Genomic DNA, 56,294 nt, shown 5'->3' on the forward strand with positions numbered 1-56,294 from the left:
GCGCTGAGGTAACTCAGTAAATATGGCCGGTGTCGATGACGGTGAGGATCCACCTGTTCCCATTCCGAACACAGAAGTTAAGCTCACTTGTGCCGACGATAGTTAGCTGGAAACGGCTTGTGAAAATAGGTAGTCGCCGGCTTCTCTCACATCAGGATATTGAAACCGTATCCTGATGGTATGCACCTCTAGCTCAGTTGGTAGAGCAACTGACTCTTAATCAGTGGGCCCAGGGTTCGAGTCCCTGGAGGTGCACCACGAAAAACGCAGAATCTTTGGATTCTGCGTTTTATTTTTTGTCCGGGCGGCCGTCGAAAAAAGGGCTGCCCGGATTTTAAATTGCAGTAAGAGCAGGGAATCCTTCGTAAGGATAGATAAGAGGCGCTTCTCCCCGGATATCCGGGAGAAAAGGAAAATAGACCACCCGCCCTGCAAAGAGGAAATTCCTGACAAAAACTGTCCATTTTCCCTATGGAAAGCAGGGGGATTCTATGATATACTGATGCGCGTATGTGTGTGGATTATTCTCAGCGGCAGGTCGGAGAACCACGGCATACCAGATAAGACCAATGGACAAAAAGGAATTGCAGATGAAAAGCATTTACATATTTTTGACCCGATCCGGGACCGTTCTCTCTCACCTGGTTTATACCTTTACCAAGGAGCCCTATACCCATGTTTCGGTGGCGTTTGACGACGATCTGGGGACTTTGTACAGTTCTTCCCGCAAGAACGGATACACCTTGTTCCCTGCGGGGCCCTGCCGGGAATTTTTAAACCAGGGATTGTTCACCCGCTGGGGGAAGATACCCTGTGCGGTGTATGAACTGCGGGTAGAGGACCATGTTTATCATCAGGCCCGCCAGCTGGCCGAGGAGATGGTCAGCCAGGATTTCTACCATTTTAATATCTTCGGGCTTCTGCTGTGCAAGATGAATATCCGTTTGCAGCGGCAGCGGCACTTTTTCTGCTCCCAGTTTGTCAGCGAGGTGCTGCGCCAGAGCCAGGCACTGGAGCTGCCCAAGGACAGTGTCCTGATGCGGCCCAGCGACTTTTTGCAGCTGTCGGGGCTGCGGTGCCTCTACTGCGGCCTTTTGAAGGATCTGCCCCAGCGTCAGCGGATGCAGCTGGGCGAGCCGGTGAGCATGACCACCGTCTATTTCCATTTGATGATGGCCGCCGCCCGCCGTTCCTGGCAGCGGATGCGCTGAGAGACCCCGGAAAGAATTTTTTTGGAAAATTTGAATTTTCCTGTTGACATTTCGCACCGGATACGCTATAATAAACGAGTCGGGTGAACCCCGGCTCGTAAATATGGCCCGTTGGTCAAGCGGTTAAGACAGAGGCCTCTCACGCCTTTAACATCGGTTCGATTCCGGTACGGGTCACCATTTGAAATAAAACGGCTGTTCGGCCGTTTTATATAGATGCCTCTTTAGCTCAGTCGGTTAGAGCACCTGACTGTTAATCAGGGTGTCGCCTGTTCGAGTCAGGCAAGAGGCGCCATGCAAGCGATGGATTGAATTCATCGCTTTTTCTTTGTCTTTGAACGATGCAAAGGGATACAAAAAAAGCCGCCGCGGGTAGACCGCAGCGGCTCTTTTTGTAATTCATGTAAAACGTCTAGATAAAGAGTGATTTTAGTTCTGATTATTAAATTTGATCTTGAAATTAGTTCCATCAAGAACCAGTCCGGAAGGATCTAACTGGAAATTAAGATTGAAGGGAATGAATCCGGCTTTATCAAATGTGAGCTTAATCTGCTTGGTTGCTTGATTTACCTCCCAGTTAAAGGTGATTTGGAACCCAGAGTTCTTGAGGATATCAATATAACCAGTACCATTTTTTTCAAACTTGATGGTAAGAATATCCCCAAGGTGGCTATCAATATCAATTAGGCCACCTAGCTTTGTGTCATTAGAAATACTCGACTCCCATTTCGCGTTGATAAGCTGATTCTCAATAGAGCCAGAGGACTGGCTGCCATTGTCTCCGCAGGCGGTCAGAAGGCCCAGGGCCAGGAGAATGCAGGGAATAAGAAGTAAAATGCGTTTCTTCATATGAAAAACACTTCCTTTCCAAGATCAGATGTGCGACGGAATATCGTCCCCGTAAGGTCAATATAGCATATTGGTTACGAAAATGTCAACGAAAATAGCGGTGATATATTTCGGATTGTGATACCAGTGAAAAATCGGCCCGGAATTTCAGCGATTGTACTATTTTTTCAGGTGTGAACGCTTTTTGCGCCGCTTTTTCTCGAAAAAGCGGCAAATCCTCATCAGCGCGGGCAACAGAAAAAGGCCGCCTTTCGGCGGCCTTTGGGGGTTATGGGAAATTAGTCGTGGGTGCGGTTGGCGATCTCGTCGCAGACCTTCTGGATGAAAGCGTCCAGTTCCATGGTGGTGGTTTCGCCCTTCCGGTCGCGGACCGAGACGTTGCCGGCCTCGGCCTCCTTGGCGCCCAGGACCAGCATATAGGGCACGCGGTCCACCTGCTGGGCGGCGCGGATCTTGTAGCCGATCTTCTCGTTGTCCGAGTCCAGAGCCACACGGATGCCGGCCTCGGCCAGCTTGTCGGTGACGGACTGGGCATACTCCAGGGTCTTCTCGGAGACAGGCAGAACCTTGACCTGGGTGGGGGCCAGCCAGGTGGGGAAGCGGCCCTTGGTCTCCTCGATCAGGTAGGCCATGAACCGGTCAATGGAGCCCAGGATGGCGCGGTGGAGCACCACAGGGGTCTTTTCGGTGCCGTCGCTGTCCACATAGGTCAGGTGGAACTTGGCCGGCAGGCAGAAGTCCAGCTGGCAGGTGGACAGGGTGTACTCGGCGCCCACGGCGGGCCGGACGTTCACGTCCAGCTTGGGGCCATAGAAGGCTGCCTCGCCGATCTCCTCGGTGAATTCGATGCCCAGCTCGGTCAGAACTTCCCGCAGGGCGGCCTCGGCGTGGTTCCACATAGCGTCGTCGTCATGGTACTTCTTCTTGTCGGCGGGATCGCGCAGGGAGAGGACGCAGCGGTAATCGGTGATGCCGAAGTCACGGTAGACCTCAAAAATCAGGTCGCAGACGGCGGCCACTTCGCTCTTGATCTGGTCGGGGGTGACGAAGAGGTGGGCGTCGTTCTGGCAGAAGTGACGGCCGCGCTCGATGCCTTTCAGGGTGCCGCTGGACTCATAACGGAAATCGTGGGCAATCTCGCCGATCCGGATGGGCAGCTGGCGGTAAGAGTGGGGCCGGTTGGCGTAGATCATCATGTGGTGGGGGCAGTTCATGGGACGCAGGACGTAGCTCTCGCCCTCCATCTCCATGGCGGGGAACATGTTCTCCCGGTAGTGATCCCAGTGGCCGGAGGTCTTGTAGAGGTTGACGGTGCCCACGCAGGGGGTCATGACGTGCTGATAGCCCCGGGCACGCTCCTTGGCCTTGATATAGTTCTCCAGCTCCTGCCAGACGGTGTAGCCGTTGGGCAGGAACATGGGCAGGCCGCGGCCCACCAGGTCGTCGGTCATGAACAGGCCCATCTCTTTGCCGATCTTGCGGTGATCCCGGGCGCGGGCCTCTTCCTGCTGCTTCTCCCAGGCTTCCAGCTCTTCCTGGCTGCGGAAGGCTACGCCGTTGATCCGGGTCAGCATCTTGTTGTCCTTGTCGTTCTTCCAGTAAGCGCCGGACTGCTGGGTGATCTTAAAGGCCTTCAGGGCCTTGGTGTAGGTCAGGTGGGGTCCGATGCACATATCCACATACTCGCCCTGCTGGAAGAAGCTGAACTCGGTCTCATCGGCCAGATCGGCCATGTGCTCCACCTTGTACTTCTCCTTGCGGTCGGCCATCAGCTTCTCGGCCTCGGCCCGGGGCAGGATAAAGGGCTTGATGGCCAGGTTCTCCTTGACGATCTTTCGCATCTCTTTCTCGATGGCGGCCAGGTCGTCGTCGGTGAGCTTGGTGTCGCCCAGGTCTACGTCGTAGTAGAAACCGTTCTCAGTGGCGGGGCCGAAGGCGAAATCCGCCTCGGGGTACAGCCGTTTGATGGCCTGGGCCATCACATGGGCCGCCGTGTGGCGCAGGACATGGAGTTCTTCCTCCTGGGGGCACTCGGCGACAACGCCGTCTTTGTAGATGATTTTCATAGCGCAGTCTTTCCTTTCACGATAAAATAAGCCGCGGTAAAATAAAAAGCGCTCCATCCCGCAAAATCTGCTACGGGATGAAGCGCCTGAACGTTTTGAAAAGCTCAGGGAAACTCCACGGTTCCACCCGAATTGCACCAGCCCAGAGGGCGGCGCCACTCGCTGTGCTGTAACGGGCGCACCCGGCAGGGGTTCGCCCCTGCGCTCCGCGGTGGTAGGGGGCAGGCCGGCCAGCGGGGCTGCTCACAGCGCGCCGACAAGCGGCGGCAGCCCTCTCTGGACGCGCCGGGTTCTGCTCCGGTTTGTCCGCATCCATGCTTTAAACAGGATGAAGTTACGTTGATTGTAGCATAGCCGGGCCCAAAAATCAAGCCTGCCGGTGAAGTTTGGGGCCGGGCCTCCCGGAGCGGAAAAGACCCGGCCCCGGATAAGAGCCGGGACAGGGCCTTTTCACACAGGATCAGGATTTAGGAGAAAAAGAAGATGGCGGAAAGAATCGGTTACTCCACATCCTGGAGAGCGTCAAAATTTTCCTCTCCGGTGCGGATCTTAACCACCCGGGTGACGTTGTAGACAAAGATCTTGCCGTCGCCGATGTGGCCGGTATAGAGCGCCTTTTTGGCGGCTGCAATCACGGAATCCACCGGGATCTTGGAGACAATGACCTCCACTTTGACCTTGGGCAGCAGGTTGGTGTCCATGGGGATGCCGCGGTACTTCTCGCTGGAGCCCTTCTGGATGCCGCAGCCCATCACCTGGGTGACGGTCATGCCGGTGACGCCCAGCTCGTTGAGGGCGTTTTTCAGCTCGTCAAACTTGCTCAGCTTGAGGATAATGGAAATCTTGTGCATGCCGGTATCGGTCTCGCCCAGGGCGGGAATGGTCTTTTCCTGGACCACAGGCACGGCAGCGGCCATCTGGTGTGCCGAGGCTTTGGCGGGGTCGTCCTCGCCCAGATCGGTGTTCTCGTTGACGGACATGGTGCCGATGGTGGCGTCCTGGATGGCAAACCCGGCATAGGCGGAGGCCAGACCGTGCTCGTGGATGTCCAGACCGTCCAGCTCCACCTCGGCGGGAACCCGCAGGCCGATGGTCTTGTCGATCAGCTTAAAGACGATAAACATGATAATGAGGACGTAGACATCCACGGTCAGGATGCCCAGGGCCTGGGTGCCCAGCTGGCTCAGGCCGCCGCCGTAGAACAGGCCCTTGCCCACACCGTTGTTGCCGGTGGAGAACAGGCCCACGGCCAGGGTGCCCCAGACGCCGTTGGCGAAGTGAACCGAGACCGCGCCGACGGGGTCGTCGATCTTGGCGACGTTGTCGAAGAACTCCACCGACAGAACCACCAGCACGCCGGCCACGGCGCCAATGGCAAAGGCGCCGAAGGGGGAGACGCAGTCACAGCCGGCGGTAATGGCCACCAGACCAGCCAGAGCGGCGTTCAGGGTCATGGAGACATCGGGCTTGCCGTACCGCACCCAGGTGAAGATCATGGCCACACAGGTGGCCACGGCGGCGGCCAGATTGGTGTTGAAGCAGACCAGGCCGGTGAGCGTCATGGCCTCGTCGGTGGACAGAGCCAGGGAAGAACCGCCGTTAAAGCCGAACCAGCAGAACCAGAGGATAAAGACGCCCAGGGCGGTGGCGGTCATGTTGTGGCCGGGGATGGCGTGGGCTTTGCCGTCCTTGTCGTACTTGCCGATCCGGGGGCCCAGCATCCAGGCGCCCAGCATGGCGATGATGCCGCCCACGTTGTGCACTGCGGCCGAGCCGGCAAAATCGTGGAACCCAAGGCCCGCCAGCCAGCCGCCGCCCCAGATCCAGTGGCCGGAGATGGGGTAGACCAGCAGGGAAATGGCGGCGGAGTAGACACAGTAGGCCTTGAAGTTGGTGCGCTCAGCCATGGAGCCGGAGACGATGGTGGCGGCTGTGGCGCAGAAAACGGTCTGGAACACGGCGTAAACCCAAAGGGGAATATCCAACCCCAGATGGCTGTAATCCCCCAGCATAAAGGGATCAAAGCCGCCGATCAGGGCGCCGGTGCCGCCGAACATCAGCCCGAAGCCCACCAGCCAGTAGCAGGGGGTGCCGATGCAGAAGTCCATCATATTCTTCATCAGAATATTGCCGGTGTTCTTGGCACGGGTGAGGCCCGCTTCACACAGGGCGAAGCCTGCCTGCATGAAGTAGACCAGAAACGCTCCCACGAGCGTCCAACAGGTGTTGATTGCGTTGAACATGCTATAACCTCCCATTCAGTTGTGTTGGCCGGCCCGGCGGTTCTCGCTTCCGCCCGGGCGGCCCGCCGATCGGGGAGCCCTCTATTCTCTCTGAACGGCGATGCCAAACAAAAAGGCGCTGACAGAATTGCTTCTGTCAGCGCCTTTGCTTGCGATGGTGCGAGTATAGCCTTTTGTTTTCAAACTGTCAATGGACTGTTCATAGATTTTCCATTTTTTACAATCCTGCCCGGAAAAGAAGAGAAAACTTCGGCAGTTTGCGTTTTCCAAACACTCAATCGGCCTGTGCTTTTTTGTTTTGCGCGGCCTCGGCCTTTTTCCCCTCGCGGATCTCCTCCCGCTTGGCCTCGCGGCGTTCCTCGGCTTTTTCGGCCCGGGCGGTCTTCATCTCGGCGTGGAGCAGGATGCTCATGGCAGCGCGCAGGGCAAAAGTCAGCCCCAGCAGCAGCACGGTGGCCAGCTCCGGCTGAAGGATGGTCTTGGTCACCTCGGCCGCCAGCAGGAATTCCAGCGCAGTGGTCAGGCCGCTGCTCATCTCCAGGTGGAAGTCGTAGTCGTCGTGGAACAGCGACACGCGCAGATAATGATAGGTGGATTTGAACAGGCTGAAAATGATGATGAACAGGCCGATGATTTCGGCGATCAGGGCGATGAGCGGGACGACAATCGCCAGGATGGAGTCCAGCCCGTTTTCCAACAGCTCCAAAAAGTTTATCACAAAAAACCATACCTTTCTTCCGCGCAGGTCTTCGACCGGGGCCGGCGGAGTCCCCGGAGCAAACATGTCTTTTAATATACCGGTTTTGGGCCAGAAAGTCAATTCGTGGCGGCTGGGGGCAAAAAGCTTTGCCCGGGGAGAGGCTTAACGGCCGGAAAGAAGCCGGCAGTACCCGTTCAGCCGGGTGAGAGAGGGAGTCTCCTCCATCATCATGCCGGAGAGCCGCAGCTGGATCTCGCCCTGGCGGTCGTGCTCCCAGGGGAACTCGATCTGTACCAGCTGGCCGGTTTCGATCATCTGGCCCAGAGCCTGCTCCACGGCGGGCTGGGCGGTGTTTTTCACCCGGGAAGCCCAGAAATGGTAGCTCTCGCAGGGGGAGAAAAATTCCGGCATAGCCAGCAGTTCCTGCATAGTGGGGTCCACGATCATCTCCCGGCGGCCGTCTTTTTTGTGCATTTCCAGGGTCCAGTAGCCCACCTTGAGGCTGCGCAGAAGATCCTGGTTGGACTCCTGCATCAGCATCCGGTATCGCCGTTCGTTCCGTTCCTGGTTCATCCGGGTCAGAAGGAACCCGGCCAGAACCCGGATCTGGGAGTCATCGTGGATGCAGTAGCGGGGGTTGTCCACCCCCAAAAAGCCCACGGTTTTGCCGTTGGCCCGCAGGGGAACGGCGATCAGACGCTGGATGTCCTGGTCGGTCAGGTCCGCCCATTCCTGGGGGCTGACGGCTCGCAGGGAGTCCAGCCCGAAGAGGATCACCGACTGATCCTGATCAAAGAGGGTCAGCCACCGGCCCAGCTGGTGGGGGCCCACCTGCTGGAGCTTCTGCTTCTGGGGCGAGACGTTGACGGCGCACCACTCGTAGGTGTTGGTCCAGCAGTTGGGGCAGGTAGCGCTGGGCTCGAAGAGATAGGCCCGGTCCGCCTGGTAAAAGTCCCCCATCAGGGCCAGAACCCGATTCACCGCCTCGGCGTAGTCGGCGCAGACCGAGAGGGCGTTCATCCCCTCCACAATCTTCTCGGCGAAGTTCAGCCGCTCCCGGGCGGCCTGGCTGACGTATTCCTGTTTGGTGATGTCCAGCCCCACTTCCAGCCGGGCTTTCCGCCCGCGGTAGGTCAGAATTTTGTCTTTTAACAGGAAATGCCGCTGGCAGTAGGGGTTTTCCTGCTCCCAGAGAGAAGGTGTTCTGGTACAGCTGGTTGTTGCAGAAGGGGCAGGGGCTGTCCCGGCCCCGCAGGACTTTATAGCAGGGTTTGCCCTTGTAATCCTGAACTCCGAAAAGCCGCTGCCCGGCGGCGTTCAGGTAGTAGAGCTGATAGGTCTCCAGATCGCAGAGATAGAAAAGATCGTTTTCGGCGTTCAGAATGGCCTGGGTGATCTCTCCATCGGAGGGCTCGGCCCCGCCTGGGGCGGGGGCGGCGGGAGGCGCCGGGGGCAGGGGCAGGGAATGGGCCCCCTCGTTTATAAACCGGCGTTCAAACTCCGCGGCGGTGCAGGGGTGGGAGAACAGATACCCTTGCAGCAGGTTGCAGTGGAGCCCCTGGAGTACCTGCAATTCCTCGAGGGTCTCCACCCCCTCGCAGCAGGCCCGCACCTGGTTGCTCTCGGCCAGTTCCAAAATGTTGTTCAAAAGCCGGTAGTTGTAGGCGCTGTTCTGGATGCCCGAGACAAAGCACCGGTCGATCTTGATCTCGTCGATGGCCATTTCTTTCAGCCGGCTCAGGCTGGAATATCCGGTGCCGAAATCGTCCACCGAGATCTCAATGCCCTGTTTGCGCCAGCGGCGGAACAGCCGGTTCAGATGGGGGTAATCGGCCAGCTCCATGCTCTCGGTGACCTCGATGGTCAAGGCGCTGCCGGGGAGCCCGCTGTTCCGCACCAGATCCAGCACGTCCTCCTCGATGGAGGCCTGTTCCAGCTGGCGGTAGGACATATTCACCGAAATATGGAACTGGGGGATCCGGGCCCGCCAGCGCCGGCAGGCCCGCAGCGCCTGGCGGAGCACCCAAAGCCCGGTGGAGCAGATCAGCCCGCTCTGTTCCAGTACGGGGATCATCTCGCTGGGGGAGACCACCCCCAGCTGGGCCGAGCGGTAGCGCAGTAGGGCCTCGGCCCCGTAGAGGGTGTATTTCTCGGCCCGGAACTGGGGCTGAAAGTAGACCTCAAACCCCTCGAACCCGGCCTGGATGCTGGCTTCCAGGGCCTCCCGCAGTTCCAGCTGGCGCAGCTTTTTCTCGTAGATTTCGGGGGTGAAGAAGGTCAGAACCCCCTTGCCCCGGGCCTTGGAGCGGTCCAGGGCGGTCTCGGCATACTGAAGCGGCAGATGCTCGTCAGCAATGTGATAGTCGGTGTAGGAGACGCACCCGGCCGAGATGGTGCACTGGCCGCAGACCCGGTCCTGGACCCGGTCGAAGAGGGTGGAGACCTGCTCGGCCGAGAAGCCCGGCAGGTTGAGGGCGAACCAGTCGCCGTTGATTCGGTAGACCGGCACCTGATGGCGGACTTCGTCCCGGATTACCTGGGCCACATCCGCCAGAACCGCGTCGCCGAAACTGCGGCCGTCCCGCATGTTGATGGTTTTAAGGTTGTCCACCCCGATCAGGAGTAGGTAGCCGGGGGCTAGGGTGGAGAGGAGCTTCCGGGATTCCTTTTTCAGCTCAAGGTTGCTGTAACTGCCGCTGGGCTGGATGGGGCTGCCGATGGTCAGCTGGCCCAGGATATAGGCCAGCCGGCCGCTCTCGGTGCAGTAGGCGGTGCCGCAGCTGTTCACCCAGCTGCTCCGCCCCTCCCGGTTCAGCACCCGGTAGTTGATGCTGTAATGCCGGATCTTCCGGCTGAGCAGGTCATCCATGGTGCGCTCCAGCCGGGCCACGTCGTGAGGGTTGACCCCCTGCCGCCACTCGGTCAGGGTGCAGACCAGCTTGTGCACCGAGAACAGATCGTCGGCGGCTTCGATGTTCCGGGAAAAATGTACCAGATTCTGGTCGAAGTCATAATAAATGTAATAGCCCCCGGTGCTCTGGCTGAATTGATCCAGCAGGGTGTGCACCGTTTGAAGCGAGCCCGCAAGTAGATTGCACATGATTTTTTCGTCCCCCAAAATCAATAGACAATACAACTTTATTATAGCACTGCTTTGAAGAAAGTGCTATTGTTTCAGGGAAAAGAAAGGGGGATTTTGAGGGAAAAGCAGAAAAAAACCACCCTGCCCCGGGCAGCCACAGATCCGGGGACCCGCCGGGCCGGGGAATACCCTAAAAAACAGGCCCGGGCGCCTGTACAGAACAGACGCCCGGGTCCACACAAAAAAGAGAAAGGAAAACGCTTCAAAAAGTTCAAAGGGATGCCAGATAATTGCCCAGCTCACGGCCGAGGGTCAGGCAGATGCCGATGCTCACGCCGGGGATGGGGGTGACGTAGGCGGGGCCGAACCGCATGCCGCAGGTGTTGCCGGTGGCGTACAGGCCGGGGATGGGCTCGTAGTCCTCGCCCAGAACCTGCTGGTCGTTGGTGGTCACAAAGCCGCCGGTGGTCACCAGGGCAAAGCCCAGGCTGGGGGTGGTGACGTGGGCGAAGAAGGGGCCCTCGGCCACCGGGTTCAAAAACCGGGGATCCTTGCCGAAGTCGGTGTCCACCCCGGCGGCGCACAGCTCGTTGTAGTGCTCCACCGTCTCGGTGAGCACGCCGGCATCCACCCCGATCATCCCGGCCAGCTCCTCGATGGAGTCGGCGCAGTACCAGCCATTGGCCCCGGCCGCGCCGGCGGTGCGGGCCGCCTCGAAGTTGGCCTCCATGGCGGCGACAGTCTCGGCGTTGGTGTAGTCGAAGGCCTGGTGGCCGGGGAAGCCCCGGCGGATCTGGCTGGGGTAGGTGCTGTCGTAGATGGAGGTAATGTTGCCCCGCTTGGTCCGGGCCATAAAGAAGCCGTTCAGCTCAGGGCCGGCGAAGGCCTCGTTCTGGAACCGCTGGCCGTTCTTGTCCACCCAGAGGGGGCCGGGGATGTAGTCGGGCACTACAGCGGAGTCAAAGTTCATGGAGGAGATATCCGGCTCCAGACGGCCGCCGGCCCAGACGCCCATCTGGATGGCCGAGCCGTCCCGGCCAAAGGGGGCGGAGAAGCCTTCCTCGCCGGTGAACATCCGGTGGACCCCGGGCAGCAGGTCGGCCAGCATTTCCTGGTTGCCGCCGAAGCCGCCGCCCGCCAGGACCACGCCCCGGTCGGCCAGGATTTTAATATAGCTGCCGTCCTCCTGCTGGGCGATGACGCCGATCACCCGGTCGCCGTCCTTCACCAGCTGGACGCCCTTGGTGCTGAACCGGACGCTGACCGAGGGGCAGTTGGCCTCGATGTAATCCAGGTTGTCCCGGCTCAGATCCTTCAGCTCCAGCTGGCCGGGGGTGTTGTTGGCCATCCCCTCGCCGTTCCAGCTGGCCTCCCACCACTGAATCTCGCCGGGGTAGTAGCGCAGGCCGTTGTTCAGCTGGTGGATGGCGGATTCGGTCTCGGGCCAGTAGGGGGTCCGCACCTTGTCCAGGGTTTCCTGTTTGACGGGGGAGAGGTACCAGTCCACCGCGTCGCCGCTGTGCTGGGCGAACTTCATAATCAGGGCGGGGTTGGCCTTGTTGTGGGTCTGGAGCATCCAGTTGTTGACGAACTCCACCGGGTCTACCTGGGGAATGCCCTTGCTGGCCAGGATCTTGGAGTTGATGTGGCCGATGTCATGGCCCACGGTCCACCAGCTGTCCCGGGACATGGACTCCAGGGCCACGGCGTTCACCCCGGCCTCGCCCAAGGCGCGGAGGGTGCTCAGGCCCGCGTAGCCGAAGCCCACGATGGCCACTTCGGTCTCGATGATCTCGGCGATCTCGCTGTCGGGGATGGGATCGGGGGCGGTGCGCCAGCTGGAAGAAGCGGCGTCGTCCACCGGGATCAGGACGCTCTCCCCCTTGGCCTGGGCCAGACAGGCCTGGGCGGCCTGCTGGACGGCGTTGGAGGTGACGGTGGCCCCCGAGACGGAATCCAGCTCGGCGTTCTGGCGGTCCAGGATCTGGGCGGTGAACTGATCGCCCAGACCGGCGCCGATGCCCTCGGTCTCGCCCGACACGTCGATGACCACGTCGGTAATCTTGTCGGCGTCCACGGTCATGGTCACGGTGACGGTGTTGATGCCCTGGGCGGTGGCGCTGTATGTGCCGGGCTTATAGGCCCCGGCAGCGGCCGAAGCGCTGGCGGCCTGGTCGGAGCCGAAGCCGGTGAGCAGGCCGGTAGCGGCCGCGCCCACCACGGCGCCCGCAGCGGCGCCGCAGAGAAAATCGCGTCGGGAAATGGTTTTCTTTGCCATGATGTGCAGTTCCTCCTCCATCGTATAGGCGGTGTGTTGTTTGTGGATATTTTAACATAGTGGCGAGGGAGGGGGAATTATCATTCCGGCGGATTTGTCCTGACAAAAAAACCGGAGTGTCAAGGTGTGACACTCCGGCAGGAATTATACGTTAGAATCGGGGGGCTGCTCGGGCCCCAGCCGGGCCCGCAGCAGGGCGGCGATCTCTTCGCTGAGATAAGGCAGGTCCCGCATGGGTTCGGTGCCGTGCCAGATGATGAGGTTGGCAATCCCCGCGGCGAAAAACTCCACCAGGAACTGGGTGTCCCGGACGCTCAGGCGGACGCTGGCGGGGTATCGCCGCAGCAGTTCCTGGACAAAGTTGCGGGCGCTGTGGATGATGAACCGCTCGTGGTTGACCCGCTTGGGCCCGTTGAGGCCCCGGTTGATCCGCTCGTGGAAATCGAGAAAATCCTCGATGTACAAAACGATGGCCTGGGCGGCAGTCTGGGCCCGGCTGCATTTGCGCAGGGCCCGGCGGAGCCCCCGCTCGAAGATCAGGTCCATCACGGCGTTGATGTCCTCGAAATAATAATAGAAGGTCTGGCGGGAAACCCCGCAGGCGTTTACCAGATCCTGAACGCTGATCTTGTCCGGGTGGCGGGTGCGGCTCATCTCTTCCATCGCCTCGGCGATCTTGGTGCGAATGTCTGTTGCCATGTGGGATGCCTCCTCTGTGCCCTTATTATAGCAAGCCCGGGCGAGGGGGCGCAATCCCAAAAACACGATTGCAAAAATGAAGAGTATAAATAATGTTAAGATATACAAAAAGTATCGGAAAGGCGAAGGAGGAGGCCGGTTTGCCGCCGATTCGCTGCACAAAAACAAAAGCCCCCGGCGGGATACGCCGGGGAGAAAAAACACGGGGCCCCCGGGAAAGCCCGCGAAGCGGGACTTTCTGGGAAAAAGAAGGAATGACGGAGCGGTATGAGAAAAGCCCGATCGGAACCGATCGGGCTTTTTGAATGGAGCGAAATCCATTCCGACGTGGTGGGCCAGCCAGGACTTGAACCCGGGACCAAGCGGTTATGAGCCGCCAGCTCTGACCAACTGAGCTACTAGCCCGCGCCTTTGCTCCATACAATATAGCATGGTGCACCTATGTATTATACCAAAAAGCCCGCCGGATGAAAAGACCTTTTTCGCCCCGGCGCGCCTCTCAATGGGTGCGGTGGGCCTCCAGCTTCTGGGCCATAAACTCGTCCAGCATCTCGGGCGGGAAGACCGGCTCTGGCGAGCCAAAGGCCTCCCGGATAAAGAACAGGGTCACCACCGTCTGATTCCCCGGGTCCAGCCGGAGGGTGTAAAGGGTGTCCACCGGCTGCTGGGTGGGCCGGTGGAGGGTCAGGTGGAGGGTGAAGCTGCCGTCCCGCTCCCGGGTGCATTCGTAGGCGAAAATCTCCTCCTCCTGGGGGGCGGCCAGCCGGTCGAAGCACTCGTCCAGGGCCAGGTCGGTGCGGAACTCGCTGCATCCCGCCGGGCCGTACTCGCTGCGGCGGCGCTTCTCCTGTTGCTTGAGCACAAAGACCAGCACCACCGCCGCCCCGATCAGCAACACCGCCGAAATCAATCCGTTCATCCTCTGCCTCCCTTTGCGCCCGCCCGGCGCACACAAAACCTTTTCCATATTGTAACACAAGCCGCGGCGAAATGTGTTATAATACTAAAAATTTTTGATTTTTGCGTCCGGCTGCCCCGGCGCTGAAACGGAGGGAACCCCATACCCATGAAACTCAAGTTTACCCGCAAGACCTGGTATTTCTGTCTTTTGGTGGCGGCTGCCGCCACCCTGCTCAACGGCCTGGCCGTCCTGACCGGGCAGGACTTCTCCTTTTTGGAGATGTGCTCCTTCTGCCTGACGGCCCTGTCGGCCCTCTTCCTGGCCGCGGAGAAGGGCTCGGACCCCAGCCGTAAGCGGAATTATTTCGGTGTCTTTCTCTTTTTGATGGCCAGCTATCTCTTTGCCGGGTGGCTGGGCTATCTCTGCGCGGCCCTGGCCTGGCCGCTGCTGCTCTATACCGCCGCCGGGACAGGCGCGCCGGTCTCCCGGCAGCTGCGGCTGGTCTGCGGGGCCGAGGGCCTTCACCTGCTCTTTGTGCTGCTGGCGGGTTACGGCGGCTTTGCGTCGGCTCAGTTCTGGGCCAATCTCTTCTGGGTGTTGCTGGCGGTGGCCCGGGGCTGGGCGGCCCTGGTGCTCTACCGCGCCCAGGAGGACACCTGATGCCCCGGACCAAAACCCGGCCCTCGCCCCGCCGTACCTCCCGGCATCGCCGCCGGAAAACCCTCACCCGTCGGGCCTTTCTGGCGGGGGCGGCGGCGGTCTGCGGCGCGGGGGCGCTCTGGGCGGTCCGACGGGTTCTGCCCGGGCTGTCAGGGGAGACCCGGCAGCAAAACCCGGCTCTCCCCGCCGCCGGAGAATACCGGGCGGTCTGGATCAGCTATCTGGAATGGCAGGGGATGGACTTCTCCTCGGCGGACCGCTTCCGGGCCGGGGCGGCCGGGATGCTGGACAACTGCCGGGTCCTGGGGCTGAACACCGTCATCGCCCAGGTGCGGCCCTTCGGGGACGCGCTCTACCGCAGCAATTTGTTCCCCTGGAGCCACATCTGCACCGGTACCCAAGGCCAGGACCCGGGGTTTGACCCGCTGGATATCCTGCTCACCGAGGCCCACAGCCGGGGCCTGTCGGTGGAAGGGTGGATCAACCCCTACCGGCTCCAGGCCTCGGGGGTGCCCGCCAGCCTGGCCGCCAATAACCTGGCCAACCTCCACCCCGAGTGGGTGGCCCAGGTAAACGGGGGACTTTATCTGAATCCCGCCATCCCTGCGGCGGCGGACTATGTGGTCCAGGGGGTGGCCGAGCTGGTCCAGAACTACCCGGTGGACGGGGTCCACTTCGACGATTATTTCTACCCCACCACCGACCCGGCCCTGGATGCGGCTCAGTTCGCCGCCAGCGGGGTGGCCGACCTGGCCGGGTGGCGGCGGGCCAACGTCACCGCTCTGGTGAAGGCCGCCCACGACGCCGTCAAGGCCCAGGACCCTACCCTCCGGTTTGGGGTCAGCCCCCAGGGCAACCCCGACAACGACCGGAACCAGCAGTACAGCGACATCGACGCCTGGCTCACCGCCGAGGGGGAAAACGCGGTGGTGGATTACCTCTGCCCCCAGATCTACTGGGGGTACGGCTATACCCTCAGCAATGGGTCGGACCGGTTCGCCTTTGAGAACATCCTGCCCGAGTGGCTGGGGCTGCCCCGGGCGGCGGGGGTGGCCCTCTATTTTGGTCTCGGCGCCTGGCGGATCGGAGAAGGGGACGGCGGCACCAATGCGGACAGCGTCAGCCAGTGGAACACCGGCCGAAGCCTGGCCGATCAGCTGGAGGATCTGCGGGCCTGGGGCGGCCAGGGATACGCCCTCTACCGGTACGGGTCCCTTTTTGGTTCGGCCTGGCCCGAGCTGGCCGCCGCCGAGTGCGCCGCCCTCACCGCCGCCAACCAGCTGGGCGAAACCGCAGAATAACCGAGCGGGCAGAATTCACGAAAAATTCGGCCGCCGCTTGTACAAAAATGCGAAATGCGGTATACTAAATACTGAACCAAATCCATCTTGCAGGGCGTTTGCAGAACAGCCGCCCCAAACGTGAGCGGAGGGGCGGGCCTGCCCCCGGAGGTTAAAGAATGAAATATCTGAAATTTATCATCCCGCTGGTGGTTGTGGCCATCCTGGCGGGGGTCGTGATCTCGAACGGCGGACCGGTGGAGATGCTGCGGAATATGCTGGGCCTCTCCAGCCAGGTGCAGGAGACCGAGACCAAAAACTGGGCCGCGGCCACCACCGACCCCATCATGGTCCCTGAGGGAACCGACACCACCGCCAAATACACCAACGTGGTGAGCAACGGATCCCTCTACGCCATCTACAACGGCATCTGGAGCCGGGACACCGGTTATTTCACGGTGCCCAGCGGTACCTTGACCATCACGGCCTGCGGCACCGCCGAGGGCACCCAGCAGTATAAGATCGCTGTCTGGAAAAAGGTGGACGGCGGGGCCGAGTATGTGGTGGGCAGCACCGGCTATATCAAGACCGACGGCACCAACTACCGCTACACCGTCACCGGGCTGGATCCGGCGGCCAGTTACCGGATCACTGTCTCTTATGACTCCAGCAAATATTATCTCTACGGCATGTTCCAGGCAGAGGGGGTCGCGGTATGAAAAGCCAAACCGGCAACGCTCTGCTGCTGGTCTTCTGCGCCCTGATCTGGGGTCTGGCCTTTGTGGCCCAGAGCGCGGGGGCGGGGCTTGGGGCCTACACCTTCCTGGCCTGCCGCAGCTGGCTGGCTGTGGCGGCCCTCTGGCCCACGGTGCGGGGCTTTGACGCGGTTCGCCGCCGCCGGGGGCTGCCCTCCGGCGCCCCGGCCAGCCCCGCCGACCGGCAGCTGCTGGGCCGGGCGGCTCTGGCCTGCGGTACCCTCTTGTTCACAGCGTCGGCCGCCCAGCAGATCGCAATCACCATGAACGCCTCCACCGCCAAAGCCAGCTTTATCACCGCCATGTATGTGGTGCTGGTGCCGGTGCTGGGGCTTTTGTTTGGCCGCCGGGGCAGCACCCAGCTCTGGATCTGCATGGCCATCTCGGTGGGGGGCCTCTACCTGCTCTGCATGCAGGGGGGCTTCGGCCAGGTGGAAAGCAGTGATCTGGTGCTTTTGCTCTGCGCTTTCCTTTTCGCTTTCCAGATCATGGCGGTGGGGCATTACTCCCCCCGGCTGGACGGGGTGCGGCTGAGTTTCGCCCAGTTCTTTGTGGTGGCGGCTGAGAGCACCGTGGCGGCCTTTTTGTTCGAGGCTCCTACCTGGGCCGACATCGCCGCCAACGCCTGGCCGCTGCTCTACTGCGGTCTGCTCTCCAGCGGGGTGGGCTACACCCTCCAAATTGTGGGCCAGAAAAATCTGGACCCCTCCATCGCCAGTTTGGCCATGTGCCTTGAGAGTGTCTTCGGCGCCCTGGGTGGCTGGGTCATCCTGGGCCAGAGCCTCTCGGGCCGGGAGGTGCTGGGCTGCGGTTTGATCTTCGCGGCGGTGGTGCTGGCCCAGCTGCCCCTGGCCGACTGGGTCCGCTGCCGGGTGGGGCGGGGCGCCTGACCGGCGGAAAGATGGGAAACAGAATGGATGCCAAAACCCAGACCGTCCAGTACCGCCGGGCCGGCGGGGTAGAGTATGAGCTGGCCCGCCGCCGGGTCAAAAATCTGAACCTTCACGTCCGGGCCGACGGCTCGGTGGCGGTGAGCGTGCCCCTCCAGACATCCCTGCGGGAGGCGGACGAATTTGTGGCCGCCCACTCGGTCTGGATCGGCCAGGCCCGGGAGCGCCAGCGCCGCCGCCAGGAGCGGCAGGCCCTGCTGCCCCTGCCCGAGCCCGCCGCTGCCCAGGCTCATTTCACGGCTCTGAGCGACCAGGTATACCCGGCGTTCTGCCGGCTGCTGGGAGAAAAACCCGAGATCCGGGTGCGGGACATGACCAGCCGCTGGGGCGTCTGCGCCCCGGCCAAACGGCAGCTGACCTTTGCCTTGCAGCTGTACAATATGCCCCCGGCGGCTCAGATCTATGTGGTGGTACACGAGTACTGCCATTTTCTTGTGCCCAACCACAGCCCGGCGTTCTGGGCGGAGGTGGAGCGGCTTTTGCCGGACTGGAAGGCCCGGCGGGCGCTGCTGAAATAAAACGGAAGAAACACACGGGAGGATAAACACCCTTGTCGAACGAAAAAGCCCCCGAAGCGGGGCAGAACAAATACAACCGCCTGGCGGGAAATACCCTGATTTTTGCCATTTCCAGCTTTTCATCCAAGCTGCTGACCTTCATCGTCCAGCCCTTTTTGACCTATGCCATGCGGGACGTGGAGAATATGGGCATCTCAAAGCTTTTGAGCCAGTGTGCCAATCTCTTGATCCCCTTTGTCTCCATGGGCATGTCCAACGCCATCATCCGCTTTGGCCTGGACCGGGGCAACGATAAAAAACAGGTCTTTACCAACGGTCTTTTGACCATTCTGGCGGGCTACGGCCTGCTTTTGCTCTGCTGGCCGGTGGTCCGGCTGGTGCCCGACGTGGCAAACTACGGCGCCCTTTTGTACATCTATGTGCTGACCAGCTGCCTGCGCACCCTCTGCACCCAGTTCGTCCGCAGCCGCCAGCTCAACCGGTTGGTCGCGGCGGACGGCATCCTCTGCACCTTCGCCACCCTGATGTTCTATGTGCTCTATCTGGTGGTGTTTGACTGGGGCGCCTCGGGCTATCTGCTGGCCATCATCTGCGGCGACGTTACCAGCAGCCTCTTCCTCTTCTTCACGGCGGGGCTGTGGCGGTATGTGGATTTCCGCCGCCCCAACCGCGCCCTCTGGGGCCAGATGCTCCGGTTCTCTTTGCCCATGATCCCGGCTCAGATCAGCTTCTGGATCATCAATGCCTCGGACATGTTCTTTGTCAAGGCCATGTGCGAAGGGGTGGAGGGCCGCAGCGGTGCGGCCTGGAGCGGCCTGCTCTCCACCGGCTACTTCCTGCCTACCATCCTGAACACTTTGGGCCTGATCTTCTACGACGCCTGGCAGCTGTCGGCGGTCACCGAGGAAGAAGGCCGGGAGAAATTCTTCTCCAACGTGTTCCGCAGCTATTCCAGCGTGATGTTCTGCTGCGCGGCGGGGATCCTCTGGCTCTGCCGGCCCACCATGCTGATTATGAAATCCAGCTACTATGACTCCTGGCAGTTTGTGCCTTTCCTGACTCTGGCGGCGGTGATGACCTGCTTCAACCAGTTTATGAATAGCATCTACGTTCTGTACAAACGCTCCACCCGCAGTTTGTACACCATGCTGACCGGAGCCATCGCGAACTGCCTGATGAACTATTTCTTCATCCTCTGGTGGGGCCCGGTGGGGGCCACCTATGCCTCCTTCCTGGGGCTGGCGCTGGTGTTCCTGCTCCGGGCGCTGGACAGCCGGAGCCTGTTGAAAATGCGGCTTCAGCCGGGCCGGATCCTGGTGAATCTGGCCATCCTGATCGTCGAAGCGGCCATTCTGCTGGCCGAGCTGCCCCTCTACGGCCTCTGGACCGGCCTGATCACCGCGGTGGTCATCCTCTACAACTTCAAGGGCGTATGGGGGATGGTCCGGGTGCTGCTGCCCCGGCTGCTGGGCCGGCGGGGCCGTGGCCTGGTGGCCTGGGTGGACCGGCTGCTGGAGCCCAAAGCCCGCAAACAGGCCTGAGCGCAAATAGTAATAATGACCAACAAAAAACCCCCGGCTGCTGGCCGGGGGTTTTATTGCTGGGTTTACTTGCGGCGGCGGAGCGCTTCCCGCAGGGTGTCCAGGGAAATGTTCCGGGCACCGTGGCGCATCTTGGGGAACGCCCGGAGCAGACGCCCCGGCCCGAAGAAAGAGTGTTTGTGCAGATGGGCCTGCATCTCCTCGGAGCGGATCTCCAGCTCGTTCTTGAGTTGTTCCAGCCGGAGCTGGTCGGTGGTCCGCTCGACGGTGCCGAGGGCAGCCAGACGGGCGGCGTTGGCCGCCTCGGAGGCGGAAAGACGGGCGTCCTCCCCGGCCTGGCGGGCGGTGCGGATGGCCTCTTCGGCCATGGCGCGGGCGGTGGCGGCGGCCTCACGGGCCGAGTATTTCTTGGCGGCATCCCGCAGCTCGGCTTTGGCCAGCTTGAACTGGAGCCGGCCCTCGTCCATCCGCTGATCGGCGTCCATGGCCTTGGTGCCCACCATCCGGGTCATGGCATCGCTGAGCTCCCGCAGGCCGTCGGCGACGGTTTCCAGGGTGTCCAGATCCCGGGCCAGGTCGGCGGCGGTGAAGGCGGTGAAGATCAGGTCGGCCAGATAAAGCAGATAGAGAACCAGCATGATGATCCAGCCGATGTTTTCGGGCATCAGATGAAGAAACCCCGCCAGGATGGGGTGGATGATCCGGAGCACAAAGAGCGCCCCCAGGCCCCAGATCAGGGAGAACTCCAGGCAGATATACCCGCCCAGATTAAAGGGAGCGTCGCTGTAATCCCACCAGCGGGTGTGGTAGATGCGGTAGAGGGCCCAGCCGCCCACCAGCTCGATGGCGCTGGGGATCAGCACGCCCCCCAGAAAGGTGAGAAGCAGGCTGTGGCGCACCGGCGCCAGCAGGAGCAGCAGCGCCACCATGCCGAACCCGTAGATGGGGCAGACCGGCCCGTTGAGAAAGCCCCGGTTAACCAGCTGGCCGGTGGTGACGGCGGCGTAGGCCACCTCGGCGCACCAGCCCAGGCAGGAATAAACCAGAAAATACAGGGCAATGTCGTAGAGTGAGAAGCCAAAAATCATCATAGGCTACCTCCGATCAAGGTGTGCGATATAGTATGGAAAGTCTTGGCCGGGCGGGGCGGGGGATATACAAAGCCCGGTCAGCCCTCGGCGTCCGCTTCGTTCTGGGCGGCAGCTTCGGCCTCGGCCTGCTGGGCGGCCAACCGTTTGAGGACCTTGGGCTCGATCCAGGAGATGCTCTCCTCTCCGGGCAGCTTGCGGGCGATCAGGGCCTTGATCTTGATGCCCATCTCGGTGAACATCCCCTCGTGCTCGGTGCGGATGTTCCACTCCGGCTCGTTGTCGTGGAGGTCCCGGGTCTGCCAGGTGATCTCATAGCCCGAGGCGGGGAAGTACTCCAGGCTGTCCCGGAACAGATCTTCGTCGTCGGTCTTAAAGTAGATCTCGCCCCCATCCACCAGGAAATCCCGGTACTGGATCAGCTGGCGGGGATAGGTCAGGCGGTGCTTGTTGGAGGAGGCGTTTTTGCTCCAGGGGTTGCAGAAGTTGATGTAGATCCGGCTGACGGTGTCCTCGGGGGTGAAAACACCCCGGATCCGCTCGATGTCGGCGCTGAGGATCTTCACGTTGTCCACCGGGCGGCCGGCAGTGGCGTAGGCGGCCTCGATCTTCCGCTTGGCCAGGATCAGCACCTTGTCGGTGATGTCGATGCCGATGTAGTTGTTCTCGGGGTGGGCGCAGGCCAGCTGGGAGATAAACCCGCCCTTGCCGCAGCCCAGCTCCAGCACCAGAGGCTGTTCGGGGCGGGGGAACTGGGCGTGCCACTGGCCCCCCAGGTGGAAGGGATCGTGGACGTGAAAGTCGCTGGCCAGCAGCTCGGCGCGGGCGTAGGGCTTGAAACGCATTCTCATAAAAATAAACTCCTTGTAATTCTGACTTTCAATAAAACGATTCGGACTGACTTTAAAAAGGGGGCTACACTTTCCTATTAAACTCCGGCGTTCTCCCGCAGAAAAGCGGCGACGGCCTCGGGGTCGGCGGCGCAGCTGCCCTGGCAGACGCCGGGTTTGCCGCCGCCCCGGCCCGAGAGGGCTGCGTTCAGCGCCCGGGTCAGGGGCCGGACATCCCCCTCCCGCCGGGCTAGGCAGTAGCCGCAGCCCTTGTCGGTGGGAGTCAGGGCCGCGCAGAGGCCGCCGGTGGCCTCGGTCAGCCGCACCGCCAACCGGTGCAGCCCGTCGGGGTCCAGCCCCGGGACGATCCGGATGGCGTCCTCGCCGGGATTTACCGCTGCCGCTAGGGCATCAAACAACTGGGCGCAGATCCCGAAATGGGCGTACCGCAGATCTGCCAGTTCCCCGTGGACCCGGCGCACCGCGTTGGCCGTCTCGCTGGGTTTGGCGCTGAGCAGGGCCATGATCTCCCCCTGCCGGGTCTGCATGGTCTGAACTTCCCGCAGGGCCCGCTGGCCGCAGAGCACTGACAGCCGGACCCCGCCCTTGTAGTTCTCGGCGGCGATGATCTTGATCAGCCCCACCTGGCCCGCGGTGGCGGTGTGGGTGCCGCAGCAGGCGCAGGTATCCGCCCCCGGGATCTCCACGATCCGCACCTGGCCCGCGATCTCCTTTTTGCTCCGGTAGGTCATCCGGGCCAGTTCTTGAGGGGTGGGGTAGAGCACCCGCACCGGCGCGTCCTGCCAGATGACCTGGTTTGCCTCCAGCTCGGCCTGGCGGAGCTGGTCGGCGGTCAGGGGGACGCTAGTGTCCATCCGCACCGCCTCGGCTCCGATGTGAAAGCCCACGTTCTCAGCCCCGAAGAGCCGGTGCAGCGTCCCCGAGAGGATGTGCTCGCCGGTGTGCTGCTGCATCTTGTCGAACCGCCAGGCCCAGTCGATCCGGGCCGTCACCGCCGCCCCCGGCCGGGCCGCCTCGGGCAGGGCGTCCACCGTGTGCCAGATGACGCCGTCCTGTTCGTGGACGTCCGACACGGTCAGGGTCTCGCCGCTCTCCAGAGTCAGGGCGCCCCGGTCTGCCGGCTGGCCGCCTCCCTCGGGGTAAAAGACGGTTCCGTCCAAAGCCAGCCGCCCGCCGCCCCCTTCCAGAGGCTGGGCCGCCGTGATGTGGGCGGCACATTCGGTGCGGTAGGGGTCGTTTTCGTAGTATTTCTCGGTGCTTTGCATCCTTTGGGCCCTCCTGTGGGATCAAATCACGATACAGTATACCACGATTTTTGCCTGTGGAAAATAGGGGCCGGATATGTTATGATAAGAATTATCCGGGCGCGGAGCGCGCCGCGCCCCCAGATTTTGGTACAGAGTGAGGGAACCGTCTATGCGTGAAAGTGGAATCTTGATGCCTGTTTCCAGCCTTCCCGGACCCTATGGGATCGGCTGCTTCGGGCAGGCCGCCTACAAATTCGTGGACTTTCTGGCCGAAGCCGGCCAGACCATCTGGCAGATCCTGCCCCTGAGCCCCACCGGCTACGGTGACAGCCCCTACCAGAGCTGTTCTGCCTTTGCGGGCAACCCCTATTTCATCGATCTGGACGGGCTGAAAGCCCAGGGCCTGCTCACCGCCGCACAGCTCGCCGAAGTGGAGTTCGGCGAGGAGGAAACGGTGGTGGATTACGGCGCCCTCTACACCGCCCGCTATCCGCTGCTGCGGGCCGCCTACGCCGCCTGGCAGGCCCAGTGTGCCGGGCAGTATGGCTGCGCCGCCTATTACCCCGATGATTACTATGCCTTCACCCTTGAGAACGAGGGCTGGCTCGAGGATTACGCCCTCTACATGGCCCTCAAGACCGCCCACAAGATGGCGGCCTGGTCTGCCTGGCCCCGGGAATACCGGCTGCGGGACCGGGAGGCTCTGGCCCGGTTTGCCCGGGAAAACGCGGAGGAGATCGGTTTCTGGAAGTTCTTGCAGTACCAGTTTGCCCGCCAGTGGCAGGCCCTGAAAGGATACGCCAACGGCAAGGGCATCCAGATCCTGGGCGACCTGCCCATCTATGTTTCGGCCGACTCGGTGGACGCCTGGGTGGGCGGCCGGCTCTTTGAGCTGGACGCCGACGGCAAGTTCGCCCGGGTGGCGGGCTGCCCGCCGGATTACTTCTCCGCCGAGGGCCAGCTCTGGGGCAACCCCCTCTATGACTGGGCCTACCACCGGGAGACGGGCTTTGCTTGGTGGATTAAGCGGGTCCGCCACGCCCTGGGCATCTACGACCTGATCCGGATCGACCACTTCCGGGGTTTTGATACATACTGGGCCATCCCGGCCACCAGCCCCACCGCCCGCACCGGCAAGTGGGAGATCGGCCCCCGGATGGAGCTGTTCCACGCCCTGGAATCCGCCCTGGGCCAGCTGCCCATCATCGCCGAGGATCTGGGCGAGCTGACGCCCAGCGTCCGGGAACTGCTGGCGGAGAGCGGTTTCCCCGGCATGAAGGTGCTGCAATTCGCCTTCAGCGGCGGGGACAGCGAGTATCTGCCCCACAACCACATCCAGAACTGTGTGGTCTACCCCGGCACCCACGACAACACCACCCTGGCCGACTGGTGGGAGAACGGCGCCTCCCCCAAGGAGAAACAGGCGGTGGCGGCCTACTTCCACCTGGCAGCTCCCAAAGCCACCCCCAAGCAGATCGCCGCCCTGGACCCCGACGAGGTCCGGCTGGCGCTGCTCCGGGCCGCCCTGGGCTCCACCGCCGCCCGGGCCATCATCCCCATGTACGACTGGCTGGGCCTCGGGGCCGAGGCGCACCTGAACACCCCGGGCAAGCTGGGGGGCAACTGGGCCTGGCGGGCGGAGGAGGGCTTCGACGCCCCGGCTCTGGCCCGGACCATCCGGCAGGAGTGTGAGGTATACTGGCGCAAACCGGCACAGGTTTCGGCAGATTGACCAAAATACAGCCGTGCTTTGTGAAAGAGTGCTGTTTTGCTGGAAAATCAGCTCCCCAAGAGTTATAATAGTAACGAATAGCGGCTGAGGGTTCAGCCGGGCCGGAGAGGGAGAACGCCGGCTGATGTTGAGATTGTAGCGGAAATATGGGGAAACAAAGCATGGAGAAAGAATTGACCGGGCCGGGGCTGCAAGGGTTGGTTGAGAGCTTGCAGACCGTGTTTGACGTCGTAAACCTCATGGAGCTGGAGGATGGCCAGGCCGCCGATCAGCCCGAGGATGGGCTGCGGGTGCAGTACGAGGTGCAGGGGGGCCGGATCGGCTGTTCCCTCTGCCGGACCATCCGGGCGGGGGGCAAGACCTACCAGCTCCACCTGAGTGCGCCGCTGGCGGGCAACGGCCTGCCGGAGGACCGGATGAGCGAGCGGGAACGCCGGCTTTTCCGGGAGGATCTGAACCACGATTTTCTGTCGGGGGTGTACAACCGCCATTACCTGGACACCATCTTCCGGGAAAAGGTGGACACCTGGGCGGCCCAGGGGGGCCAGGGCGCGCTGGCGCTGGTGTCTCTGGACGGCTATGCCGGGCTGGAGGCCGACCACGGCCAGCCCACCGTGAACCAGGTGCTCTGCTATGTGGCCAACCAGTGGAAAAAGCACTATGACCAGTCGGACAAAAAGCTGGTCTGCCGGCTGGACGACGCCGTTTTTGCGGTGGCCTGTTCGGACTACACCGGCCCCCAGCTGGAAGCTGAGATGCGGGCCATCTACGACGGGATGCCCACCGCCTGCATCACCAGCGTCGGGATGATGAGCCGGGTGCCCTTCACCCTGTCCATCGGCTGCGCCGGGCTGGAAGAGCTGGAGAATCCCTGCTGGGATGGTCTGTACCAGCTGAGCCAGAAGCGTCTGGCGGCGGCCCGGACGGCGGGCGGGGACCAGGTGTTCCACACCGAGGGCTGAGCCCCAAAATCAGGAAAATATAGAATCGAATAAAAAGCCCCCTCCTGCGGATACTAACCGCAAAAGGGGGCTTTTTCTTATGGAACAAAAAAACGATAACCTCTCCATGCTGGAGGCTGTGGTCCAGAATACCGAAATGGGCAAAAACACCCTGGACCAGATTGTGCCCATGACCGAGGATACCCGCTTCAAGGCCGAGCTTTTGCGGGAGCGGAACATCTACCAGCAGCTCAACCAGGAGGCCCACAGCTGCATTGCCGCCTGCGGGGCCCAGGCCAAGGGCCAGACGGCCTTTGCCAAGATGAACACCCGGATGGGCATCAGCATGAAAACCCTGACCGACAAATCCACCCGGAACCTGGCCGAGATGCTCTCGGAGGGCAGCAGCCAGGGGGTGATGGACTGCATCAAGTGCCAGAAGGATTACCCGGACGCTGCGCCCGGTTCCAAACGGCTGATGCAGCGGCTCCAGGATTTCCAGGAGGACAGCCGGATCAAGCTGGAACAGTTCCTCTAACACAAAAAAGGGCGCGCCGCATCCCGTAAAAGGGAAGGGCGCGCCCTTTGGCACAAAATAAAGAATTTACAGGCTCTCCACCATGGCAGCCACGATCTTGGTGGCGGTGGCCACGTACTCGGCGATGCTGAACTTCTTGACCACCAGAACCTCGTGGCCCGACTCGTCGGCGTTGTCGCTCATGGCCCGCAGGATGACGCAGGGCACCCCGTTCTTGGCGGCGATCTGGCTGACGGCGGCGCCCTCCATCTCCACGCAGTCGGGGGCGCACTTGGCCTGGATGGCGGCCTTGGAGGCGCTGTCCCCGATGAAGAGGTCGCCGGTGGCGATCTTGCCGGTCAGAGCCTTGACCCCGGCGGCGGCGCAGGCGGCCTCGGCGGCGGCGATCAGGGCCGGGTCCCCGGCGTATTCCTTGAGATAGGGCGGGTTCTGGCAGATCATGTCCAGCTGGGCGTCGTGGTAGAGGACCGTTTTGCCGATCACCACGTCCCCGATGCCGATCTCGCTGGACATATTCCCGGCGATGCCCGAGAAGATGATCTTTTCGGCGCCGTACTTGGTGATCAGGACCTGGGTGGTGGCGGCGGCGTTGGCCTTGCCCATGCCGGCGCAGCAGACCACCACCTGCTTGCCCGCCAGCTTGCCCTGGTGGTACTCCACCCCGCCGTAGCTCTCCACGGTGACGTCCGACAGCCGGGCGCAGAGCTGGTCCACTTCATCGGGCATAGCGCCCATAATTCCAAAAATCATGGTTTCAAAATCCTTTCCCTTAGACGTTGAAGAGGAACTCGATCACGTCGCCGTCCTGGACAACATACTCCTTGCCCTCGGTCCGCTGGAGGCCGTGGGCCTTGACGGCGGCATAGTCGAAATTCTGGGCGGCCAGGTCGTCGTAGGCGATGACGCTGGCACGGATGAAGCCCCGCTCAAAGTCGCTGTGGATCTTGCCCGCAGCCTGGGGGGCCTTGGTGCCCCGGCGGATGGTCCAGGCGCGGCACTCCTTCTTGCCGTCGGTCAGGAAGGAGATCAGGCCCAGCAGCTCATAGCTGGCGGCGATCAGGTTGTCCAGGCCGCTGGCCTCAATGCCCATCTCGGCCAGGAAAGCCTTCTTCTCCTCGGGGGTGTACTCGGCGATGTCCTCCTCGGTCTTGGCGCAGATGGGGATCACCTTGGCCCCCTCGGCGGCAGCCCGGGCCTGGACCAGGGGAACGTACTTGTTGTTCTCGATGCCGTCCATCAGGTCATCTTCGCCCACGTTGCAGGCGTAGAGGACGGGCTTGGTGCTCAGAAGGCCCATCTCCCGCAGAACCGCCTGCTGGTCGGCGTCCCCCTCGTTCCAGTCGAAGGAGCGGGCGGGCTTGCCCTCGCTCAGGTGCTGGGCCAGCCGGGTCAGCCACTCGGCCTCGGCGGCAGCGCCCTTGTTGTTGCCGCTCTTGGCGGCCTTGGCCATCCGGCCCGCCCGGTTCTGGACCACTTCCAGGTCGGAGAGGATCAGCTCGTAGTCGATGGCGTCGATGTCGGCGATGGGGTCCACGGCCTCGGCCTTGGTGACGTCCTCGACGACGTGGATGATGTTGTCGTCGTCAAAGCAGCGCACCACATGGACGATGGCGTCGCACTCCCGAATGTGGCCCAGGAACTTGTTGCCCAGGCCCGCGCCCTGGCTGGCGCCCTTCACCAGGCCGGCGATGTCCACGAACTCCACGATGGCGGGGGTCTTTTTGTTGGTCTGCCAGATCTCGGCCAGCTTATCCAGCCGCTTGTCCGGCACCGCCACGATGCCGCTGTTGGGCTCGATGGTGCAGAAGGGGTAGTTGGCGGCCTCCGCGTTCTTGGTGGAGGTGATGGCGTTGAAAAGGGTGGACTTGCCCACGTTGGGCAGCCCGACGATACCGAGTTTCATATGAAATACGCTCCTTACACGTTATTTTCCTGCCTATCATTATACGCAAGCCGGCCCCCCGGCGCAAGGGCGGGGGCGGGGTTTGGGGCGCCGAGAGGGAAAAAATGCACAGAAGGTTCTTTATTTTGTCATAACTGTCCCGTATAATAGGGGTGGAAAATTACGGGCGGGGCTTTTTTGTGCCGGGACGGCCGCCCCGCCCCGGAAAACAACGCGGGAGGACAAACAGGATGGCAAACGAAAAAATTCTCGTCGTGGACGACGATACCAATATCTGCGAGCTGCTCCGGCTCTACCTGATGAAGGAGGGCTACGCCGTGACCATCGCCAACGACGGCGAGGACGCGCTGGCCAAATACAGCCAGGTCAAGCCGGACATGGTGCTTCTGGATGTCATGATGCCCCGGCTGGACGGCTGGGAGACCTGCCGCCGGATCCGCAAACTGGGGGACACCCCTGTGATCATGCTCACCGCCAAGGGCGAGACCTTCGACAAGGTGCTGGGCCTGGAGCTGGGGGCCGACGACTACATTGTAAAACCCTTTGACAGCAAAGAGGTGGTGGCCCGGATTAAGGCGGTCCTCCGCCGCTGCGCGGGTGGCAGCCAGGCCGCGGCCGCCGAGGGGGTCATCGAGTTCGATAACCTGCGGCTGGATATGAACAGCTACGAGCTGCGGGTCAAGGGCAAGGTGGTGGAGGCCCCGCCCAAGGAGCTGGAGCTGCTCAACTGCCTGGCCTCCCACCCCAACCGGGTCTACACCCGGGACCAGCTGCTGGACGAGGTGTGGGGCTTCGAGTATTACGGCGACTCCCGCACCATCGACGTTCACGTCAAGCGCCTGCGGGAGAAGCTGGCTGGCGCTTCCGACAAGTGGGAGCTGAAAACCGTCTGGGGCGTGGGTTATAAATTCGAGGTGCGGCAGTAATGCGCAAGAGTATTTCGGTGGCCTTCTTCTCCATCGTGGCGACCCTGATGCTGATGGGCATCGCGGTGATGGGCTGCTCGGAAATGATCCTCTTCAGCCAGTATTTCGCCGAGGAGCGGTACGCCACCCTGGACGGGGTGGCCAAGGTCACCGAGCAGGCGGCGGGCTATTTTTGGCAGGAGCTGGACCAGATGCCCGCCGCCGAGCAGGAGGGCCTGGTGAGCAAGGTGGACCTGATCGGCCAGAGCGCCGACGTCCACATCTTCTTTACCGATGAGGAGGGCAAGGTGATGTTGGCCTCCAACCAGGGGCTTCTGGCCGACGGCCAGCTCTCCGCCACGGTGCTGGAAGAGATGGAACAGCTCGATGAGGATTACCACGCCTTCAGCATGTTGGGGGGCACCCTTTTGGAGCGGTCCTATGTGGCCGCCCGGCCGGTCTCTGCCCCGGACGGCAGCCGGGCAGGGTATCTCTTTGTCTGCGCGTCGGGGTCGGCCTTCTCGGCCTTTGTGGAGCAGTTCTGGAGCGACTTTCTGCTCTCGGCCTGCCTGATGCTGGTCTTTGCCAGCGCCCTGACCATGGTGATGATGCGCCGCCTCACCGAGCCGCTGCATAAAATCAGCGAGGCTGCCCAGAAATTCGGCGGCGGAGATTTCTCGGTCCGGGTGGCGGATGTGGACGGGGACGGCGAAGTCGGCGACCTGGCCCGCACCTTTAACACCATGGCGGCCAACCTCCAGCGGATCGACCTGTCCCGGGGCCAGTTCATGGGCAACATCGCCCACGAGCTGCGCACCCCCATGACCACCATCAAGGGCTTTATCGACGGCATCCTGGACGGGACCATCCCTCCCGAGATGCAGAACCACTATTTGCAGCTGGTCTCCCAGGAGACGGGGCGGCTGGCGCGGCTGGTCCAGAATATGCTGGACCTCTCGAAACTGGAGTCGGGGGAGTACCGGGTTAACGCCCGGATGTTCAACATCTGGGACACCCTCACCGGGGTGGCCCTCTCGGCCGAGCAGCGGATCAACGACGGCATGATCGAGCTGGAGGGCCTGACCATGGACCGGGTGCTGGTCTATGCCGACCCCGACCTGATCCATCAGGTGGTGTATAACCTGTTGGACAATGCCATCAAGTTCACCCCCCAGGGCGGGACCATCCGCTTCGGGGTGGAAAAACTGGGCCCCGAGGTGGAGATCTCCATCTGGAACGCGGGCCAGGGCATCAGCCCCGAGGCGCTGCCCTTTGTCTTCGAGCGGTTCTATAAAGAGGACCAGTCCCGGGGCCTCCATGCCCGGGGCGCGGGGCTGGGGCTCCACATCTGCAAGGTGCTGGTCAACCTCTCGGGCGGCCAGATCCGGGCCGAGAGCCAGCAGGGGGAGTGGTGCCGGTTTGTGTTCACCCTGCCGGCCGAGGCCCCCAACCAGCACAATATGCTGCGGATCCCCGATGAGACCGGGACCCCCGGCACCCCCAAAACCTGAATCCGGCGGCCAGGCCGCCCGGCCCGGCGGTTTCGGCCCCGGGAGCGGGACGGCCTGGCCGTTTTACGTCATTTCGGTGAAAAACAGGGGCCCGGGTTTGATTTTTATACAGGTTTCGTGTAAACTAAAGACTGTGGCAGTGTCGGCCCCGCCGCCGCGCCGCCGCCCCCGCCCCTGCGCTCCGGGCCAGACCGGGCCGGGTGGGGCCAAGTTTTGTGGAACGGAGAGTAAAAACAACCATGAAAATTAGTCCTTCCATCCTCTCGGCAGACTTCTGCCGCCTGGGCGCGGACTGCCGCCTGGTGCTGGACGCCGGGGCGCAGATGCTGCACTACGACGTGATGGACGGCCATTTTGTGCCCAACATCAGCTTTGGGGTGCCGGTGCTCAAGAGTTTGCACCAGGGCCTGCCCGAAGCGTTTTATGACGTCCACCTGATGATTGACCATCCCCTGGACTATGCCGAGCCCTTCGCCAAGGCGGGGGCCACATTGCTGAACTTCCATCTGGAGACCAAAGACGACATCCAGGCCACCCTGGACAAGATCCGGGCCCTGGGCTGCAAGACCGGCCTGACCATCAAGCCCGGCACCCCCGCCGAGGCTCTTTCCCCCTGGCTGGACCAGCTGGATCTGGTGCTGGTGATGAGCGTGGAGCCCGGGTTCGGGGGCCAGAAGTTCCAGCCCCAGGCCCTGGAAAAACTCCGTTGGCTCCGGGCCGAGCGGGAAAAGCGGGGCCTCGATTTTATGCTGGAAGTGGACGGCGGCGTGGACTCCGCCACCGCCCCCGCCTGTGTGGAAGCAGGGGCTGACGTGCTGGTGGCGGGCAGCGCCATCTTCGGCGCGGCGGACCCGGCGGCGGCCGTCCGGGCCCTGGCCGCACTTTGAGAGGTGGCCCCATGCAGGAACTGACATTGCGAGAGAGGGAAAAAGCCCTCCAGACCACCGGCCCCTACTACCGGCACACCTGCTGGATGGCCCTGCCCCTTTTGTGCATGGCCATCTACCTCTACGGCCTGCGCCCCCTGTTTTTGTGCGGCGCGGCCTTTCTGGCCGGCAACTTCTGCGACCGGCTGGTGGCTTTTCTGCGCCGGCGGGTCTATCAGCCGTCGGATTATTCCAGCGAGAGCTTCGCGCTGATCATCGCCCTTTTGCTGCCCGCCACCGTCAGCTGGTATGTGTTGATTGTGGCGGTGGTGGTCGGCGTTCTGATCGGCAAAGAGGCCTTTGGCGGCTACGGCAGCTACCCCTTCCACCCTGCGGCGGTGGGCTATGTGGTGGCGGCGGTGTCCTGGCCCGAACAGGTGTTCCAGTACCCCCAGCCCTACGCCAACATCCCCCTGTGGGACACCACCGGGGTGGCCCTGACCAGCGGTGTCTCCGATACTTTGCGGAACGGCGGCCTGCCCAACGTGAGCACATGGTCCCTTTTGCTGGGTGAGTTCGCCGGCCCCCTGGGCACCGGCGCATCCCTGATTATCCTGGCCTGCGGGCTGTTTTTGTGGCGGCAGAAGGACATCAACCTCAGCGCGGCCGTGAGTTTTACGGTGGCCTGCGCCCTGGTGGCCTTTTTGTTCCCCCGCCAGGCCGACCTGGTCAACGCCCCTTTGTGGGAGAGCGTTCTGCCCCGGCTCAACCTGGTGAAATACGAGCTTTTGAGCGGCGCCATGCTCTTTAACGCGGTGTTCCTGCTCAACGAGCCCTATACCTGCCCCCACCGTCGGCTGGGGCGGGTGGTTTATGGCGCCCTGGTGGGCCTGGTGAGTATGAGCTTCCGGTATTTCGGCGTCTATACCACCGGCGTCTGCTTCGCCATTCTGGCGGTCAACAGCATCGCCGGCTGGCTGGACCGGGTGGAAGCCCGGCTCTATGCCCTGAACGCCCGGCTGCGGGCCGCGAAAGAAGGGGGTGTCTCGGCATGAAACAGAGCAAAGCCGAATGGATCCTGACAAAGCCGGACCAGTTTACCCACCGGCACCGGATCTTTATCAATAACCCGGTCATGATGCAGGGCATGGGCCTGGCGCCCCTGGTGGTCTTGGCCACCAGCGGCAAAAACGCCCTGATGCTGGCGGTGGCCGCAGCGCTGCTGCTGACCCCCAGCCGGCTTTTGGCCTGCCTTTTGTCGAAACCTCTGCCCCTGAGCGAGCACGGCGGCTCCGACGAGCTGGAAAACCGGCTGCTGTTCCGGGGCCTGATCTACTGTCTCTCGGCGGCGGTGGTCTATCTGGCCGTCTATCCGCTGTTGGAGGGGTGGTTCGGCACCGATCTTTTGACCCTGGGCATCTATCTGCCCCTTTTGACGGTGGAACCCCTTTTGATCTACCGCTTCGGCCGGGTGCAGGAGCCCCCCCGCAAAGCCCTGGTCAAGGGCCTGCGCACCACGGCGGGCTATGCTTTGGTGCTGCTCTTGGTGGGCTGTGTGCGGGAGCTGCTGGCCTACGGCACCGTGTTTGGCTTCCAGGCGGCGGATTTTGCCCCGCTGCCGGTGGCGGCGCTGCCGGCAGGCGGCTTTATCCTGCTGGGGGTGCTCTGCGCCGTCTGGCGGGCCCTGGTGCGCAAATATAAGGATTTCCTGGTCGCGGAGGCGCGCAATCAGGTTCTGGCAAACCACCAGAAGGAGGCGAACCGCGAAGGATGAATGAAGTAATGGAAACCGTCGGTATCTTTTTTGGATACGCGGTGCTGGCGCTCTTTGCCCAGAACGCCATCTTTACCCGGGCGCTGGGCGTGTCCCGGCTGGTCCAGCTGACCGGCGACAACCGCACCAGCAGCCTGTTGTTCGGGGTGCTGCTCTGCGTCACCCAGGTGCTGCTGGCGCCCTTGGCCTGGTATCTGGGCGGGCTGGCCGGCCGGCTGGGGCTGGGGGCTTCGGCCCGGCCTCTGGTCTATGTGGGCTGCATCGCCCTGGTCTGTCTGGCCGAGCATTTGGTGCTCCAGTTGACCAACCTGCCCCGCAAGGATCAGCTGCTGCGGATTCTGCCCCTGGCAGCCCTCAACAGCTGTGTGCTGGGCACGGTGCTCATCACCCGCACCCAGGCCTTTACCCTGACCCAGTCGGTGGGCTTTGGGCTGGGCAGCGGGCTGGGCTACATTCTGGCGGTGATGCTGGTGACCGAGGCCCAGACCCGGCTCAGCAACAGCCAGACCATCCCCTCGGCGTTCCGGGGCCTGCCCATCCTGCTGATCTACATCGGCATCCTGGCGCTGGCCATCTATGGCTTTACGGGGCATACGGTGATTCTCTGACATTTGTGCGGAAGGTGGAATCGTTATGGCAAGACACAAGCGGCGGCAGCGGGTCAAGCGATACCGGCGCAGCTTTTATACCCGCGGGATGAAGGTCCGCAAGGTTCTGGGCATCCTGGCACTGGTGGCGGTGGTGCTGGGCGCGGCCTGGCTGGCAGCGCCCTATGTGCTGGACTGGGCCACCCACACCTGGTATACCGTGGTGCGGGATCGGGACCTGCCCGACAGCTCCTCGGCGGCAGCCTCATCGGAGGCGGCGCCGGCTTCTTCGGAGGCGGAGAAAGACGAGCCCGCCTCCAGCAGCCCGGCGGCTTCGTCCGAGGCGGCTTCGTCCAGCGCGGCGTCTGAGATCGCCGCCCCCGGCCAGGGGGACTGGAGCGTGGTGAGCCTCTCAGCCCTCGGCAGTGAGGGGGCGATCCGGGAAACCGCCGCCTCCCTGAAAGCCCAGGGCGTGGTCTACGCGCTGGTGCCCCTGAAAGACACCTCGGGGTATATCTATTATCCCTCGGCGGTGCCCGGGGCGTCGGGCAGCGTGGCCGCCACCGTGGTGGATCCGGCCCTGATCGCATCCATCTTTAAGGAGAACGGCCTGGTGCCGGTGGCCTGGCTGGCGGCCTTCCAGGACCCGGTGTCGGTCTACACCGACCGGAGCATGGGCATCCAGTACGCCGGCGACGGGGGCTACCTCTGGCTGGACGCCGCCAGCGCGGCGGTGGGCGGCAAAGCCTGGATGAACCCCTATGCCCCCTCGGCGGTCCAGTATATCGGCGATCTGGTGGAGGAGCTGTACAACGCCGGCTTTGAACAGACGGTGCTGGCCAACGTCCAGTTCCCGCCGGTGGTGAGCTCCAAACAGAGCTTTGGCGAGACGGGCGGACGCAGCCGCAGCCAGCAGCTGGCGGCGGACATCGCCGCCTGGCAGGAGCGGTTCACCGGGCGGGTAACCCTCTGGTTCGAGTACCCGCTGTCCAGCTGCACCGCTCCCGACTCCACCACCGAGGCCCGCCCCGCTGAGCTGGGGGTGAAAAACCTGGTGGTCCGTCTGCCGGTGGAGGAACCGGCGGACGAGGCCCAGCTGGCCGACACCGTCCGCCAGATGAGAGAGCTGGGCTGCGAGAATCTGGTGGTGCGGGACAGCGCCTCCGGCCGTTATTACTGACCGTATAGCATCCGCGGCGCCGGGGGAGCGCCCCGGCGGGAATGAAACTTTGCGAGAGTGAGGAACCATACTATGAAAAAAACATCCTGTTTTTTGCCGGCCCACATTCTTCTGCCCTCCCGGGAGATCCCGCTGGAACAGTGGGGCTGCGTGGCCTGTGATCAGTTCACCAGCGACCGCTCCTACTGGGAGAAGGCCGCCGCGCTGGTGGGGGATGGGCCCAGCGCATTGCAGATCGTTCTGCCGGAAGTTTACCTGACCAGTGCGGACCTGGCCCGGCGGATCGACCGGATCCATAAAACCATGAACCAGTACGCCCAGTCGGTGCTGACCCGGTCGGTGGACGGCTTCATCTATGTGGAGCGCACCGAGCAGAGCGGCCGGATCCGCCAGGGCCTGGTGGGCCGGGTGGACCTGGAGGCCTACAGCTACCAGCGGGGCCGTCTGCCCGAGGTGCGCCCCAGCGAGAACACCGTCGAGGAGCGTCTGCCGCCCCGTCTGGCGGTGCGGCGGGGGGCCTGCCTGGAGTCGCCCCATGTGATGATGCTGGCCGATGACCCCGAGCAGACCCTCATCGAGCCCATCGCCGCCCGGAAAGACAGCCTGCGGAAGGTCTACGAGGGCGAATTGATGCTGGGCGGCGGCCACATTGCGGGCTGGGCCGTGGAAGAACCCGCCCTCATTGAACGGATCGTCTCCGCCCTGGATGCCCTGGGCAGCCAGGAGGCGTTCGACCGGAAATACCCCGCCGTCCGCGGCTCCAAGCCCCTGACCCTGGCGGTCGGAGATGGCAACCACTCCCTGGCCACCGCCAAGGCCTACTGGGAGGAGCTGAAGAAAACCCTGCCCCCCGAGCAGCAGAAGACCCACCCGGCCCGGTGGTGTCTGGCCGAGGTGTGCAATATCCACTCGGAGGCCATCGAGATCGAGCCGGTGCACCGGGTGCTTTACAATGCCACCCTGGAATCGGTGCTCCTGAGCCTGGCCACCTGGAGCAGCGAGAATATGGCGGGGCTCTGCTTCGGGGCAGGGAGTGAACAGCATTTCCGGCTGGTGAGCCCCCGGGACGAGAGCGAGCTGAGCTTCGAGACCCCCACCGCCCCCCTGACCGTGGGCACGGTGGACGAATTTATCGAGTACCACCTGGAGCACCACCCCGAGTGCTCGGTGGACTATGTACATGACGAACCCGCGGTGCGGGCACTCTGCAAAGAGGGGGCGGTGGGCCTTTTGATGCCGCCTTTTGAGAAGAGCGACCTCTTCAAAGGGGTGGTCATGGGCGGCGTGCTGCCCCGCAAGACCTTCAGCATGGGTCACGCGGAGGAGAAGCGGTATTATATCGAGTGCCGCCGCATTGTGGAATAAAACCAAGAGTGCCCGCCGGGTTCACCGCCCCGCCGGGCCGGAACAGGAGTAGAACGACCTTTGACATTTCAAGAACTGAATCTCTCGCAGCCGCTGCTGCGGGCCGTGGCTCAGGCGGGATACCAGACCCCTTCGCCCATCCAGGCGGGGGCCATCCCGCCGGTGCTGGCCGGGCGGGATCTTTTGGGCTGCGCCCAGACCGGCACCGGTAAGACGGCGGCCTTTGCGCTGCCCATGCTGGACCGTCTGGCCGCCAACCCGCCCCGGAAGAAAGGGGCGGTCCGGGCCCTGATCCTGACCCCCACCCGGGAGCTGGCCCTCCAGATCGGGGAGAGCTTCGCCCTCTACGGCAAATACCTGCCCCTGCGCTGCGCCGTCATCTTCGGCGGGGTAGGGCAGGCGCCCCAGGTGGAGGCCCTGAAAAAAGGGGTGGAGATCCTGGTGGCCTGCCCGGGCCGGCTGAACGACCTGATCGGCCAGGGGTTTGTGGACCTGGCCGGGGTGGAGATCTTCGTCCTGGACGAGGCGGACCGGATGTTGGACATGGGCTTTGTCCACGACGTGAAAAAAGTGATCGCCAAACTGCCCGCCCGGCGCCAGAACCTGATGTTCAGCGCCACCATGCCCGCCGAGATCGAGCAGCTGGCCGCGGGCATCCTCCGCGACCCCGCCCGGGTCAAGGTGGACCCGGTGTCCAGCACGGTGGACCGGATCGACCAGAGCCTCTATTTTGTCCAGAAGGGCAACAAACGCTATCTCTTGCCCTGGCTGATCCAGAATTTGCAGCCCCCGGTGGTGAACGCCCTGGTGTTCAGCCGCACCAAACACGGGGCGGACAAGATCGCCCGGGACCTGGTGAAACAGGGCATCCCGGCGGCGGCCATCCACGGCAACAAGAGCCAGAGCGCCCGTGTGGCGGCGCTGGAGGGCTTCAAGGCGGGCAAAACCCGCGTCTTGGTGGCCACCGACATTGCGGCCCGGGGCATCGACATCAGCGAGCTGAGCCATGTGTTCAACTACGACCTGCCCGAGGTGCCCGAGACCTACGTCCACCGGATCGGTCGGACCGCCCGGGCCGGGGCCGACGGCACCGCCGTCAGCTTCTGCGCCCCCGAGGAGCAGGAATATCTGGCCGGGATCGAGAAGCTGAACCGGAAGAAGATTCCGGTGGTCACCGGCCACCCCTGGGACGGCGCTCCCGCCCCCGCCAAACCGGAGGCCCCGGCGGCCGTGGTGCGAACCCGCCGCCCCGAGCCCGCCCCCCAACAAACCAAACGGAACGAGGAAAAAATCATGGAAGATACCGAAAAGCGCGCCTCTCGCCCTGCAGAGGGCGGCGAGGGCCGTTCCCGCCGGAACCGCCGGCGTGAGGGCGGCGCCCAGCAGTCCGCCCCCCGCCCGGAGCGCCCGGCACGGGGCGGCAGCAACGCCCAGCCCAAGTTTGACCCCCACTTTTTGAGCGGGCCCGAGGTTCCCGCCGTACCCATGCGGACGGTGCCCACGGCCCAGAGCCCCAAGACCGCCAGCCGGGACCGGATCGTGGAGGCCCGGCAGCAGCCCGCCCCCGCCCGGAACCAGAATAACGGCGGCAAAAACCAGGGGCAGAACCCCGGCCGGAAAGGCGGCAAGAACCCCGCCGCCCCGGCCCCCAAACAGAACGCAAAACAGCCCCAGCCCCAGAAGGCCGCCCCGGCTGAAAAGGCCGAAAAGCCCGCCCGGGCTGAGAAAAATTCGAGCCCCCGGCCCGAGAAGAACCCCGCCCCCCGCCCCGAGCGGAACCAGGGGGGCCGGGGCCGCCGGAATCGCACCCCCGCCCGGGACGACGATCCGGGTCTGGTGCTGATCAGCCGCCGGCCGCCCCAGCAGAAGTTCGCAAACTTCGAGGACTATATGACGGCCCATGGCGGCGCCACCGCCCCCATCGAGGACCACACCGAGGAATAATCCAGAAATGCCAGATGTAAAAGAAGAATTCGGGGCCCTGCCCTGGCGCTGCCCCCTCTGCGGCGGGGCTTTGACGGGGGCGGAGGCCCTCCGGTGCGAAAAAGGCCACAGTTTCGACCGGGCCAAAGAGGGCTACTGGCACCTTTTGCCGGTCCAGAAGATGCGGACCAAGGCCCCCGGGGACAGCAAAGAGATGGTGGCCGCCCGCCGCGCCTTTTTGGAGGCGGGGTATTACGGCATCTTTGGCGAGGCGCTGGGCCAGCTGGCCCTGGAATATGGCGCCCCCGCCAACGCAGGAAAAGCCCTGCGTCTGCTGGATGCGGGCTGCGGCGAGGGCTGGTACGACCGGTGCATCGCCCGGGCTTTTGAAGAGGCCGGGCGGCCCCTGGAACTGGCGGGCTTTGACATCGCAAAACCTGCCGTCCGTCTGGCAGCCAAAGCCCTGCCCGCCGGGCGGTATGCGGTGGCCTCCAGCTTTTCCCAGCCCGTCCGGGACGGCTGGGCCGATCTGCTCTTGAACATCTTCAGCCCCTTCGCCCGGGAGGAGTTTCTCCGGGTGCTGCGGCCCGGCGGGCGGCTGATCTATGCCGTGCCCGGGGCCGACCACCTCTATGAGATGAAGGCCGTGCTCTACGAGAAACCCTACAAAAATCCGGTCCAGCAGGTGGAATACCCCGGCTTCCGGCCGGTGGGGGAGAGGGAAGTCACCGGCCAGATTGAGGTCCCGGCGGGGCAGCTTTCCGCCCTGTTTGCCATGACCCCCTATTACTGGCGCACCCCCGCCGACGGCGCGGCCCGCCTGGCCGCCCTGCCGGGGCTTAAATGCACCATCTCCTTCCGCTTTCTGGTCTTTGAACGGGAATAATTTCAAAAACGGGATGGACGCCCTTTTTGGGGTGTCCATCTCGTTTTGGTTGCGGCCTGAAAGGGGCGAGGGGCCGGGCGCAGGGCAGAACAGCGGGGCAGCCTCATGGGAGGTTGGACGGCTGTGGTCAAATTTTACAAAAATTTTACTTCTCATTTGTGGATTGTGATGTATTTTGCCATGCTGAAAATGTATTACGAGCATACGGACAAGATATTTTACAAATTGTGCGATCGAGAGTATAATACACTAGACCCAAAATTACCATTTGAAAACCGCTTCCTCTGGGTACGGGGGCGGTCGAGGCCCGGCGGCCCTCCTCGGGGCGTCCGGGCAGGTTGAATATCATCGAATGAAAGGAGTCTTTCCAAAACCATGAAACAGAATAAGCGGAGTCTTATCCTGTGGCTTTTCCTGATCGTGGTGCTGGCGGCTGCCTCTGTCCTGACCGGGGCTCCCGGCGGAGAGAGCGAAAGCGTTAAGACAATGATGCGTGACGCTGTGCTGCACGAGAATGGACAGGTGAGCCTTTTCGGGATCATGGATGTAAATCCTGGCCTGATTTCGGCCTATGTGGTGACGGCCGCGCTGCTGGTGCTGGCCCTCTGCCTGCGGATCTTCGCGGTTCCCCGTTTCAAAAAGAACCCCGGCAAGCTGCAGCTGCTGCTGGAGCTGTGGGTGGATACTTTCCGCGGGATGGCCGAGAAGAACAGCCCCCACCACAACAAGGTTCTGGGGCCCTACCTCTTCAGCGCAGGAACCTATGTCTTTGTCAGCACCCTGTTTGAGCTGCTGGGTGTCCAGGTGGTGACCACCGCGGGCCATTCCATGGCCCTGCCGGCCCCCCTGTCGGACGTCAACGCCGCCATCGGCATGGGCGTTTTGTCCTATCTGTTCATTATGTCGGGCGGCGTGGGCGCCGTGGGCATCCGCGGCGTGGGCCGCACCCTCAAGGAGTTCTCGCTCCCCATCTCCATGAGCTTCCGACTGTTCGGCGCTCTGCTCAGCGGCCTGCTGGTCACCGAGCTGGTTTACTACTATATCACCCTCAGCTATGTGCTGCCGGTGATTGTGGGCATCATGTTCACCATGCTTCACTCTCTGATCCAGAGCTACGTGCTGACCATGCTGGTGGCCCTGTATTACGGCGAGGTGTCTGAGCCCGCCCAGCCCAAAGTCAAACATCACAAAAAGAACAGCGACGCCCTCGCGGCCTGATTGATTGCTGTTCCCAATTCAGGAGGTTAAATCGTATTATGAAGACCATGAATCTCAAGAAAGTTCTTTCCGTCCTCACTGTCCTGGTGGTCCTGATGACCCTGACCGTGGCCCTGGCCGCTCCCGCTTTCGCCACCGAGCCCGCCACCACTGCCCCCGCTACCACTCAGTCCGCTGAGGCTGAGACCGAGGCCGAGCCCGCCGAGGCTACCGAGGCTTCCTCCACCGCCGCCAAGGCCTATGCTTCTGCTCTGGCCGTGGGTCTGGCTGCCGCCGGCGGCGCCATCTCCATGGGTATGCTGGGCGCCAAGTCCTCTGAGAGCATCGCCCGCCAGCCCGAGTCCGAAGGCAAGATCCGTACTTCCATGATGCTGACCCTGGTCTTTATCGAGACCGCCATCATCTACGCCCTGCTGGCCGCGATTCTGATTATCTTTGTTCTGTAAGCGCGGGAGGGTACCACAATGAATCTCCCTCTGAATATTAATTTGCAGCAGATTTTTCTGCACATGCTGAACTTTGTGATCCTGACGGGCGGCCTGTACTTTATCCTGTACAATCCCGTCAAGAAATTTATGGATCAGCGCACCGCCCACTACGCAGAGATGGACAAGGCCGCCGCCGACAAGCTGGCCGCCGCCGAGAAGCTGGAAGCCGAGCACCAGGCCCAGCTGGATCAGCTGGATGAGGAGCTGCGCCAGCGCCGCGCCGAGAGCCAGAAGATCGCCCAGGATGCTGCCCAGCAGCAGCTGGACCACGCCCGAGAGCAGGCCGACCAGATCATCGCCGGCGCTCAGAAGGCTGCCGAGAGCATCCGCACCAAAGCGGTGGCCGATGCCCAGAAGGAAATCAAGGAGCTGGCCCTGGATGCTGCCGCCAAACTGACCCTGCAGTCCAGCAACGCCGCTTTCGATGAATTTTTGAACCTGGCAGGGGAAAGGAAGCAGAATGAGCAACATGAAAAAGCCTGAATCGGCCACCGCTTTTCTGTACAGCCTCGAGGCCCCTACCGAGAAACAGCGCAAGGGGTTTGAGGATTTTCTGGCCCGCACCTACCCCGACGACACCCCGGCCCTGGTCTGGAAAAAGACTGCCGAGCTGAAGGGCGGGTTCCGCCTGGAGGTGGGCTCCGATGTCTATGACTGGAGCCTTCAGAGCCGGATGGAGCAGCTGCGCCGCAAGATCGTCGCCCTGGATGCACGCCAGGAGAACCTGCTGCCCCTGATGCGCCAGACCGTCACCGACTGGACCCCCAGCACCAAGCCCGAAGAGATCGGCACCGTGCTGACCGTGGGCGATGATATCGCCACCATTTCGGGGCTTCAGGACGCGGTCTACGGCGAGGTTCTGGAATTTACCAACGGCATCCGTGGTATGGTCCAGGAGCTGCGCCCCGACGAGCTGTGCTGCGTTCTGTTTGGCGACAGCAGCGGCATTGAGGCCGGCGACCCGGTCCACCGCACCGGCAAGGTGGCCGGTATGCCGGTGGGCGAGGCCTTCCTGGGCCGTGTGGTGGATGCCCTGGGCAACCCCATCGACGGCGGCGAGGAGATCCAGGCCGACGCCTACTATCCCATTGAGCGGCCGGCCCCCGGCATCATCCACCGCCAGCCGGTCAACCAGCCCATGGAGACCGGTCTGCTGGCCGTGGATGCACTGTTTCCCATCGGCCGCGGCCAGCGTGAGCTGATCATCGGCGACCGTCAGACCGGCAAGACCGCTGTGGCGCTGGACACCATCCTGAACCAGAAGGGCAAGAACGTGGTCTGTATCTATGTGGCCATCGGCCAGAAGGCCAGTTCGGTGGCCCTGCTGACCGAGAACCTCCGCCGCCGCGGCGCCATGGACTACTGCATCGTGGTCAACGCCTCGGCCAGCGATTCTGCCTCTTTACAGTATATTGCACCCTACGCCGGGTGCAGCCTGGGCGAGTACTTTATGCACCAGGGCCGGGACGTGCTGATCGTCTACGACGATTTGTCCAAGCACGCCATCGCCTACCGCGCCCTGTCCCTGCTGCTGGAGCGCAGCCCCGGCCGTGAGGCTTACCCCGGCGACGTCTTCTACCTCCACAGCCGTCTGTTGGAGCGTTCGGCCCATCTGTCCGACGACCTGGGCGGCGGCAGCATGACTGCCCTGCCCATCATCGAGACCCAGGCCGGCGACGTCTCCGCCTATATCCCCACCAACGTCATTTCCATCACCGACGGCCAGCTGTTCCTGGAGAGCAACCTCTTCTTCGCCGGTCAGCGCCCCGCCGTCAACGTGGGTCTGTCGGTGTCCCGTGTGGGCGGCGACGCCCAGACCAAGGCCATGAAGAAGGCCGCCGGCGCCATGCGTCTGGATCTGGCCCAGTATCGTGAGATGGAGGTCTTCACCCAGTTCTCCAGCGATCTGGACGAGACCACCAAGCGCCAGCTGACCTACGGCCAGGGCCTGATGCGGCTGCTGCGCCAGAAGCAGTACCACCCCCTCACCCAGCACGAGCAGGTCATCACCCTGGTGGCTGCCCTGAACCATGTGCTGGAGGGGATTCCCGCCGAGAAGATCAGCGACGCCCAGCACGAGATGCTGGCCTGGTTCGAGCAGCAGGACGCCGCCCTCTGCCAGCGGATCGACTCCACCGGCCTTTTGCCCGACGACGACCGCCAGCAGATCATCGACCTGGCCCGCGTCTTTGTAGCAGACTATCAGAAGAAGGGGCAGTAACATGGCGAGCACCAAAGAGATCAAAGACCGGATCGAAAGCGTCCGGGAGACCCAGAAGATCACCAACGCCATGTATCTGATCTCCTCCACCAAGCTGCGCCGCGCCCGGGAGGATCTGGCCCACACCCGCGCCTATTTTGAGGCGCTGCGGGGCGAGATCAAGCGGATTTTCCGCACTTCCAGCGACATCCGCAGCCGCTATTTCTACCCGCCCCACGAGGACGACATCAAGGGCGGCCCCTACGCCTGTCTGGTCATCACGGCCGACAAGGGCCTGGCCGGCGCCTACAACCAGAACGCCGTCAAGGAGACCATGCGGGTCCTGGCCGACCACCCCGGCACCAAGCTGTTTGTCGTCGGCGAGTACGGGCGGCACTATTTCACCCAGCACCATATTCCCATCGAGCAGAGCTTCCTCTACACAGCGCAGAACCCCACTTTGCAGCGCGCCCGGGAGATCAGTACCATCCTGCTGGAGGGGTTTAACGCCGGCCAGTGGAAGAAAATCTATATCGTCTACACCGATATGGCCAGCAGCCTGGCTTCGGCTGCCCAGAGCACCCGCCTGCTGCCCTTCCACCGGGCCCACTTTGCCTCTACCGAAGAAGACCACTCCTCCGACAGCTTTGAGTTCGTGCCCGATATGGTCACCGTGCTGGATAATATGATCGAGAGCTATATCTCGGGCTTTATTTACAGCGCCCTGATCGACAGCTTTTGCAGCGAGCAGAACGCCCGCATGACCGCCATGGACGCCGCCAACCAGAACGCCCAGCGGCTTTTGGACGAGCTGTCCCTGCAATACAACCGGGTGCGCCAGGCGGCCATCACCCTTGAGATCACCGAGGTGTCTGCGGGTGCAAAGGCCCAGCGCCGCAAGCGCGAGGCGGCCCGCCGGGCAGCCCGCAAAGAAGGAAAGGATGTGTGACCCATTTGAATACAGGCAAAATCGTACAGGTCTCGGGCCCTGTCGTGGACGTGATGTTTGAAAATCTGCCCCTGCCCCGGATCCGTGAGGCTCTTTCCGTCACGGTAGAGGACAGCGAGCGGGTGATGGAGGTCTCGCAGCATCTGGACAGCCACACCGTCCGCTGCGTTATGCTGGCCCCCAGTGAGGGGCTGGGCCGCGGCATGGAGGTGCGCGCCCCCGGCCACACCATTCAGGTGCCGGTGGGCGAGCGGGTCCTGGGCCGGATGTTCAACGTCCTGGGCCAGCCCATCGACGGCGGCGAGCCGGTGCCCGCCGACACCCCCGTCAAGAGCATTTACCGCAAACCCCCTCCCTTTGAGGGGCAGAACCCCGCCATTGAAATCCTGGAGACCGGCATCAAGGTCATCGACCTGCTGGAGCCTTACGCCAAGGGCGGCAAGATCGGCCTGTTCGGCGGCGCCGGTGTCGGCAAGACCGTCCTGATTCAGGAGCTGATCCACAACGTGGCCATGGAGCACGGCGGCTATTCCATCTTTACCGGCGTGGGTGAGCGCAGCCGCGAGGGCAACGACCTGTGGCGCGAGATGAACGAGAGCGGCACCGCCGACAAGACCGCCCTGGTCTTTGGCCAGATGAACGAGTCCCCGGGCGTCCGTATGCGGGTGGCCCTGTCCGGCTTGACCATGGCCGAGCATTTCCGGGACGAGGCCCATAAGGACGTGCTGCTCTTCATCGACAACATCTTCCGTTTTGTCCAGGCCGGCAGCGAGGTCTCGACCCTGATGGGCCGGATGCCCTCGGCCGTGGGCTACCAGCCCACCCTGGCCAACGAGATGGGCGAGCTGCAGGAGCGGATTACCTCCACCAAGGATGGCTCGGTCACCTCGGTCCAGGCCGTTTACGTCCCCGCCGACGACCTGACCGACCCCGCCACCGCCACCACCTTCACCCACCTGGACGCCACCACCGTTCTGAGCCGTAAGATCGTGGAGCAGGGCATCTACCCCGCGGTGGACCCCCTGGAGTCCACCTCCCGGATTCTGGAGCCCGACATTGTGGGCGAGGAGCACTACCGTGTGGCTCGCAAGGTGCAGGAGATTCTCCAGAAGTACCGCGAGCTGCAGGACATCATCGCCATCCTGGGCATGGAAGAGCTGAGCGAGGAGGACCAGAAGACGGTCAGCCGCGCCCGCAAGATCCAGCGTTTCCTCTCCCAGCCCACCCATGTGGCGGAGAAGTTCACCGGTATTCCGGGCGTCTATGTGCCGCTGTCCGAGACCATCAAGGGCTTTGCCGCCATTGTGGACGGCGAGATGGATCAGTACCCCGAGGCGGCTTTCTTCAACGTGGGCCCCATCTCGGATGTGCCCGAAAAAGCCCGCAAGATCGAGGCAGGTGAGCTGTAATGAACACCTTTCACCTGCGTATCCTGGCGGCGGAGAACACCTTCTTTGAGGGAGAGTGCGAAAACCTCATCGTTCCCTGCCCGGACGGCTCTTTCGGCGTCCAGGCCCACCACATCAATATGATCTCGGCGGTTTCGCCCGGTGAGCTGCATTACCGCCCCGCCGAGGGCCCCGACGCCGGGGTGGAGAAGATCGCCGCCGTTTCCGCCGGGCTGGTCAAGGTGGAGAACAACGACGTGCTGGTGCTGGTGGATACCGCCGAGCGCCCCGAGGAGATCGATATCAACCGCGCCCGCCGGGCCGCCGACGAGGCCAAGGAGGCCCTGCTCCAGAAACGGAGCATTCAGGAGTACCGGATCGCCCAGTACAGCCTGGCCCGGGCCGTCAGCCGTATGCGGGTCCACAAAGACTACCAGCGCTGGAACAAGGGCTGATTCTCCCAGAGATAAAATACAGAAGAGGCTGCTGCAAAACAAAGGTTTTGCAGCAGCCTCTTTTTGTTTGGGTCGGGTTACCGGTCCATGGGCGGGATGTCGTCCAGGCTGTTCTCGGTCTCGGGCAGGACGGCGGTGTTTTTGGGCTCCGCCCCGGTGAAGCCCAGGCGTTTGCCGTCGGGGGAGGCGTCCCCCTCCCGGCGGGCGGTCTGGTAGGCGTCCAGCCCAATATAGGCGCTGGGAGGCCCCAGCTCCAGCCAGAAATCCTCCTCTTCCTCAGGGGTGAAGGGTTTCGGGTTTTTATTTTGATCGGTCATCTTCTTCCACCTCGCTTTGTGCATACAGTCTGCCCCGGCGGCCCATACTTTATGCGCGAAACTGCGAGACGGGAGGTCTTTTTCTATGTACAGCGGAGGCTGGAAAAGTTTTTGGACAGCTCTCTGGACCACTCTGCTGGTCCTTACCCCCCTGGTGGGGGGCACGGTGCTGCTGGGGGGCTACCAGGCCCAGCAGCGGGTTCGGGCCGCCGAGAGCCAGAGCGGGGTGCCCATCGCCCAGCCCAAAGCCGAGGACCAGATGACTCTTTTGGTCTGCGTGGCGGGGGAGAAACCCGGCTTCGTGCTGGTCTACCTCAACGCTGACCAGAACAGTCTGAACCTGCTGGCCCTGCCGGGCCAGCTGTCGGTGCCCTTCGGGGAGGGGGAGGCCACCCTCCAAACCTGTTATAATAGCGCGGGCCCGGCCCGCTGCCTCCAGGCCCTGACCGAAGTTTTGGAACTGCCCGAGGGCACCCGGTATCTGGCCATCGCCCCCGACACCCTGTCGGAAATCTGTGAGCCCTTCGGCAGCCTGCGGGTGAGTTTTTCGGGGGCCCTCACCGCCCAGGAGCTGGAAACCCTGGGCCAGAGCGGGGCGGTGCAGGACTGGGCCCCGGGGCCGCTCCATGAATTTCTGGCCGGGCTGGAAGAAAACGAAAACATCCCCCCTGAGCGGCAGGCAGCGGCCCGGGCGGCGGTGTGGGATTCCTTCTTCCGTCAAAAATTGGAAAAACTCCCCGCCGCCCTGCCCGATGCCCTGCGGTCGGTGTCGGGGAGCCTCCTCACCGACCTGACGGCGGGGGACTATTATATCCTGGCCGAGACCCTGGAGTTTTTGGCGAACCAATCCGCTCCGGTGGAGAGCAGCGCCCTGCCCGGCCTCTGGGAGGCCGAGAGCGGATATTACACCATCGACGAGCGGTCCCGGGCGGCGGTGCAGGCTTTTTTCAACGTCTCCCCCAGCGCCGGGCAGAGCGAGTCCGCCAGCGCGCCGTAACCCAGAACCAGGGTGCCCGACCGGCCCGCCCCCCGGCCGGTGAGGTCGTAGGCCGAGAGGGCCGACAGCCGGATTCCCTCGGCCCGGGCGGCAGCCACCAGGGCCTCGTCTCCGGCGGGGGGATGCCGAAGCGTGAGGAGCAGGTGGAGCCCGGTGTGGAGGCCCCCCAGCCGAATTTCCTCGGGGCCGAACGCCCCGGTGAGGGCGGCGGCCAGGGCGTCCCGCCGGGCCTTGTAGGCCACTCGCTCCCGGTTTAATAGCCGGGTGAAATATCCCTCGGTGATGAATCGGGCCAGGGTCTGCTGCTCGAACCGGCTGACGGTGCCCGCATAGGAGCCATAGGCCGCCTGCCAGGCGGGGAGCAGATGCTCGGGCAGGACCAGATAAGCCACCCGGATGCCGGGGGCCAGGCTCCGGGAACAGGTGGAGAGATAGATCACCGGCCCGTCCGCCCCCGCCATCCCCTGCATGCTGGGCAGGGGCCGGGTGTCGAACCGGAATTCCGAGTCGTAGTCGTCCTCGATGATATACCGCTGCCCCGGGCGGCGGGCCGCCCAGTGGAGCAGCTCGGCCCGGCGGGGGGCGGGCATGGTTACCCCGGTGGGGAACTGGTGGCTGGGGGTGACGTAGCAGACCGCCGCGTCTGATGTTTCCAGCGCCCGGGCCGACAGGCCGTTCTCGTCCATGGGCAGGCAGCGGCAGGGGGTGCCGTTGTTTTCCAGCACCCGGCGGGCCCGGGGATAGCCGGGGGTCTCCACGGCGGCGGGGCCGGGCAGCAGAGGGGCCAATAGGCCCAGAAGATATTCCAGCCCCGCCCCCACAATGATCTGATGGGCCCCGCACCGCACCCCCCGGTATTCTTCCAGATACCCCGCCAGGGCCTGGCGGAGTTCCATATCCCCCCTGGGGTCGCCGGGGGCCAGCAGCTGGGGGGAGGAGTAGAGCAGCTCTTTCTGGAGCCGGGCCCAGGTGCGGAAGGGGAAGAGCCCCGTATCCACCCCGCCGGTGGACAGATCAAACCGCACCGGCGGGTCAGCGGGCGGTGCAGCCGCCGCCGGGGCGGCGGGGGCGGCTTCGGCCCGGCGGGGGAGGGCCGGGTATTCCTGAACGTAAAAGCCGCTGCGGGGCCGGGATTCCAGATACCCCTCGGCGGCCAGCAGCTGATAAGCGGCGTCCACCGTGTTCACCGAGACCGACAGCGCCCCCGCCAGACTCCGCTTGCCGGGCATCCGGGCCCCGGCGGGCAGGGCCCCGGACCGGATCTCCCCGGCCAGGCTGCGGTAGAGCTGCTCGTATAAGGGCACGCCGGAAGCCGGGTCCAGCGCCGTGGTCAAATGCAACATACAAAACCCCCTCCTTTGGGTCAATCCTCCAAACTGACCCCATGAAAAAACTATGTTCTGGGTATTTTCATGGGGTCAGTTCCGGGTATAATAGGAGCATACCCGCCGGGGGGCCGGATGTCAAGCCCCCGGGGGAAGTTGACTTTTTCGGGAGGGATTGTTTATGTCTACAACAGCCATGTGGCTTTTGCTGGTGGTAGTGGTGGTGGTGATCCTCTTCGCCAGCGTATTGTATAAGCGCAGTTTCACCGTCCACGAGCTTTCCATGATCGGCGTCATGGCGGCCCTGAGCCTGGTGGCCTATCTGTTTTTCCGGGTGCCCTTTTACGGCGGGTCCTCCTTCCATCTGGGCAACACCTTTACGGCCCTGACGGCCCTTTTGCTGGACGGCGTATCGGGGGGCCTGGCGGGGGCCATTGGCCTGGCCCTGGCGGATATCCTGGCCGGGGACCCGGGCTACGCCGTCACCACCTTTGTGCTCAAATTCATCATCGGCATCGTCTGCGGCGCGGTGGCCCATAAGCTGCTCCACCTCCGCCGCCAGGACCCGGCCAACAAGGGGCCGTATCTGGCCCGGGTGACCATCGCGGCGGCCTCGGGCCTTCTGGTGAACGTCATTACCGACCCGCTGCTGGGCTATTTCCGGAACGTGTACATCTTCGGCCAGGAGTACAGCCTGGCCCAGGCCATGGCCAAGGTCGCCGGCGGGGTGACCCTGGTGAACAGCCTAGTCTCCACCCTCTGCGTGGTGCTGCTGTACCTCGCCATCCGCCCCGCGCTGGAGCGGGCAGGCTTTTTGAAGGCCGAACACACCGGCCGCTGAGGCATACGGCCCCGGCGGGGTGCATACATCTGAATCAGGGACGGGCTGTGCGCCGGGCACAGCCCGCTTTTTTATCCCACAAAAGGGAGGGGGATGTACCATGGCCGAAACCATCGCCCGGGCCAACGGCTGGCTGAGCGGGGTGGTCTGGGGGCCGGCGGGGCTGTTGCTGCTGGCGCTGACCGGGGCCTGGCTGACGATGCGGACGGGGTTCTTTCAGTTCGTCCGGCTCCGCCACTGGCTGGGCTGCACCCTGGGGGCCATCTTCACCGACCGGGCCATCACCGCCCACACCGGCCGGGACGAGGGGGCCATCAGCCAGTTCCAGAGCATGTGCACCGCGCTTGCGGCCACCATCGGCACCGGGAACATTGTGGGGGTGGCCACGGCCATCCTCAGCGGGGGGCCTGGAGCGGTGTTCTGGATGTGGGTCATGGCCCTTCTGGGCACCATGACCGCCTACGCCGAGGAACTGTTGGGGATCTACTACCGCCGCCGGGACGCCAAGGGCCAGTGGATCGGCGGGCCCATGTACTACCTGGCCGAGGGCCTGGGGGCCAAACCCGGCTGCCGGGCTCTGGGCCGGGGGCTGGCGGCCCTCTTCGCCCTCTTTTGTGTGCTGGCGTCCTTCGGCATCGGGAACATGAGCCAGGCCAACGCCATCGCCGGGAACCTGGAGGCCGCCTTCGGTTTTTCTCCCGCCCTGACCGGCGGGGTGCTGGCGGCGGGGTCGGCCCTGGTGATCCTGCGGGGGCTGCGCCAGGTGGCCGCCATCACCGAAAAACTGGTCCCCGCCATGGCCCTGGTCTACCTGATGGGGGCGGGGCTGGTGGTGCTCACCCATTTTTGGGCGGTGCCGGAGGCGTTGGCGGCTATCTTCCGGGGAGCGCTGGGGCTGCGGGCCGCCGGGGGCGGTGCGGTAGGCTACGGCGTCTGGGCCGCCCTGCGTTGGGGGGCCATGCGGGGCGCTTTTTCCAACGAGGCGGGGCTGGGCTCCTCGGTGATGGCCGGGGCATCCTCCAACGTCACCGAGCCCGCCCGGCAGGGGATGTGGGGGATCTTCGAGGTCTGCGCCGATACCCTGGCGGTCTGCACCCTGACCGCTCTCACCATCCTGTGCAGCGGGGTGGTGGATCTGGAAACCGGCCTCCCCTTAAATGGAGTGGGGCCCGAGGCCCTCACCGGGGCGGCTTTCAGCACCACCTTCGGCAGTTTGGGGCCGGCCTTCATCGCCCTGTCGGTGCTCCTCTTCGCCTATTCCACCATCCTGGGGTGGAGCCACTACGGGGCCACCGCCTTCGGCTATCTCTTTGGTCCCCGGGCGGTGACGGTCTATAAGCTGGTTTTCTCCGCCCTGATCTTCGTGGGGGCGGTGACCGAGCTGGGTCTGGTCTGGGCGCTAGCGGACACCTTCAACGGCCTGATGATGGTGCCGAACCTCATCGGGGTGCTGGCCCTCTCGGGGACGGTGGCCCGGGTGACCCAAAACTACCTGGACCGCACCCTCCGGGGGGAGCACATCCCACCGCTGCGGTCGGCAACGGACGAGACATAAAATCAAAACACCCCCAGTAGGGAGCCCAAAAGGCTCTTTGCCGGGGGTGTGGTGTTTATTTTTTCTTTTTGGGTTTCGTGGGCCGGGGCGGCCGGGCGGCGTGACGCCCCGCCACCAATCCGCTGCCGAAGGCCCAGTGGAGGTTGAACCCCCCGCAGCTGCCCGCGCAGTCCAGGGTCTCGCCCACGAAGTAGAGCCCCGGGCAGCCCCGGAACCCGAAGCTCTCCGGTTCCAGCTCCTCGAGGGAAAGGCCGCCGCCGGTGGTCTGGGCCTGCTTCCACCCGCAGGGGGTCAAAGGCCCGAACCGCCAGTCCTTGGCGAGTTTGGCGAGTTTTTGCCACTGGGAGGGGTTCTGGCTCGCGGTGGCACCGCCGGGCAGCCCCGCCCGGGCCCAGAGGGCGGCCCCCAGAGGCCGGGCTAAAAGCCCCAGCCAGAAGCTCTCGGCGGTCTGACCGGGAAGCTCCGCCCGGGCGGCCAAAAGGGCGGTTAGCTCGGCTTCCGACAGGGCGGGGAAGAGGTCCAGGGAGACGGCGGGGTTTTTCGGCCCCCGGCCCGGGGCCAGCAGCCCCGACAGCTGCATGATGCAGATGCCCGAGAGGCCGTAGTCGGTGAACTGAACTTCCCCCTGTTCCCGGGCCAGAACCCGCTCCCCATCCATCAGGGCGGCCCCGGCCTTGGCCCGCAGTCCCGCCAGCCCCTTCACCTGGTCTTTGGGGCAGGCCAAAGGGGTCAGGCAGGGGTAGACCGGCGCGAGACGGCCCCCGCATTTCCCCGCGAAGGCGGGGCCGAAACCGTCGGTGCCGAACTGGGGTCCGGCGCTGCCGCCCAGGGCGCAGATCACCCCGTCGGCCCGGAGGGTCTCGGGCTGGCCGGCTTCGTTTTCAAACTGGACGAGATACCCTCCCTGGCCCTGGCGCAGGCTCTCCACCCGGCAGCCAGGCCGGAGGCAGACCCCCAGGGCCTCCACCCACCGCAGCAGCAGGGCGGTTAAATCGGCGGCCTGGTTGGAGTAGGGGTAGACCCGGCCTGTCTCGTCGGGGCGGGTCACGAGACCCAGCCCCGCCCACCAGCCGGACAGGTCCGCCCGGCCAATGGCCGCGAGCAGGGGCGAAAGAGCCCGGGGGGAGGAAGTAAAATACCGGCCCGCCTCCCCGGCGGTGAGGTTATCCAGATTGCAGCGGCCGTTGCCGGTGGCCAGCAGCTTTTTGCCGGGGCGGGGGTTTTTGTCCAGCAGGACCACCCGGGCGCTGCCGCCCGCAGTCTGGGCCGCCCCGATGGCCGCCGCCAGCCCCGCTGCGCCCCCGCCCAATATCAGAATCTGTCTCATCTGTGGCACCGGCCTTTCTCTCAAAAGTTTCTCCCAGTATAGCATATCCGCCCGCCCTTGGCAAAAAGAAAAGCCGCCGCCCCGGGCGGGGCAGCGGCGAAAGCTTTAAAAGGAAAGCCAAGCTCAAAAACTCAGCGGGCAGCCTTGACGTGGCGGAAAGCGCGGTTGGTGTCCATATGGTCCACCAGAGCAGCCACCAGGGCGACCGGCCAAATCAGAGAGTTCAGAAGAACCTTGCCCGGCTTGACATCCACCGTATCCATGCAGCCAATGCCGCAGAAAATCAGACAGGCAATCCCACAGCCAAGAATGTAATAGTACATAAATCGAACCTCCAAAACCAATGCAACCGGTATTTTATCTTGCAGGCCGGGCCGGACGCCCGCGCCTTGTGTGTAGTGATGTGTGGGGGTGCTTCCCTCATCCCCGCGACTCTACTATACATGATCCGTGCGGTAAAGTCAATATGCTGAAATGCTGAAATAAATTAAGGTCTGTTCTGAATGGAAGTATCATCACGAAAGCAAAATTCGACAAATCACTTTGCTTTATTATGTTAAAGCATTTGAGATAATTCGTCTTTCCACGGCGGACGGTGTCCCCGGAAAACCCGCCCAAAAGGCCCTTTTGGGGGCAAAATGTGTACATACTATGAACAGATCTTAAAACCGTCCGCCCAGGCAGGCCAGAGGGATAAAAGGAGAGTCTGGCAAACTGACCAAAGGACGCGGAATTTTTTATCGAAAACTGGTCTTGTTGCCGGGGCGGCGAGTATGATATAGTATAGACAACCAATCCACAGAAAGGAGCAGGCTGTTATGGCAAGGGCTTCGCAGGTCGTTTTACTGGAAAATGAATTTTATACCATCAAGGCGCCCAACGGGAAAGTGCTCGAGGTGAAGAACTTCAACACCGAGAACGGCGCTCTGATCCAGCTGTGGGATTATGCCGGCCACCCGTGGCAGCAGTGGAAGTTTGTGGACGCAGGCGAAGGCCGCTGGCGGATTCAGAACCGGTTCACCGGCAAGATGATCGATCTGGTCTATGGCGGCGTGGTGGAGGGCACCTGGCTGCACCAGTGGAGCCGCACCAGCGGGCTGAGCCAGTGCTGGATGCTGGAGCCCACCCGCAGCGGCCGGACCCGGATCCGGAACGTGCTGGCGGACAAGTACATTGATCTGGTGGGGATGGACACCTCCAACGGCGCCCAGGCCCAGATCTGGCTGGATGTACCCGGGGGCAACCAGGAGTGGGACCTCGTCCGGGTGGACACCAGCACCGCGGCCACCTCGGCCCGCCCGCCCGAGATGCGGGCCCCGGCCCAGACGCCGGCCCAGCGCAAACACAAGAACGACATCATTCGCAAGCTGAACAACGCAGGCCGGGGCCGGAAGGCATGACCCCCGCCCACAACCAGTAAAACAAACGCAAGGCGCCCTGCCGGGGGTGAACCCGGGCGGGGCGCCTGTTTTGCCGAAAGAGAGGGAAATAAAATGGCAGATGTTGGCCGGAACACCACCCTGTGTTATCTGGAGCGGGGCAGCGAGTGGCTGATGCTCCACCGGGTGAAGAAGAAAAACGACGTCAACCACGACAAATGGATCGGCGTGGGGGGCAAATTCGAGCCCGGGGAGAGCCCGGAGGAGTGCCTCATCCGAGAGGTAAAAGAAGAAACGGGCCTGACCCTGACCCGCTGGCGGTACCGGGGGATCATCACCTTTGTTTTGGACGGTACGGCGGAGTATATGCACCTTTTCACCGCCGACGGCTGGGAGGGCCAGATGATCCGGGGCCAGGACTGCGCCGAGGGGGTGCTCGAGTGGGTGGAAAAAGACCGGGTGCCCGAGCTGCCCATCTGGGAGGGGGACAAGCTCTTTTTCCGCCTGTTGGCCGAGGAGCGGCCTTTCTTCTCCCTCAAGCTCTGCTACGAGGGGGACACCCTCGTCTCGGCAGCCCTGGACGGGCAAAAACTCTTTTAACCCGGATGTAAAAACCCCACAAAACCGCAGAATTGCGGTTTTGGATTGAAACGCTTTTTGCGCCGCTTTTTCTCGAAAAAGCGGCAGCCCGTCCCCCAAAAATAAGAGAAAAACCCCGGCGAAGCTGTGCGGCTCCACCGAGGTTTTGTTATATCGCTTTAAAATTCTACGCGCAGTTATCAGTTGTCCCCGCTGTCCAGCTTCAGCACGGCGGTGAAGGCCTCGCTGGGCAGGGTGACGGAGCCCAGCTGACGCATCTTCTTTTTGCCTTCCTTCTGCTTTTCCAGCAGCTTCTTCTTGCGGGTGATATCGCCGCCGTAGCACTTGGCCAGAACGTCCTTCCGCATGGCCTTGACCGTCTCGCGGGCGATGATCTTGCCGCCGATGGCTGCCTGGACCGGGATCTCGAACAGGGTCCGGGGGATGTTGTCCCGCAGCTTCTCGCAGATCCGGCGGCCCTTGGAATAGGCGTTGTCCCGGAATACAATCATGGAGAGGGCGTCCACCGGCTCGCCGTTCAAAAGGAAGTCCAGCTTGACCAGGTCGCTCTGGCGGAACTCCTTGAACTCGTAGTCGTAGCTGGCGTAGCCCCGGCTCCGGCTCTTGATGGCGTCGAAGAAGTCGTAGACGATCTCGCCCAGGGGCAGGGCGTAGTGCAGGTCCACCCGGACGTCGTCCAGATACTTCATGTTGATCAGCTCGCCCCGCTTCTGCTGGCAGAGGTCCATCAGGCTGCCCACATAGTCGTTGGGGGTGTAGAGGTGGACGTCGGCGAAGGGCTCCTCCTGCTTGACGATCTGAGAGGGATCGGGGTAGCTGGAGGGGTTATAGATCATCTCCACCGTGCCGTCGGTCTTGGTGATCCGATACTGCACCGAGGGGGTGGTAGTGATCAGGTCGAGATCGAACTCCCGCTCCAGCCGTTCGGTGATGATCTCCATATGGAGCAGGCCCAGGAAACCGCACCGGAAGCCGAAGCCCAGGGCGGTACTGGTCTCCTGCTCGTAGGTCAGGGAGGCGTCGTTGAGCTGGAGTTTTTCCAGAGCGTCCTTCAGGTCGGGGTACTTGGCGCCGTCGGCGGGGTAGATGCCGCAGAAGACCATGGGTTTTACCTGGCGGTAGCCGGGCAGGGCCTCGGGGGTGGGGTTCGCCGCCAGGGTAACGGTGTCGCCCACCCGGGTATCCTGGACCGTTTTGATACTGGCGGTCAGATAGCCGACCTCGCCCGCCGAGAGCTGGGCGCAGGGGGTCAGGGTGGTGGCGCCCATGTGGCCCACCTCCACCAGGGTGAACTGGGCCCCGGTGGCCATCATCTTAATAGTATCGCCGGGCTTGACGGTGCCCTCGAACACCCGGATGTAGACGATGACGCCCTTGTAGCTGTCGTAGACGCTGTCGAAGATCAGGGCTTTCAGGGGGGCGTCGGGGTCGCCGGTGGGGGCGGGAATGTCGGTGACCACCCGCTCCAGCACCTGGTCGATGTTGATGCCCTGTTTGGCCGAGACCCGGGGGGCGTCCAGGCAGGGCAGGCCGATCACGTCCTCCACCTCTTGGGCCACCTCGTCGGGGTGGGCGCTGGGCAGGTCGATCTTGTTCAGGATGGGCACCAGCTCCAGGTTGTGCTCCAGAGCCATATAGGTGTTGGCTAGGGTCTGGGCCTCCACGCCCTGGGTGGCGTCCACCACCAGAATCGCGCCCTCGCAGGCCGCCAGGCTCCGGCTGACCTCGTAGGCAAAGTCCACGTGGCCCGGCGTGTCGATGAGGTTGAACTCGTACTCCTGGCCGTCCTTGGCGGTGTAGTTCATGGTCACGGCCCGGGCCTTGATGGTGATGCCCCGCTCCCGCTCGATGTCCATGTTGTCCAGAATCTGGTCCGACATGGTCCGCTCGTCCACGCTCTTGGTCAGCTCCAGAATCCGGTCCGACAGGGTGGATTTGCCGTGGTCGATGTGGGCGATGATGCAGAAGTTGCGGATGTTTTTTCTTGCCATGGGTTTCCTCCAACCATAACTGGGAATGGGTAATCGGTAATCGAAAAAGGGGGCGTCAGCCTCTCAGCCAGTTGTCCACCGCGGTGATCTGCCCCTGTTCCAGGTAGACCCGGGGCACCCGGCGGGCCACCCCGCAGAGCACCTCGTAGGAGATGGTGCCGGTCTTTTGGGCGATGGTCTCGGCGCTGTCGCTGGCCGGGCCGCCCCAGAGGATGGCCTCGTCCCCCTCCTGGA

At 63.2% G+C, this 56,294-nt stretch carries 51 protein-coding genes, 4 tRNA genes, 1 rRNA gene and 1 pseudogene (1 of these 57 running past the window's edge); 36 read left to right on the forward strand and 21 right to left on the reverse strand.

Going from position 1 to position 56,294, the window contains the following annotated elements:
* Positions 1-25: 25 nt before the first annotated feature.
* The 5 genes from rrf (at position 26) to JCM17207_RS09975 (ending at position 1,506) form a co-directional block, all read left to right on the forward strand.
* Positions 26-142, forward strand: a 5S ribosomal RNA gene (gene rrf / locus JCM17207_RS09955).
* Positions 143-182: 40 nt separating this feature from the next.
* Positions 183-258: transfer RNA gene (locus tag JCM17207_RS09960), tRNA-Lys, on the forward strand.
* Between the two features lie 353 nt (positions 259-611).
* Entirely contained in the window at positions 612-1,211 is a 600-nt protein-coding gene (locus JCM17207_RS09965; protein WP_238317505.1) for a hypothetical protein, read from the forward strand.
* A gap of 105 nt (positions 1,212-1,316) precedes the next feature.
* A tRNA-Glu gene (locus JCM17207_RS09970) sits at positions 1,317-1,391 on the forward strand.
* 38 nt (positions 1,392-1,429) lie between these two features.
* Positions 1,430-1,506, forward strand: a tRNA-Asn gene (locus tag JCM17207_RS09975).
* A gap of 134 nt (positions 1,507-1,640) precedes the next feature.
* Here JCM17207_RS09975 and JCM17207_RS09980 read toward each other — a convergent pair.
* From JCM17207_RS09980 to JCM17207_RS10020, 10 genes and pseudogenes are all read right to left on the reverse strand, one after another.
* On the reverse strand, positions 1,641-2,060 hold the full coding sequence (locus JCM17207_RS09980) for a hypothetical protein (protein WP_238317506.1): 420 nt from the start codon (positions 2,058-2,060) through the stop codon (positions 1,641-1,643).
* 278 nt (positions 2,061-2,338) lie between these two features.
* A complete protein-coding gene (gene thrS / locus JCM17207_RS09985; protein WP_238317507.1) occupies positions 2,339-4,126 on the reverse strand; it encodes a threonine--tRNA ligase in 1,788 nt (595 codons plus the stop codon).
* Between the two features lie 500 nt (positions 4,127-4,626).
* Positions 4,627-6,369, reverse strand: coding sequence for an ammonium transporter (locus tag JCM17207_RS09990; RefSeq protein WP_238317508.1), 1,743 nt, complete (start codon positions 6,367-6,369; stop codon positions 4,627-4,629).
* Between the two features lie 274 nt (positions 6,370-6,643).
* Entirely contained in the window at positions 6,644-7,075 is a 432-nt protein-coding gene (locus tag JCM17207_RS09995) for a DUF1622 domain-containing protein (protein ID WP_238317509.1), read from the reverse strand.
* A 156-nt stretch (positions 7,076-7,231) separates the two neighbouring features.
* A complete protein-coding gene (locus JCM17207_RS13875; RefSeq protein ID WP_373871957.1) occupies positions 7,232-8,089 on the reverse strand; it encodes a GAF domain-containing protein in 858 nt (285 codons plus the stop codon).
* Between the two features lie 505 nt (positions 8,090-8,594).
* A pseudogene (locus tag JCM17207_RS10000) lies at positions 8,595-10,169 on the reverse strand (bifunctional diguanylate cyclase/phosphodiesterase); the annotation flags it as partial.
* Positions 10,170-10,422: 253 nt separating this feature from the next.
* A complete protein-coding gene (locus tag JCM17207_RS10005; protein ID WP_238317511.1) occupies positions 10,423-12,429 on the reverse strand; it encodes an FAD-binding protein in 2,007 nt (668 codons plus the stop codon).
* Between the two features lie 144 nt (positions 12,430-12,573).
* Entirely contained in the window at positions 12,574-13,128 is a 555-nt protein-coding gene (locus JCM17207_RS10010) for a TetR/AcrR family transcriptional regulator (RefSeq protein ID WP_238317512.1), read from the reverse strand.
* A gap of 328 nt (positions 13,129-13,456) precedes the next feature.
* Positions 13,457-13,533: transfer RNA gene (locus tag JCM17207_RS10015), tRNA-Ile, on the reverse strand.
* A gap of 94 nt (positions 13,534-13,627) precedes the next feature.
* On the reverse strand, positions 13,628-14,047 hold the full coding sequence (locus JCM17207_RS10020) for a hypothetical protein (protein ID WP_238317513.1): 420 nt from the start codon (positions 14,045-14,047) through the stop codon (positions 13,628-13,630).
* Positions 14,048-14,194: 147 nt separating this feature from the next.
* Here JCM17207_RS10020 and JCM17207_RS10025 point away from each other — a divergent pair, with 147 nt between their 5' ends.
* The 6 genes from JCM17207_RS10025 to JCM17207_RS10050 all read left to right on the forward strand — a co-directional run bounded on the left by JCM17207_RS10025 (position 14,195) and on the right by JCM17207_RS10050 (position 19,733).
* Entirely contained in the window at positions 14,195-14,689 is a 495-nt protein-coding gene (locus JCM17207_RS10025) for a conjugal transfer protein TraD (RefSeq protein ID WP_238317514.1), read from the forward strand.
* Positions 14,689-15,990 carry a glycoside hydrolase family 10-like protein gene (locus JCM17207_RS10030; RefSeq protein WP_238317515.1) on the forward strand — a complete coding sequence of 434 codons (1,302 nt, stop codon included), beginning with the start codon at positions 14,689-14,691 and terminating at the stop codon, positions 15,988-15,990. The genes JCM17207_RS10025 and JCM17207_RS10030 overlap by 1 nt, the downstream gene beginning before the upstream one ends.
* Before the next feature lie 158 nt (positions 15,991-16,148).
* Positions 16,149-16,688: a hypothetical protein gene (locus JCM17207_RS10035; RefSeq protein WP_238317516.1), complete on the forward strand. Its 540-nt coding sequence runs from the start codon at positions 16,149-16,151 to the stop codon at positions 16,686-16,688.
* Positions 16,685-17,614: a DMT family transporter gene (locus JCM17207_RS10040; protein ID WP_238317517.1), complete on the forward strand. Its 930-nt coding sequence runs from the start codon at positions 16,685-16,687 to the stop codon at positions 17,612-17,614. Before JCM17207_RS10035 ends, JCM17207_RS10040 begins: the two co-directional genes overlap by 4 nt.
* A 23-nt stretch (positions 17,615-17,637) precedes the next feature.
* Positions 17,638-18,192 (forward strand): M48 family metallopeptidase, encoded by a 555-nt coding sequence (locus tag JCM17207_RS10045; protein WP_238317518.1) that lies wholly within the window; start codon positions 17,638-17,640, stop codon positions 18,190-18,192.
* 32 nt (positions 18,193-18,224) lie between these two features.
* Positions 18,225-19,733 (forward strand): lipopolysaccharide biosynthesis protein, encoded by a 1,509-nt coding sequence (locus JCM17207_RS10050; RefSeq protein ID WP_238317519.1) that lies wholly within the window; start codon positions 18,225-18,227, stop codon positions 19,731-19,733.
* Between the two features lie 65 nt (positions 19,734-19,798).
* Here JCM17207_RS10050 and JCM17207_RS13745 read toward each other — a convergent pair whose 3' ends face one another.
* The 3 genes from JCM17207_RS13745 to JCM17207_RS10065 form a co-directional block, all read right to left on the reverse strand.
* A complete protein-coding gene (locus JCM17207_RS13745) occupies positions 19,799-20,824 on the reverse strand; it encodes a putative ABC transporter permease (RefSeq protein ID WP_282449912.1) in 1,026 nt (341 codons plus the stop codon).
* A 77-nt stretch (positions 20,825-20,901) separates the two neighbouring features.
* Positions 20,902-21,672, reverse strand: a complete 771-nt coding sequence (gene trmB / locus JCM17207_RS10060) for a tRNA (guanosine(46)-N7)-methyltransferase TrmB (RefSeq protein ID WP_238317520.1) — start codon at positions 21,670-21,672, stop codon at positions 20,902-20,904.
* Positions 21,673-21,749: 77 nt separating this feature from the next.
* Positions 21,750-22,937, reverse strand: a complete 1,188-nt coding sequence (locus JCM17207_RS10065; protein WP_238317521.1) for an alanyl-tRNA editing protein — start codon at positions 22,935-22,937, stop codon at positions 21,750-21,752.
* Positions 22,938-23,073: 136 nt separating this feature from the next.
* On the opposite strand from JCM17207_RS10065, the gene malQ reads away from it, so the two are divergent.
* The 3 genes from malQ to JCM17207_RS10080 all read left to right on the forward strand — a co-directional run bounded on the left by malQ (position 23,074) and on the right by JCM17207_RS10080 (position 26,130).
* Positions 23,074-24,651 carry a 4-alpha-glucanotransferase gene (gene malQ / locus JCM17207_RS10070; RefSeq protein ID WP_282449913.1) on the forward strand — a complete coding sequence of 526 codons (1,578 nt, stop codon included), beginning with the start codon at positions 23,074-23,076 and terminating at the stop codon, positions 24,649-24,651.
* Positions 24,652-24,812: 161 nt separating this feature from the next.
* Positions 24,813-25,613 (forward strand): GGDEF domain-containing protein, encoded by an 801-nt coding sequence (locus JCM17207_RS10075; protein ID WP_238317523.1) that lies wholly within the window; start codon positions 24,813-24,815, stop codon positions 25,611-25,613.
* Between the two features lie 79 nt (positions 25,614-25,692).
* On the forward strand, positions 25,693-26,130 hold the full coding sequence (locus JCM17207_RS10080; RefSeq protein WP_238317524.1) for a hypothetical protein: 438 nt from the start codon (positions 25,693-25,695) through the stop codon (positions 26,128-26,130).
* A 66-nt stretch (positions 26,131-26,196) separates the two neighbouring features.
* Here JCM17207_RS10080 and JCM17207_RS10085 read toward each other — a convergent pair whose 3' ends face one another.
* Positions 26,197-26,880, reverse strand: coding sequence for a 5'-methylthioadenosine/adenosylhomocysteine nucleosidase (locus tag JCM17207_RS10085; protein WP_238317525.1), 684 nt, complete (start codon positions 26,878-26,880; stop codon positions 26,197-26,199).
* 19 nt (positions 26,881-26,899) lie between these two features.
* Positions 26,900-28,033 carry a redox-regulated ATPase YchF gene (ychF, locus tag JCM17207_RS10090; protein ID WP_238317526.1) on the reverse strand — a complete coding sequence of 378 codons (1,134 nt, stop codon included), beginning with the start codon at positions 28,031-28,033 and terminating at the stop codon, positions 26,900-26,902.
* Between the two features lie 230 nt (positions 28,034-28,263).
* On the opposite strand from ychF, the gene JCM17207_RS10095 reads away from it, so the two are divergent.
* From JCM17207_RS10095 to atpC, 17 genes are all read left to right on the forward strand, one after another.
* On the forward strand, positions 28,264-28,959 hold the full coding sequence (locus JCM17207_RS10095; protein ID WP_238317527.1) for a response regulator transcription factor: 696 nt from the start codon (positions 28,264-28,266) through the stop codon (positions 28,957-28,959).
* Complete coding sequence (locus JCM17207_RS10100) at positions 28,959-30,449, forward strand: sensor histidine kinase (protein ID WP_238317528.1); 1,491 nt, start codon at positions 28,959-28,961, stop codon at positions 30,447-30,449. The genes JCM17207_RS10095 and JCM17207_RS10100 overlap by 1 nt, the downstream gene beginning before the upstream one ends.
* Before the next feature lie 239 nt (positions 30,450-30,688).
* Entirely contained in the window at positions 30,689-31,336 is a 648-nt protein-coding gene (gene rpe, locus JCM17207_RS10105; RefSeq protein WP_238317529.1) for a ribulose-phosphate 3-epimerase, read from the forward strand.
* A gap of 11 nt (positions 31,337-31,347) precedes the next feature.
* Positions 31,348-32,370 carry an RnfABCDGE type electron transport complex subunit D gene (locus JCM17207_RS10110; RefSeq protein ID WP_238317530.1) on the forward strand — a complete coding sequence of 341 codons (1,023 nt, stop codon included), beginning with the start codon at positions 31,348-31,350 and terminating at the stop codon, positions 32,368-32,370.
* Positions 32,367-33,089: an Rnf-Nqr domain containing protein gene (locus JCM17207_RS10115; protein WP_238317531.1), complete on the forward strand. Its 723-nt coding sequence runs from the start codon at positions 32,367-32,369 to the stop codon at positions 33,087-33,089. The genes JCM17207_RS10110 and JCM17207_RS10115 overlap by 4 nt, the downstream gene beginning before the upstream one ends.
* Positions 33,086-33,697, forward strand: coding sequence for an Rnf-Nqr domain containing protein (locus tag JCM17207_RS10120; RefSeq protein ID WP_238317532.1), 612 nt, complete (start codon positions 33,086-33,088; stop codon positions 33,695-33,697). The genes JCM17207_RS10115 and JCM17207_RS10120 overlap by 4 nt, the downstream gene beginning before the upstream one ends.
* A 25-nt stretch (positions 33,698-33,722) precedes the next feature.
* Positions 33,723-34,856: a putative glycoside hydrolase gene (locus JCM17207_RS10125; protein ID WP_238317533.1), complete on the forward strand. Its 1,134-nt coding sequence runs from the start codon at positions 33,723-33,725 to the stop codon at positions 34,854-34,856.
* Positions 34,857-34,928: 72 nt separating this feature from the next.
* Entirely contained in the window at positions 34,929-36,221 is a 1,293-nt protein-coding gene (locus tag JCM17207_RS10130; protein WP_238317534.1) for a DUF1015 domain-containing protein, read from the forward strand.
* 60 nt (positions 36,222-36,281) lie between these two features.
* Complete coding sequence (locus JCM17207_RS10135; RefSeq protein WP_238317535.1) at positions 36,282-38,165, forward strand: DEAD/DEAH box helicase; 1,884 nt, start codon at positions 36,282-36,284, stop codon at positions 38,163-38,165.
* Between the two features lie 7 nt (positions 38,166-38,172).
* On the forward strand, positions 38,173-39,030 hold the full coding sequence (locus tag JCM17207_RS10140) for a putative RNA methyltransferase (protein ID WP_238317536.1): 858 nt from the start codon (positions 38,173-38,175) through the stop codon (positions 39,028-39,030).
* A 375-nt stretch (positions 39,031-39,405) separates the two neighbouring features.
* On the forward strand, positions 39,406-40,248 hold the full coding sequence (locus JCM17207_RS10145; RefSeq protein WP_238317537.1) for a F0F1 ATP synthase subunit A: 843 nt from the start codon (positions 39,406-39,408) through the stop codon (positions 40,246-40,248).
* A 38-nt stretch (positions 40,249-40,286) separates the two neighbouring features.
* Positions 40,287-40,694, forward strand: coding sequence for an ATP synthase F0 subunit C (locus tag JCM17207_RS10150; protein WP_238317538.1), 408 nt, complete (start codon positions 40,287-40,289; stop codon positions 40,692-40,694).
* Positions 40,695-40,712: 18 nt separating this feature from the next.
* Complete coding sequence (locus tag JCM17207_RS10155) at positions 40,713-41,219, forward strand: F0F1 ATP synthase subunit B (RefSeq protein WP_238317539.1); 507 nt, start codon at positions 40,713-40,715, stop codon at positions 41,217-41,219.
* Positions 41,206-42,957 carry a F0F1 ATP synthase subunit alpha gene (gene atpA, locus JCM17207_RS10160; protein WP_238317540.1) on the forward strand — a complete coding sequence of 584 codons (1,752 nt, stop codon included), beginning with the start codon at positions 41,206-41,208 and terminating at the stop codon, positions 42,955-42,957. Before JCM17207_RS10155 ends, atpA begins: the two co-directional genes overlap by 14 nt.
* A gap of 1 nt (position 42,958) precedes the next feature.
* Positions 42,959-43,885 carry an ATP synthase F1 subunit gamma gene (gene atpG / locus JCM17207_RS10165; RefSeq protein WP_238317541.1) on the forward strand — a complete coding sequence of 309 codons (927 nt, stop codon included), beginning with the start codon at positions 42,959-42,961 and terminating at the stop codon, positions 43,883-43,885.
* Between the two features lie 5 nt (positions 43,886-43,890).
* Positions 43,891-45,294: a F0F1 ATP synthase subunit beta gene (gene atpD / locus JCM17207_RS10170; RefSeq protein WP_238317576.1), complete on the forward strand. Its 1,404-nt coding sequence runs from the start codon at positions 43,891-43,893 to the stop codon at positions 45,292-45,294.
* Complete coding sequence (atpC, locus tag JCM17207_RS10175; protein WP_238317542.1) at positions 45,294-45,728, forward strand: ATP synthase F1 subunit epsilon; 435 nt, start codon at positions 45,294-45,296, stop codon at positions 45,726-45,728. Before atpD ends, atpC begins: the two co-directional genes overlap by 1 nt.
* A gap of 77 nt (positions 45,729-45,805) precedes the next feature.
* On the opposite strand, the gene JCM17207_RS10180 is transcribed toward atpC, so the two are convergent.
* Positions 45,806-46,045, reverse strand: a complete 240-nt coding sequence (locus JCM17207_RS10180; RefSeq protein ID WP_238317543.1) for a hypothetical protein — start codon at positions 46,043-46,045, stop codon at positions 45,806-45,808.
* An 85-nt stretch (positions 46,046-46,130) separates the two neighbouring features.
* Here JCM17207_RS10180 and JCM17207_RS10185 point away from each other — a divergent pair, with 85 nt between their 5' ends.
* Complete coding sequence (locus tag JCM17207_RS10185) at positions 46,131-47,042, forward strand: hypothetical protein (RefSeq protein ID WP_238317544.1); 912 nt, start codon at positions 46,131-46,133, stop codon at positions 47,040-47,042.
* On the opposite strand, the gene pdxR is transcribed toward JCM17207_RS10185, so the two are convergent.
* Positions 46,949-48,385 (reverse strand): MocR-like pyridoxine biosynthesis transcription factor PdxR, encoded by a 1,437-nt coding sequence (pdxR, locus tag JCM17207_RS10190; RefSeq protein WP_238317545.1) that lies wholly within the window; start codon positions 48,383-48,385, stop codon positions 46,949-46,951. The two genes, JCM17207_RS10185 and pdxR, sit on opposite strands and share 94 nt — an antisense overlap.
* 163 nt (positions 48,386-48,548) lie before the next feature.
* On the opposite strand from pdxR, the gene JCM17207_RS10195 reads away from it, so the two are divergent.
* Positions 48,549-49,208, forward strand: coding sequence for an ECF transporter S component (locus JCM17207_RS10195; RefSeq protein WP_238317546.1), 660 nt, complete (start codon positions 48,549-48,551; stop codon positions 49,206-49,208).
* Between the two features lie 100 nt (positions 49,209-49,308).
* Positions 49,309-50,763: an alanine/glycine:cation symporter family protein gene (locus JCM17207_RS10200; protein WP_238317547.1), complete on the forward strand. Its 1,455-nt coding sequence runs from the start codon at positions 49,309-49,311 to the stop codon at positions 50,761-50,763.
* 55 nt (positions 50,764-50,818) lie between these two features.
* Here the strand turns inward: JCM17207_RS10200 and JCM17207_RS10205 are convergent, their stop codons facing one another.
* Together JCM17207_RS10205 and JCM17207_RS10210 are read right to left on the reverse strand one after the other, a co-directional pair.
* Positions 50,819-52,090 carry an aminoacetone oxidase family FAD-binding enzyme gene (locus tag JCM17207_RS10205; protein WP_238317548.1) on the reverse strand — a complete coding sequence of 424 codons (1,272 nt, stop codon included), beginning with the start codon at positions 52,088-52,090 and terminating at the stop codon, positions 50,819-50,821.
* A gap of 131 nt (positions 52,091-52,221) precedes the next feature.
* On the reverse strand, positions 52,222-52,413 hold the full coding sequence (locus JCM17207_RS10210; protein ID WP_238317549.1) for a hypothetical protein: 192 nt from the start codon (positions 52,411-52,413) through the stop codon (positions 52,222-52,224).
* Positions 52,414-52,908: 495 nt separating this feature from the next.
* Between JCM17207_RS10210 and JCM17207_RS10215 the strand changes: the two genes are divergently transcribed.
* Together JCM17207_RS10215 and JCM17207_RS10220 are read left to right on the forward strand one after the other, a co-directional pair.
* Positions 52,909-53,490, forward strand: a complete 582-nt coding sequence (locus tag JCM17207_RS10215) for an RICIN domain-containing protein (protein ID WP_238317550.1) — start codon at positions 52,909-52,911, stop codon at positions 53,488-53,490.
* Between the two features lie 93 nt (positions 53,491-53,583).
* A complete protein-coding gene (locus tag JCM17207_RS10220; RefSeq protein ID WP_238317551.1) occupies positions 53,584-54,069 on the forward strand; it encodes an NUDIX hydrolase in 486 nt (161 codons plus the stop codon).
* A 179-nt stretch (positions 54,070-54,248) separates the two neighbouring features.
* On the opposite strand, the gene lepA is transcribed toward JCM17207_RS10220, so the two are convergent.
* Together lepA and alr are read right to left on the reverse strand one after the other, a co-directional pair.
* The gene (gene lepA / locus JCM17207_RS10225) at positions 54,249-56,060 is read right to left on the reverse strand and encodes a translation elongation factor 4 (protein WP_238317552.1); all 1,812 of its coding nucleotides are present in this window, start codon (positions 56,058-56,060) and stop codon (positions 54,249-54,251) included.
* A 55-nt stretch (positions 56,061-56,115) separates the two neighbouring features.
* Positions 56,116-56,294, reverse strand: partial view of an alanine racemase gene (gene alr, locus JCM17207_RS10230; protein ID WP_238317553.1) — the 3' end only. It continues 1,021 nt past the right edge of the window; the window shows 179 of its 1,200 coding nt (coding positions 1,022-1,200); its start codon lies off the right edge, out of view; it ends in the stop codon at positions 56,116-56,118.

Origin of the sequence: Faecalibacterium gallinarum (assembly GCF_022180365.1) — a bacterium.
Taxonomy (GTDB): Bacteria; Bacillota; Clostridia; order Oscillospirales; family Ruminococcaceae; genus Faecalibacterium; species Faecalibacterium gallinarum.

Bases quoted from the DNA above. Each gene is read 5' to 3' on its own strand.
- JCM17207_RS09980 (WP_238317506.1), bottom strand. From the start codon at position 2,060: ATGAAGAAACGCATTTTACTTCTTATTCCCTGCATTCTCCTGGCCCTG.
- thrS (WP_238317507.1), bottom strand. From the start codon at position 4,126: ATGAAAATCATCTACAAAGACGGCGTTGTCGCCGAGTGCCCCCAGGAG.
- JCM17207_RS09990 (WP_238317508.1), bottom strand. From the start codon at position 6,369: ATGTTCAACGCAATCAACACCTGTTGGACGCTCGTGGGAGCGTTTCTG.
- JCM17207_RS13875 (WP_373871957.1), bottom strand. From the start codon at position 8,089: ATGAACGCCCTCTCGGTCTGCGCCGACTACGCCGAGGCGGTGAATCGG.
- JCM17207_RS10005 (WP_238317511.1), bottom strand. From the start codon at position 12,429: ATGGCAAAGAAAACCATTTCCCGACGCGATTTTCTCTGCGGCGCCGCT.
- JCM17207_RS10010 (WP_238317512.1), bottom strand. From the start codon at position 13,128: ATGGCAACAGACATTCGCACCAAGATCGCCGAGGCGATGGAAGAGATG.
- JCM17207_RS10020 (WP_238317513.1), bottom strand. From the start codon at position 14,047: ATGAACGGATTGATTTCGGCGGTGTTGCTGATCGGGGCGGCGGTGGTG.
- JCM17207_RS10025 (WP_238317514.1), top strand. From the start codon at position 14,195: ATGAAACTCAAGTTTACCCGCAAGACCTGGTATTTCTGTCTTTTGGTG.
- JCM17207_RS10030 (WP_238317515.1), top strand. From the start codon at position 14,689: ATGCCCCGGACCAAAACCCGGCCCTCGCCCCGCCGTACCTCCCGGCAT.
- JCM17207_RS10035 (WP_238317516.1), top strand. From the start codon at position 16,149: ATGAAATATCTGAAATTTATCATCCCGCTGGTGGTTGTGGCCATCCTG.
- JCM17207_RS10040 (WP_238317517.1), top strand. From the start codon at position 16,685: ATGAAAAGCCAAACCGGCAACGCTCTGCTGCTGGTCTTCTGCGCCCTG.
- JCM17207_RS10045 (WP_238317518.1), top strand. From the start codon at position 17,638: ATGGATGCCAAAACCCAGACCGTCCAGTACCGCCGGGCCGGCGGGGTA.
- JCM17207_RS13745 (WP_282449912.1), bottom strand. From the start codon at position 20,824: ATGATGATTTTTGGCTTCTCACTCTACGACATTGCCCTGTATTTTCTG.
- trmB (WP_238317520.1), bottom strand. From the start codon at position 21,672: ATGAGAATGCGTTTCAAGCCCTACGCCCGCGCCGAGCTGCTGGCCAGC.
- JCM17207_RS10065 (WP_238317521.1), bottom strand. From the start codon at position 22,937: ATGCAAAGCACCGAGAAATACTACGAAAACGACCCCTACCGCACCGAA.
- JCM17207_RS10075 (WP_238317523.1), top strand. From the start codon at position 24,813: ATGGAGAAAGAATTGACCGGGCCGGGGCTGCAAGGGTTGGTTGAGAGC.
- JCM17207_RS10080 (WP_238317524.1), top strand. From the start codon at position 25,693: ATGGAACAAAAAAACGATAACCTCTCCATGCTGGAGGCTGTGGTCCAG.
- JCM17207_RS10085 (WP_238317525.1), bottom strand. From the start codon at position 26,880: ATGATTTTTGGAATTATGGGCGCTATGCCCGATGAAGTGGACCAGCTC.
- ychF (WP_238317526.1), bottom strand. From the start codon at position 28,033: ATGAAACTCGGTATCGTCGGGCTGCCCAACGTGGGCAAGTCCACCCTT.
- JCM17207_RS10095 (WP_238317527.1), top strand. From the start codon at position 28,264: ATGGCAAACGAAAAAATTCTCGTCGTGGACGACGATACCAATATCTGC.
- JCM17207_RS10100 (WP_238317528.1), top strand. From the start codon at position 28,959: ATGCGCAAGAGTATTTCGGTGGCCTTCTTCTCCATCGTGGCGACCCTG.
- rpe (WP_238317529.1), top strand. From the start codon at position 30,689: ATGAAAATTAGTCCTTCCATCCTCTCGGCAGACTTCTGCCGCCTGGGC.
- JCM17207_RS10110 (WP_238317530.1), top strand. From the start codon at position 31,348: ATGCAGGAACTGACATTGCGAGAGAGGGAAAAAGCCCTCCAGACCACC.
- JCM17207_RS10115 (WP_238317531.1), top strand. From the start codon at position 32,367: ATGAAACAGAGCAAAGCCGAATGGATCCTGACAAAGCCGGACCAGTTT.
- JCM17207_RS10120 (WP_238317532.1), top strand. From the start codon at position 33,086: ATGAATGAAGTAATGGAAACCGTCGGTATCTTTTTTGGATACGCGGTG.
- JCM17207_RS10125 (WP_238317533.1), top strand. From the start codon at position 33,723: ATGGCAAGACACAAGCGGCGGCAGCGGGTCAAGCGATACCGGCGCAGC.
- JCM17207_RS10130 (WP_238317534.1), top strand. From the start codon at position 34,929: ATGAAAAAAACATCCTGTTTTTTGCCGGCCCACATTCTTCTGCCCTCC.
- JCM17207_RS10140 (WP_238317536.1), top strand. From the start codon at position 38,173: ATGCCAGATGTAAAAGAAGAATTCGGGGCCCTGCCCTGGCGCTGCCCC.
- JCM17207_RS10145 (WP_238317537.1), top strand. From the start codon at position 39,406: ATGAAACAGAATAAGCGGAGTCTTATCCTGTGGCTTTTCCTGATCGTG.
- JCM17207_RS10150 (WP_238317538.1), top strand. From the start codon at position 40,287: ATGAAGACCATGAATCTCAAGAAAGTTCTTTCCGTCCTCACTGTCCTG.
- JCM17207_RS10155 (WP_238317539.1), top strand. From the start codon at position 40,713: ATGAATCTCCCTCTGAATATTAATTTGCAGCAGATTTTTCTGCACATG.
- atpA (WP_238317540.1), top strand. From the start codon at position 41,206: ATGAAAAAGCCTGAATCGGCCACCGCTTTTCTGTACAGCCTCGAGGCC.
- atpG (WP_238317541.1), top strand. From the start codon at position 42,959: ATGGCGAGCACCAAAGAGATCAAAGACCGGATCGAAAGCGTCCGGGAG.
- atpC (WP_238317542.1), top strand. From the start codon at position 45,294: ATGAACACCTTTCACCTGCGTATCCTGGCGGCGGAGAACACCTTCTTT.
- JCM17207_RS10180 (WP_238317543.1), bottom strand. From the start codon at position 46,045: ATGACCGATCAAAATAAAAACCCGAAACCCTTCACCCCTGAGGAAGAG.
- JCM17207_RS10185 (WP_238317544.1), top strand. From the start codon at position 46,131: ATGTACAGCGGAGGCTGGAAAAGTTTTTGGACAGCTCTCTGGACCACT.
- pdxR (WP_238317545.1), bottom strand. From the start codon at position 48,385: ATGTTGCATTTGACCACGGCGCTGGACCCGGCTTCCGGCGTGCCCTTA.
- JCM17207_RS10195 (WP_238317546.1), top strand. From the start codon at position 48,549: ATGTCTACAACAGCCATGTGGCTTTTGCTGGTGGTAGTGGTGGTGGTG.
- JCM17207_RS10200 (WP_238317547.1), top strand. From the start codon at position 49,309: ATGGCCGAAACCATCGCCCGGGCCAACGGCTGGCTGAGCGGGGTGGTC.
- JCM17207_RS10205 (WP_238317548.1), bottom strand. From the start codon at position 52,090: ATGAGACAGATTCTGATATTGGGCGGGGGCGCAGCGGGGCTGGCGGCG.
- JCM17207_RS10210 (WP_238317549.1), bottom strand. From the start codon at position 52,413: ATGTACTATTACATTCTTGGCTGTGGGATTGCCTGTCTGATTTTCTGC.
- JCM17207_RS10215 (WP_238317550.1), top strand. From the start codon at position 52,909: ATGGCAAGGGCTTCGCAGGTCGTTTTACTGGAAAATGAATTTTATACC.
- JCM17207_RS10220 (WP_238317551.1), top strand. From the start codon at position 53,584: ATGGCAGATGTTGGCCGGAACACCACCCTGTGTTATCTGGAGCGGGGC.
- lepA (WP_238317552.1), bottom strand. From the start codon at position 56,060: ATGGCAAGAAAAAACATCCGCAACTTCTGCATCATCGCCCACATCGAC.